Genomic DNA, 57,671 nt, shown 5'->3' with positions numbered 1-57,671 from the left:
GCCATACTCATTGGCTATGACTATTCTTGAGTATCAACAGAAGAAGCCTGGTGCCTTGGCTGGTAGTGCTTCGATTCAAGCAACGGATCTATCTCCTTCCATGTTAGAACGCTGCAAAAATGCCGAGTACGATAGTTTGGCATTAGCGCGTGGTTTATCTGAAGAACGTAAGCGTCAGTTTTTTGATGCATTACCTTCAGGTAATATGAAGTTAAAGGATAATGTGAAGCGGTTGGTGAACTTTAGAGCGCATAATTTGCTTGAGAGTTATAGTCTGCTTGGCAAGTTCGACATTATCTTTTGCCGCAATGTGCTGATTTATTTTGCACCAGAGGCAAAGGCAAAAATTTTGCGGCAATTCGCTGCCGCTCTCAATCCCAAAGGGATTTTATTTCTCGGTGCATCAGAATCTATCGCTGGTTTAACGGACGAGTTTGATATGGTTCGTTGTAACCCTGGCATTTATTACCAGAAAAAGACTTAACTCAGCCGCTCTAAAGAAAATTACCGACAATTGTCGGTAATTTTTTACCCATCACTTGCTCATCCTTGTTGTTATTCTCAAAATTTTCCTGATGTTGGCACATGAATTGCTTTATTTTCGTGGGAACACGAGGAGGCAATTTTATGGCGATCAATTTTGATAATGCACTGGGTGTGCATCAATACACTCTCGGTATTAGAGCGCAGCGGGCTGAAGTCATTTCAAGCAATATCGCTAACGCAGATACGCCACATTACAAAGCCCGCGATGTTGATTTTTCTGCGGCAATGCAGGCCGCTCGAGGCCAACAGCAGCAGCGAAATAGTCTTGAAATGCAAGAGCCAGATAAGCATTTTGGGCTTGCGGAGTTGACTGGGCAATTTGTTAAGTTCCGTGTGCCAAATCAACCCGATACCGGTGATGGTAATACTGTTGATATCCAACAGGAACAATCGGCATTCATGCAAAATGCACTTGAATATCAAATGTCGCTAGGTTTTTTAGATAGTAAGTTTAGTGGCATGAAGAAAGCGTTGAGAGGGGATTAATCATGAGTTTATTTAGCATATTTGATGTTGCTGGCTCGGGAATGTCTGCTCAATCGGTCAGGCTAAACACCACCGCGAGCAACATAGCTAACGCGGATTCCGTCTCGAGTAGTGTAGATAAGACCTATCGTTCCCGTCATCCCATTTTTGAAGCCGAAATGGCTAAAGCCCAAAGTCAGCAACAAGCTTCTCAAGGCGTTGCAGTAAAAGGCATTGTAGAAAGTGATAAACCACTACTGAAAGAATACTCGCCCGACCATCCTATGGCGGATGCGGACGGCTTTATTTATAAACCGAATGTTAATGTCATGGAAGAAATGGCAGATATGATTTCTGCTTCGCGCTCATATCAAATGAATGTTCAAGTCGCTGAAGCAGCTAAGTCTATGCTGCAACAAACACTTGGGATGGGTAAATAACATGTGTTACTTAGGAGGTAAGCTGTGAGCCTCATTAATCAAATTAACCAAGCGTCGGCGCAGACGGCTCAAAATAAGAGTCAGCCAAATGCCGTTACGACGAATTCATCAACCAGCTCAACGGGTAATCCGTTTCTTGATGGCATACGTTTGCCAAAAGAGTCAATAGTACCGGAAGCAAAAAGCCAGCAGTTAACTCAAGATGACTTTTTCTCGTTATTAAGCCAACAGTTATCGATGCAAGATCCCTTTAAGCCCGTCGACAACGACCAAATGATTGCGCAGATGGCATCATTCTCGACGGTTGATGGTATTACTAAGTTGAATAAGGAAATCGTTAATTTAAACGGTGTTATGACATCAAGCCAAGCATTACAGGCATCAGGACTTGTTGGTCGCAAGGTATTGATCCCAACTGATACAGGTAACATTTCAGCTGAAAGCCCAACAATAAAAGGTGTGATTAGCACGCCAGCTAAAATTCCTGAAGTTACTGTACGTGTTGAGGATGAGAAAGGCCAAGTTGTGACCACCTTTAAAGTTGATGGCAGTAAGGGGGGCAATGTCGATGTTAACTGGGATGGCCTCGATAAAGATGGAAACCCTGTAACCGCAGGTAACTATACGATCAAGGCGAGTGGTTTAGTGGATGGGAAATCCCAAGAATTGCCAGTCTCGACCTATGCTCATGTGACCAGCGTTTCTCTCGGTACGGCCAGTACTGGCGCGATTCTTAACTTGAGAGGCGGTATGGGCATCAAGTTAACCGATGTGTTAGCTGTGTCTGAAACCTAAGTTTGCATTAAAGAATTTTTGCAGCATCCGAATTGGGCGTAAGTCGCTCATAAATGAATTGAGTCAAGTGTAGAGGTGAATTATGTCGTTTAACATTGCATTGAGTGGCATTTCTGCCGCGCAGAAAGATTTAAACACTACGGCGAATAACATTGCTAATGCGAACACCATTGGCTTTAAAGAGTCCCGTGCTGAATTTGCGGATGTTTACGCTAATTCTATTTTTTCAAATGCTAAAACTGCTGTCGGTGGTGGTGTTGCGACGAGCCAAGTGGCACAGCAATTCCATCAAGGTAGCTTACAGTTGACGAATAACTCCCTTGATATGGCGATTAAAGGGGGTGGCTTTTTCGTTACTGCCTCTGAACTGGGTACATTAGACCACTCGTTTACTCGTGCTGGAGCATTTAAGGTCGATAAAAATAATTACATGGTTGATTCTTCTGGTAATTATTTGCAAACTTTCCCAGTGGATAAAGACGGGAACTCAACATCAGTGAGTTTAACGACGGCTAAGCCGGTACAAATACCAGACACTGCAGGTAGCCCTGTAAAGACTGAGAATGTTACTTTACAAATGAACTTAAATGCTAAGGAAAGTGCACTCGACCCCGCGGCATTCGATCCTCTAGATGCAAAAACCTACAATAACGTTACATCAATGACAATTTATGACTCACTCGGTGAGCCACATATTATGACCACTTATTTTGTTAAGCCCAAAGATGGTTCGTACAATGGTGAGAACAATTGGGTGGCTTACTATGCTGTTGATGGAAAACAAGTCGATCTAGCCGGTCCTGCTGGTACTTATCAAACAGATACCACTGGCGATGGTACACCTGATGCAACGGGCACAGCTCAAACTGCTGGTGGTTGGAAAGGCTCTGTACTCAAGTTCAATTCAGTTGGTGTCTACACAGGTAGCGATCCTGCTATAGTCAAGACTGAGGCTTTAGGCGTCAGTGGTGCGGGTGTTTTAGGGGCTGGGGCCGATGGTACTCAAGATTTGACTGTGAAGTTTAATGCCCCAACGCAATATGCGGCTCCTTTTGGTGCAACTGAGTTGACGCAAGATGGTACGACTGTAGGCCGCTTAACTAACGTTGAAATCGGCGAAGATGGTTTAGTGACCGCGAGTTATTCTAATGGCTCAACCGTGCCTTTAGCACGGGTTGCTTTAGTTCGTTTTGCTAACGAACAAGGTTTAACGCAAGTGGGTAATACGTCGTGGAAAGCCAGTTTAGCTTCAGGTCCAGCGTTAGCGGGTGAGGCAAATAGTGGAACTTTTGGTAGCATCAGTTCATCGGCGTTAGAGCAATCGAACATCGATTTAACGACTGAACTGGTCGATTTAATTTCGGCGCAGCGTAACTTCCAAGCGAACTCTCGTACGCTTGAAGTGAATAACACGCTGCAACAAACCGTATTACAAATCCGCTAATCATTACTTTATTTAACTAAGTGTTGCCGCCAGTGGCAACACTTAGCCTTTATCCTGCTGTCAACTCACTTCATTTCCTTATTCTTCAATTTTATCAGTAAATTAAAATCAATTTTTATTGGCACGATGCTTGCTTTGATATCGTCATGTAGAAAATTTGACGGAGCAGTCTGTGGACAAATTCCTTTATGTCGCCATGAGTGGCGCTAAGCAAAATATGAATGAGCTGGCACTCCGTGCGAACAACTTAGCCAATGCTAATACCGATGGTTTTAAATCAGATATGGCGCAGGCCAGATCGATGCAAGCCTTCGGTGAAGGGTTGCCTTCAAGGGTGTTTGCGATGACAGAATCTCCGTCAGCTAATTTTCGCTCTGGTCCGATAAAAACCACTGGACGGGATCTCGATGTTGCCATTAAAGGCGATGGCTGGTTTGCCGTTCAGGCGAAAGATGGCAGTGAAGCTTATACCCGTTCCGGTAGTCTCAGTTTCGATGCGACGGGCATGTTGTATAACGACAGAGGCAATCCCGTGATGGGGGATACTGGCCCGATAGTGCTGCCATTACCTATTGATAAAGTGTCAATTTCACAGGATGGCATAGTGTCTGTTCGCCCTCAAGGGGCGACTGCTGAAGTGATAGAAGAAGTGGCGAGATTGAAGTTAGTTAATCCCGGCAATGCGCAGATGATGCGTGGTGAAGATGGATTATTTCGACAAATGTCAGGCGAACCTGCACCAGCTGACCCTTTCGTCACAGTTGAAAGTGGTGCCGTAGAGGGCAGTAACGTTAACCCTGTTGATGAAATGGTGTCTTTGATTGATCTTCAGCGCCAGTTTGAATTGCAAGTCAAGATGATGAAAACCGCGGAAGAGAATGATCGCGCTTCATCTTCATTAATGCGTATTAGTTAGGAGATAGATTATGCATCCGGCGTTATGGATTAGTAAAACTGGCTTAGACGCACAGCAAACTGATATTTCAGTGATTTCAAACAACGTAGCGAACGCTAGCACTGTGGGCTACAAAAAAAGCCGCGCAGTATTTGAAGATTTACTCTATCAAACAGTTAACCAAGCGGGTGGTGTTAGTGCATCTAACACTAAGCTACCCAACGGATTAAACATAGGTGCGGGTACGAAAGTCGTCGCCACTCAAAAAATGTTTACTCAGGGTAACATGCTGACGACGGATAACTCGCTGGATCTTATGATTGAAGGTCCTGGATTTTTTGAAATCCAGCTCCCTGATGGAACCACTGCTTATACTCGAAATGGTCAGTTTACCTTAGACGATACGGGTCAGATTGTGACTCCAGGTTCTGGCTATTTGCTACAACCCGCGATCACTATTCCTGATAATGCGACCAGTATTACCGTTTCAGCAGAGGGTGAAGTTTCAGTAAAAACGCCGGGTACCGCTGAGAACCAAGTCGTGGGTCAGTTGACTATGACGGATTTTATTAATCCATCGGGTCTAGATCCTATGGGACAAAACTTATATACGGAAACCGGTGCGAGTGGTACGCCCATTCAAGGGACCGCTTCGTTAGATGGCATGGGAGCGATTCGTCAAGGCGCCTTAGAAACCTCTAACGTTAACGTGACCGAGGAACTGGTGAACCTTATCGAAAGTCAGCGCATTTACGAGATGAACTCAAAAGTGATTTCAGCGGTAGATCAGATGCTGTCTTATGTGACTCAGAATTTATAGAGGCAAACATCATGGCTAGATATCTTGTGTTGGCCGTCGCGTTATTGCTTGCAGCCTGTAGCTCGACGCAAAAGAAACCCCTTGCGGATGATCCCTTTTACGCGCCGGTATACCCAGAGGCGCCGCCTACAAAAATTGCCGCAACTGGCTCTATTTATCAAGACAGCCAAGCATCTAGCTTGTATTCGGATATACGCGCTCATAAAGTCGGTGACATTATCACTATCGTATTGAAGGAATCGACTCAAGCTAAGAAGAGTGCAGGCAATCAGATCAAAAAAGGTTCAGACATGAGCTTAGATCCCATCTTTGCAGGTGGTAGTAATGTGTCCATTGGCGGAGTGCCAATTGATTTGCGTTACAAAGATAGCATGAACACTAAGCGTGAATCGGATGCGGATCAGAGTAATAGTCTAGATGGCAGCATCTCGGCAAACGTGATGCAAGTGCTAAACAACGGCAGCTTAGTGATCCGTGGCGAAAAATGGATTTCAATTAATAATGGTGATGAGTTTATTCGTGTCACTGGTCTCGTTCGCTCGCAGGACATTAAACCCGATAACACTGTCGATTCAACGCGAATGGCTAATGCTCGTATCCAATACAGTGGCACAGGCACTTTCGCAGATGCTCAAAAAGTGGGCTGGTTAAGCCAGTTCTTTATGAGCGACTGGTGGCCCTTCTAAGGAGTCGTATCATGAAATATAAACTGGTGTTAGCCGTTGCCATGCTAGTGTTTTCTCTACCTAGTCAGGCTGAACGAATTAAAGATATTGCCAATGTGCAAGGTGTGCGTAGTAACCAGTTGATTGGTTATGGCTTAGTGGTCGGTTTGCCGGGAACGGGGGAAAAAACCAGTTATACCGAGCAGACCTTTATGACTATGCTCAAAAACTTTGGGATTAATCTCCCGGACAACGTCAAACCGAAAATTAAAAACGTTGCAGTGGTAGCCGTACATGCGGATATGCCCGCTTTTATCAAACCTGGTCAAGATCTTGACGTGACGGTATCTAGCTTAGGCGAAGCCAAAAGCTTACGCGGTGGCACCTTATTACAGACCTTTTTGAAAGGGGTAGATGGTAATGTGTATGCGATCGCCCAAGGTAGTTTAGTGGTGAGTGGTTTTAGTGCCGATGGTTTAGATGGTTCAAAGGTGATTCAAAATACGCCAACTGTAGGTCGTATACCGAATGGCGCAATTGTTGAGCGTAGTGTTGCAACCCCATTTTCAACTGGCGATTATTTGACGTTTAACCTACGTCGTTCGGATTTCTCTACTGCGCAGCGCATGGCCGATGCGATCAATGATCTATTAGGTCCAGATATGGCGCGTCCTTTAGATGCGACGTCTGTTCAGGTAACGGCTCCACGTGATGTATCACAACGAGTCTCCTTTTTAGCAACGCTTGAAAACCTTGATGTTGTTCCCGCAGAGGAATCTGCCAAAGTGATCGTTAATTCACGTACTGGAACCATAGTGGTTGGGCAAAACGTACGCTTACTCCCTGCGGCGATTACCCATGGCGGCATGACTGTCACGATTGCGGAGGCGACACAGGTTTCGCAGCCTAACGCGTTGGCAAATGGACAAACAACCGTCACGAGTAATAGTACGATCACAGCGACAGAAAGTGACCGTCGTATGTTTATGTTTAATCCAGGCACTACGCTGGATGAGCTGGTTAGAGCGGTTAACTTAGTCGGTGCAGCCCCTTCAGATGTGTTAGCAATACTTGAAGCATTAAAAGTGGCAGGAGCTTTGCATGGTGAACTTATCATCATCTAATTTCTGTCGGGAAAATCATGGAAAAGCTTTCAAGTTCATCACATTTTCTTGACCTGGGCGGGCTAGATTCACTCCGCGCCCAGGCTCAAAAAGATGAGAAGGGCGCCTTGAAAAAGGTCGCCCAACAATTTGAAGGTATTTTCGTGCAAATGCTGATGAAAAGTATGCGCGATGCCAATGCGGTTTTTCAGTCTGATAGTCCACTCAATAGCCAATACACTCAGTTTTACGAGCAGATGCGCGATCAGCAGTTATCGGTCGATTTATCTGACAAAGGTGTATTGGGCCTTGCCGATATGATGGTGCAGCAACTCTCTCCCGAAGCAAGTCATTTTACGCCTGCATCGGTATTGCGTGACGATGGTGGCATGAAAATGCTCCACGACGATAAAGCGCTTAATGTGCCTATGCAGAGTTCAGCCGCTCGAGTGGTTGAACCCACAGTTGTAAATCATGGTGTGCCGGCTGCTATTGCTCGGCCTGTATTTGAACCGGATAGAGCTGAAGATGCAAATTCATCAATGGACATTGATGCGCCTAATCGTTCACTGGCTATCGATACGCCTAAGCCGAGCTGGAGTGAACAATCACTTTCAGTGGTAGAACCTGTGATTAGCGGCCAAGTTTTGCCGACGGCAGCATTTAGGGAAACCCAAAAGATTGTCAGGTTCGGTAGTCGAGAAGAATTTTTAGCGACCTTATATCCACATGCTGAAAAAGCCGCAAAAACATTAGGTACCCAACCAGAAGTATTATTGGCGCAATCGGCACTGGAAACTGGCTGGGGACAAAAAATCGTCCGCGGCAATAACGGTGCGCCGAGTCATAACCTATTCAACATTAAAGCTGATCGTCGTTGGTTAGGCGATAAGGCTAACGTCAGTACCTTAGAATTTGAGCACGGTGTTGCTGTCCAGCAAAAAGCTGATTTCCGAGTTTATAGTGATTTCGAGCATAGCTTTAACGATTTTGTGTCCTTCATTGCCGAAGGTGAACGTTATCAAGATGCGAAGAAAGTGGCCGCTTCCCCAACTCAATTCATCCGAGCTTTGCAGGATGCGGGTTATGCCACTGATCCTCGATACGCTGAAAAAGTCATTAAAGTGATGCAGTCGATCAGTGAAGAACTGAAATCAATTCTGCCAGGAGAAGACAAATGATGAATCTTACAACCCTGTTTGTTCATAGGAGTGTCAACTAATGGCCGTTGATCTACTGAATATAGCGCGAACTGGGGTGCTTGCCTCCCAGTCGCAACTGGGTGTTACCAGTAATAACATAGCTAACGCCAATACCGCTGGTTACCACAGACAAGTGGCAACCCAGTCGACTCTTGAATCGCAGCGTTTTGGTAGTAGCTTTTATGGCACGGGAACTTACGTTAATGACGTTAAGCGTATCTACAATGACTATGCCGCAAGAGAGTTACGCATTGGCCAAACAACGTTAAGCGCCGCCGAAGCCAGCTACGGTAAATTGAGTGAGCTAGATCAGCTGTTTTCACAGGTAGGTAAAGTTGTGCCACAAAGCTTGAATGACCTGTTTTCGGGGCTGAATAGTGTGGCTGATTTGCCTGCAGATTTGGGTATTCGGAGTTCGACCCTAACAAACGCACAGCAAGTTGCCAGCAGTCTTAATCAGATGCAGTCGTATTTGAATGGCCAGCTTAATCAGACCAATGACCAGATCACTGGTATGACTAAGCGTATCAATGAGATCAGTACAGAACTGGCAAATTTAAACCTAGAGTTAATGAAGTCGCCGAATCAGGATGCGCAGTTGCTTGATAAGCAAGATGCACTTGTTCAAGAGTTAAGCCAGTACGCTCAAGTGAATGTTATTCCATTAGAAAATGGTGCTAAGAGCGTAATGCTCGGTGGCTCAGTGATGTTGGTTTCTGGCGAAATTGCTATGACGATGGGAGTCCAAGCGGGTGATCCATTTCCGAATGAGCTCCAATTGACTTCAAGTATTGGTTCGCAAAGTGTCACTGTTGATCCGAGTAAACTTGGCGGTCAGTTAGGGGCCATTTTTGATTATCGTGATCAAACGTTAATTCCCGCGGGTCATGAGCTCGATCAATTAGCCTTGGGCGTGGCTGATAACTTCAATAAAATGCAAGCACAAGGTATTGACCTCAATGGGCAAGTTGGTGCCGATATCTTCAAAGATATCAACGATCCTATGATGTCTTTGGGCCGTGCAGCAGGTTTTTCTGGTAATACAGGTAATGCAACGTTAGGCGTCACCATAGATGACACCAGTTTATTAACTGGTGGTGCCTACGAACTGTCATTTACCGCGCCTGCAACTTATGAGCTGAGAGATTCGAAAACGGGGGCAATTACGCCACTGACGTTAACTGGCTCGACTTTATCGGGTGGATCTGGATTTTCAATTGATATAAAAGCGGGCGCTATGGCGTCTGGCGATCGTTTTGCCATTCGCCCGACAGCAGGTGCTTCAAATGGCATTGAAGTGGTCATGAAAGACCCTAAAGGCATTGCCGCCGCATCACCAAAGATTACTGCAGATGCCGCTAACTCGGGCAATACCCAAGTGAAGTTGACTCAAATTAGCAATCGTAATGCCGCAAATTTCCCTGTAACGGGCAGTGAGTTGACGATAAAGCTCGATACCACAGTTGTGCCTCCAACCTATGAAGCATTCGACGCCGCGGGAACATCCCTTGGGGCTGCAGCCCCTTATACGCCTCCGAGTATTAGCGCTTTTGGTTTTACCTTTGAAGTTGACAGCAAAGCGGCTGCAGGCAATGACAGATTTACCTTCGATTTATCCTTCGCAGCGGGGGATAACTCTAATGCTGTCGCTATGGCTAAGTTGAGCGAAAGTAAGGTGATGAATGGGGGAAAGTCGACCCTAGCTGATGTGTTCGAGAACACTAAGCTCGAGGTAGGCAGTAAAACGAAAGCGGCTGAAGTGCGTGTTGGTTCGGCAGAGGCCGTGTATCAACAAGCTTATGCGCGAGTAGAGAGTGAGTCGGGCGTGAACTTAGATGAAGAAGCAGCAAATTTAATGCGTTTTCAGCAAGCCTATCAAGCCTCTGCGCGGATCATGACGACTGCACAGCAGATTTTTGACACCTTATTATCCTCAGTGCGTTAGGAGATTTAACTATGCGATTATCATCCGCGCAGATTTTTAATCAAAGCATTACCAGTGTGCTGCAAAAGCAAACGGCGACCAGCAAAATTCTTGACCAATTGAGCAGTGGTAAGAAAGTCAATACTGCTGGTGATGATCCTGTGGCGTCACAGGGTATTGATAATCTGAATCAGAAAAATGCACTCGTCGATCAGTTTATTAAGAACATTGATTATGCAACGAATCACTTACAACAGACCGAAAGTCAACTTGGCCAAGCAGATAAACTAGTGTCGAGTATGAAGGACATGATGTTACGGGGTTCTAATGGCAGTATGACAGCGGCAGAGCGGCAAACAATTGCCGATGACCTGCGCAAAAGTTTAGATCAATTGCTGACAATTGCGAATACCAAAGATGAATCGGGAAATTATCTCTTTGCAGGTAATAAAACTGACACCCAACCGTTCGCATTCGATAATAATGGTCAGATTATTTACTCAGGCGACTCAGGCGTTCGTAATAGCATGATTGCATCAGGTATTCAGCTTAATACTAATGTGGCTGGAGATACCGCTTTTATGAAGTCACCTAATGCAATGGGTGATTATAGCGTCAATTATTTGCCGTCCCAACAAGGTGATTTTAGTGTATCTAGCGCTAAGCTAGCTAACGCGACACCTTCTCTCTCTGATTACACAGTTTCATTTCTAGATGATGGTGCTGGTGGCATCAATGTTCAAGTTACCGACAACGCTATTCCCGCCAATATCATCTCCCCCGCAGCGGCGTTCGATCCCGCGGTGCCAGTCACTTTTGACGGTGTTGAACTAAAAATTGCTGGCGAGCCGAAGATAGGTGACAGCTTTACCCTTCACCAAGAACCAGAGGTTAGCATTTTCAATACCTTAAATAAGGCGATTGCTCTTTTTGAAAATGCTGACCAAGTGCAGACGCCATCCGGCCAGTCTGAGTTGGCACAGTTATTGAATAATGTTGGGAGTGGTGTCAAACAAATGAGTCAGCAGCAGGGCTTAGCAGGTAACAGTTTAAAGATACTGGAAAAATATACTGATAAGCACACTGATGAAAAATTGATTAACACCTCGGCATTATCCAAATTGGAAGATCTTGATTATGCCACTGCGATAACTGAATTTGAGAAGCAACAACTCGCACTCAATGCCGTATCCAGTGTGTTTAGTAAAGTGGGTTCCGTATCGCTGTTTGATTACATCTAGATCGAATGCCTTCTGAACCGAAAGCGCTAAAACAAGACGGTTTTCAATGATGAAGGCATCAAGGTCTAAAGGTTAAGTAATTAAATTAAGCAAATAGAGTTAAGCACGTTAAGTAAAGTTGCAGCAATTGATGGCAACAAGATTTAGCCAGGCTTCCACGTCTTGGCACCTAACTTAGAAGAGGAATGTAACATGGCTATTTCAGTAAACACGAACGTCACATCAATGAAGGCGCAAAAAAATCTTGGCGGAGCCAATGGTAATCTGCAAACGTCTATGGAACGATTATCGTCAGGATTACGGATTAACAGCGCTAAGGATGATGCCGCTGGTCTACAGATTTCAAACCGTATGACGAGTCAAATTAATGGGCTCGATGTTGCTATGCGCAACGCTAACGATGGGATTTCTATTGCTCAAACTGCTGAAGGTGCAATGCAAGAGTCGACCAATATTCTCCAACGTATGCGAGATTTGTCACTGCAATCGGCTAATGGCTCGAATTCAACGGGCGATCGAGAGTCTATGCAGAAAGAACTTTCTGCATTGCAAACAGAGTTAACTCGTATTTCAGATACCACTTCTTTTGGTGGTCAGAAATTACTTGATGGTACGTATGGTACGCAAAAATTCCAAGTGGGCTCCAATGCTAATGAAACGATTTCAGTATCGTTGTCTAGCACAGCAGCGAATAAAATTGGTAATAATAGCGTTTCAGGCGCAGGCACAAAATTTGGTGTAGAAGCGGCGACTGTTTTAACACAAGGTACAACCGCAGATGGAGCTTTTGCTGTTAATGGAAAAGTTGTAGCCATTACGGCTGGTGACAATGCTGCCAAAGTTGCGGAGAACATTAATAAAGCAGGTGCTGGTGTTACGGCTGAAGCCTCAGTTACGACAACCCTGTCTGGCTTAAGTGCTGCGGATACGGGGACTTTCTCTGTTGTTGCCAAAGATGGTACAAAAGATAGTTACGATTTAGCGACATATAAAGGTGATTCAGCGCAACTCGCAACTGACTTAGGTAAAGCGGGATACGATGTTAGCCACGATAAAGAAACAGGTGTCATTAGTATTACGGCTAAGGGTGTTGCTGGTGTAGAAGTTGCTGGTTATGGTGGCGGTACAACAGCTAAATTAGGTGGTCAAGCTGCTGGTGCAGCAAACGCCAGTAAAACGTCTGAACTTAAATTATCTTCACCTGAAAAATTTGCCATTAAAGGTACAACAGCTAACGAGCTGCTCGGTGGTGGTGTGACTGCCACTGCTGGTAATTCATCTTTAAACGCAGTGAGTAAGGCTGATATTAGTACTGCAAATGGCGCTCAAGATGCGATAGCTGTGATTGATAACGCTTTGGCTGGAATCGATGCACAGCGTGCAGATTTAGGTGCGGTTCAAAATCGTATGAGCTTCACTATTAATAACTTGGGTAATGTGCAGACTAACGTGGCAGATGCCCGAAGTCGCATTCAGGATGTTGACTTTGCTAAAGAAACTGCGCAGATGACCAAGCAGCAAATTCTGTCTCAGACCTCTTCTGCTATGTTAGCACAGGCTAATCAGTTGCCTCAGGTGGCGTTATCATTACTGGGCTAATCCTTAAGTAACCTGAACTCGAGATAAGAAATGTTGAACTAATAGCCCTCCAAGTGATCGGATCTTTCGACCAAGAGAAACCCCATCACACCGGAGGGCCTTTGCATAAATTAGTGGAAGTGTTTTGCGATGTCGATGATTTTTGCGCTGTTTTCATTCCAGAATGGGAAAAAATGCTGTTAACCGATGGTATACGCAAGCGTCAACGCGCTGGCCGTATGACGATGAGCGAAGTGATGACCATCATCATACTTTTTCAGTATGTCTCATCATCGTGATTTCAAGAACTTCTACATCGGCTATCTGGCTCATTTCTACAAATCTGCTTTTCCTAATTTACTCAGCTATACCCGCTTTCTTGAAGTGATGCCCACTGCTTTAGTGCCGCTTTGCAGTTACTTTGCCAGCCTCAAGAGTGACCCCACTGGCATTGAATTTGTTGATTCAACTAGCATCAAAGTGTGCCATAACCTACGTATTCATCAGCATAAAACCTTGGCGGGACTGGCGTGCAGAGGTAAAGGCACCATGGGGTGGTTCTATGGTTTTAAGCTGCATTTGATTGTGAATCATCAAGGCGGAATAGTGGCAGCCAAAGTGACCCCAGCGAATGTACATGACACAAAACTGGTGAACGAGATGGTGCACAGTGACATGAACAAACTCTATGCAGATAAAGGGTATATCAGTAAAGCGCTGTCCAGTGAATTGCTGGAGAAAGGCGTCACACTGGTGACAAACGTGCGTAAGAATATGAAAGCAAAAGCGATGTCGTTGTGGGATAGAGCGATGCTGTCGAGACGCTTCATCATAGAAACCATCAACGACCAGTTAAAAAATATCTCTCAAATAGAGCACTCTAGACACCGCAGCGTACATGGTTTTATGCTCAATATGATTGGGGGACTCATCGCCTATCAATTGAAAGACAATAAGCCACAACTGAACCTCACTAACGGGGAGTTTAATGCTATTGCAGTTATGGCTCGTTAAACCGAGCTCAGGCTAAGTAAAGTAATAGAAAACGAGCTTAATGCCCAAGGCCTTATCTAAACTTTTGTTTAGACGATGTACTTGGGCATAGCTATTTTTTCCGCGTTTCATGCTATTAATTTGATTTTTGTGAACAAGCAATAGAATCAGACCATCCATAATAATTTGCACAGCTCTCAGCTTATTTCCTTCTTCTTTTCTTTTTATTCCTGAGTAATCCCTTAGTTACAATGAGTTAATTCATTGCAATCATTTCTAATGGATATATTTTTTCAATTATTTAAATAAAAAAATTAAAGTTAGCCAAAGTGCTGCCGTTAAAATGAATGTAACCCATGAGATTGGCCTGGCTTAACGTCATTACAGCAAGACAGGCACTAACGTAACGTCAGGTAAAGAGGATATATTTTATGGCTATTTCAGTAAACACCAACGTGACTTCAATGAATTCACAAAAGAACCTCACTAATGCGAACAATGGTTTGAAAACTTCCATGGAACGCTTATCTTCAGGTTTGCGTATCAATGGCGCTAAAGATGATGCGGCGGGCCTACAAATATCTAACCGTATGACTAGTCAGATTAATGGTTTAGACGTAGCAATGCGTAACGCGAACGACGGTATTTCAATTGCGCAAACTGCCGAAGGTTCAATGCAAGAATCGACTAACATTCTGCAGCGTATGCGTGACCTGTCTCTACAATCTGCTAACGGTTCTAACTCAACTGCAGACCGTGAGTCTATGCAGAAAGAGATTTCTTCATTACAAACAGAATTAACACGTATTGCTGACACGACTTCTTTTGGTGGTCAGAAATTACTTGATGGTAGTTACGGTAGTCAAAAGTTTCAGGTCGGTTCAAACGCAAATGAAACGATTTCAGTTTCGCTGTCTAGTACTGCGGCAAATAAGATTGGTAATCATGGCGTTTCAGGTGCAGGCACTAAATTTGGTGTAGAAGCGGCGACTGTTTTAACGCAAGGTACAACCGCTGATGCAGCTTTTGCTGTTAATGGTAAGATTGTGGCCATTGCGGGTGGTGATAATGCTGCCACAGTCGCTGATAACATTAATAAAGCAGGTGCAGGCGTTAAGGCTGAAGCCTCAGTTACGACAACCCTGTCTGGCTTAAGTGCTGCGGATACGGGGACTTTCTCTGTTGTTGCCAAAGATGGTACAAAAGATAGTTACGATTTAGCGACATATAAAGGTGATTCAGCGCAACTCGCAACTGACTTAGGTAAAGCGGGATACGATGTTAGCCACGATAAAGAAACAGGTGTCATTAGTATTACGGCTAAGGGTGTTGCTGGTGTAGAAGTTGCTGGTTATGGTGGCGGTACAACAGCTAAATTAGGTGGTCAAGCTGCTGGTGCAGCAAACGCCAGTAAAACGTCTGAACTTAAATTATCTTCACCTGAAAAATTTGCCATTAAAGGTACAACAGCTAACGAGCTGCTCGGTGGCGGTGTGACTGCAACTGCTGGTAGCTCTAAATTGTCTGAAGTGTCTAAAATTGATATTGGCACGGCTAAAGGAGCACAAGATGCCTTGGCTGTCATAGATTCAGCTATTGCTGGTATTGATTCCCAACGTGCAGATTTAGGTGCGGTACAAAACCGTATGAACTTCACTATCAATAACTTGGGTAACGTGCAAACTAACGTAGCAGATGCTCGTAGCCGTATTCAAGATGTTGACTTTGCAAAAGAAACTGCAGAAATGACTAAGAAACAAATTCTGTCTCAGACATCTTCTGCTATGTTGGCACAAGCCAACCAATTACCACAAGTTGCCCTGTCATTGCTGTAATTGTGATTGGCGGTTATCTCATTCGGAGATGATAGACAGCTAAGTGTTTGGCACTGAGGGGGAGGTTCGTTTAGACCCTTCCCTTTGTGCATTAAAATGGTCAGTTTAGTGTTGTTAATAAAGTGACTATTAGTCAATAACATTTAGCTGCACATCAATATACAGTAGTAAGCAGATTAGCAAATGTTTGAAGATAAAGCTGAAGCGTGTAGCTTTGTGCTTCATCTGTAAGGTTAGTACTTTCTAGCAGTACCAGAGTACATAGGTAAGTGTGACTAAGAGGGTGGCATGATGGATATTAATTCAGTTAGTACATCTAATGTAGTGGGGTTGAAGACTGAGCTTAAACTAGCTCCTCCACAATCTCTTCAGCAAGAGTCAAGTGGTTCAATAAAGCCTTTGCTTGGCCAATCAAACAGCGTGAACATGGTAGAAGATGGCGAGTCTACAAAAGATACTAAAACGAATGTTGAGCAGTTAGATAAGGTTGCGAGTGACCTGACGGATATGGTAACTATGATGCGTAAGGGATTAGCATTTAAAGTTGATGCGAGTTCTGATAGGCCCGTTGTCAGTGTTATGGATATAGACTCTGGCGAAGTGCTGCGACAAATTCCTAGTGAAGAGGCGCTTGCCTTGGCTGAAAAATTGTCTGAAGTGACTGGTGCATTAATAAAAACAGAGGTTTAAGTTGTAGTTTTTAATATGCATTCATGAGAGGCTCAGTCCAGAGTGGTAAGCCATTCATATTAACTGAAGTCTTGGCGTGAATTTTGCTGTATTAATACTATTAACTATACGTATTGGTAAGTTTTTAGACGCAGATCAGAGGTGGATATGGGATTAACATCATTAGGTGTAGGTACTGGCATGGACATCGGCGGCATTGTAACCGCTCTAGTTAATGCAGAAAAAGCGCCTAAAGAAGCCAAATTCAATGCTCAAGAAGGTAAGATAAACACTCAGATCTCTGCTCTGGGGGCATTGAAAAGTGCAATGTCTGATTTCTTAGAGAAGATAAAACCTCTATCTGATGCTAAAACTTTTACAGGTTTTAAGAGTGCGCTTTCTAATAAAGATTTTATGACCGCAACAGTTGACCCGACTGCAGTGGCTGGCAATTATAAAGTCATTGTTGAACAGTTGGCTGAAAGCCATAAATTAGGTTCTACAGCAGTTACAGATGTTACGGCTCCAATAGGAAGTGGTTCATTAAGTCTGACAGTGGGAAGTGAGAGCTTTAATGTTGCTGTTGGCGCAGATGACTCTCTGCAAGACATTATGAAAAATATCAATGCTTCTAAAGATAATGTTGGAGTAACTGCGACTATTATTAAGGGCGATAATGGTGCTCAGTTGGTTCTTACATCTAACAAGACTGGTGCGGCTAATGTAGTGCAAGCATCTGCCACGGATGACGCTGGAACAGCACTTTCAGATGTTTTTGCTATGACAGAATTACAACCTGCAAAAGATGCAATTTTGTATGTTGATGGTTTAAAAGTGACTTCTGATTCAAACGAAGTAAAAAATGCGATTACAGGTATCAACTTAACATTGACGGATGCTAACAAAGATAAAACAACGACACTCAAAATTGAACCTAATCGTGAATCTTCTAAAACAGCTATAAAAGATTTTGTTAATTCATACAATGAGTTAATGAAAACTATGTCTGGCATGTCAGGCTATGATCCCAAAACTAAGAAAGCGGGTATATTGCAGGGTGATTCTGTTATTCGTGGTGTCCAAAACCAGATGAGGGGCGTGTTGTCATCAACGAGTGGTGATAGTGGCTCTATGATGTTAGCTAATCTGGGCATTAAAACTACTCAGACGGGTAGTCTTGAGATTGATGATAAAAAGCTTGATGAAGTGCTAAGTAAAGATATTAATGCCGTATCGGACTTTTTTTCTGCAGAAAAAACTGGGTTTGGTACACGAATGAAAGATGTTACTGACTCCTATGTAAAAACTGGGGGAATTTTAGATAGTCGAGATGAAAGCTTAGATACTCAACTTTCTCGTATTACCGATAGCCGTGAGAGTCTTGCCTTAAAAATGAAGGCCTATGAAGCTAGGTTATTAAAGCAGTACAATGCTATGGATTTGATTGTCGGCCAGATGAACGCTCAAGGTAGTATGCTAACTCAGCGACTCGACTCTCTTCCTGGGCTTGTGAGCAAACGATAATATTTTATCAGCCAAATTGTCCCTACAGTAAGATAGATTTACACGATGTTTGCCAGTTTTTGGATTTTATAAGTTTTTTATCTAAAGTGGCAGAGTAAGAGATTTTATATATGCATCATAGTCAAATAAATACACAGAATGTTGTTAGCACATTAGATTCTCTTAATGAGCAAATGAATGAAATCATTAGACAAGTGACTACATTATCAATAGATAATGAAAATATTGATTTTTTGGTATTAAAATTGCAAGAATTTGTTGGCCAGCGTCAATTATTACTTGAGGCTTTGGTTGCAGATGAGCAATTTGTTGACAGAGATTATTTGCAGTTACAGTTTTCATTAACTCAAGCATGTACAGAGAAAGCCAATGTTTTCTTACTGGACAGGCAAGCTCTATTGCATGCTGGTAGTAATAGTCAACGTCATATCAATGTATACAAGTCGATAGATGCAAATAGGTAGGTACTAATATGAGAGGTTCATTACAGTCATATCGTAAGGTTTCTTTAGAAAGTGAAATAGCAGTGGCATCCCCTCACCGCATTATTCAAATGATGTTTGCTGGTTTGCTTGAGCGTTTGGCTCAGAGTCGATATGCAATAGAGCAGCGTGATTTTGCAAAAAAAGGGCTTCTTATTGGTAAATCGCTAGGGATTATCGCGGGGCTGAATAGCTGCCTAAATATGGAAGCTGAAGGCAGTGTTGCTTACAATCTCAGTAATTTATATGATTTTATGTTGCGCCGTATTTCAGAGGCGAATTTGAATAATGATGTTCAAGCGATTGATGATGTAAGTGACTTAGTTCGTACTCTAAAAGAGAGTTGGGATGCAATTCCTGCAGATAAACATAATATTTCTGCGCATTCTGAAGCGGGTTAATATCTTATTTCGTTATTAAAAATAGACGCACTGGTTGCGTCTTTTTTTTGGCTTAAAGTCAAAGTATTGACGTTTTAGACTAGAATCATGATGTAAATGAACTAAAATCAATTCAGTTTGGCATAAACCTCATCTGAGGCTTGCTTCTCGTCTGCTGATAATACAATATTCATCACAAGTAGTGATGGTGGCACAGATTGTTACATTGAATTTGTTAAGCTTTTACAGCAACTAATCATAAATAATTAATGCGAATTAATACATATTAGAGCTTTACGGCCTACTGAATGATGCAAACAGATCAACGAATTTTACTTATCGGCCCTCCATCAGAGCGATTAAATCGCCTGTGTTGCATTTTGGATTTTTTAGGTGAGCAATTTGTACAAATTGACACCGAAAAATTAAGTGCTAGCCTCCAAGATACCCGTTTTCGAGCTTTAGTTATCCTAACTGATGTTATGGATGCTGAGGGGCTTAAAAACATCGCAGGTCAACATCCATGGCAACCTATGCTGTTGCTTGGCAATGTTGACGATCTGCAAGTATCTAATATTCTTGGACATATAGAAGAACCTTTAACGTATCCTCAGCTCACTGAATTATTACACTTTTGCCAAGTATTCGGTCAAGTTAAACGGCCTCAAGTCCCTACTAGTGCGAATCAAACAAAGTTATTCCGAAGCTTAGTGGGACGCAGTGATGGTATTGCGAATGTGAGGCACTTGATAAATCAAGTAGCAACATCTGAGGCAACCGTGCTTGTTCTGGGTCAATCGGGTACAGGTAAAGAAGTGGTCGCCCGTAATATCCATTATTTGTCTGAGCGCCGTGACGGTCCATTTATCCCTGTTAACTGTGGTGCTATACCGCCTGAGTTATTAGAGAGTGAGCTATTTGGTCACGAGAAAGGGTCATTTACTGGGGCAATCTGTTCTCGTAAAGGCCGTTTTGAATTAGCTGAAGGTGGTACACTATTTCTCGATGAAATAGGAGACATGCCACTACAAATGCAAGTGAAATTACTCCGTGTGCTGCAAGAGCGGGTATTTGAGCGCGTTGGTGGTACTAAGACTATTAATGCTGATGTACGCGTAGTTGCTGCGACACATAGAGATTTAGAAACTATGATCAGCGTTAATGAGTTCCGTGAGGATCTTTATTACCGTCTAAACGTATTCCCGATTGAAATGCCCGCGTTGTGTGATCGCAAGGACGATGTGCCTTTGCTATTACAAGAGTTAGTTAGCCGAGTCTATAACGAAGGCCGTGGTAAGGTGCGTTTTACGCAGCGTGCGATAGAGTCGCTGAAAGAACATGCTTGGTCGGGCAACGTGCGCGAGCTGTCTAATTTAGTCGAACGCCTCACCATTTTATATCCGGGTGGATTGGTCGATGTTAACGATTTACCTGTCAAATATCGCCATATCGATGTGCCCGAATATTGTGTAGAGATGAGTGAAGAGCAACAGGAACGTGATGCTTTAGCTTCTATCTTTAGCGATGAAGAGCCGGTTGAAATCCCTGAAACGCGTTTCCCTAGTGAGCTGCCGCCTGAAGGTGTGAACCTTAAGGATTTGTTAGCAGAACTAGAAATAGACATGATACGTCAGGCGCTAGAGCTACAAGATAATGTCGTAGCTCGCGCTGCTGAAATGCTTGGAATACGCCGTACAACGCTTGTAGAAAAAATGCGTAAGTACGGAATGACCAAAGATTAGTTTTCTATTTTATTGTTATATAAGTTGTTTTAACCTCTAAAGTTCAATTTCCAATTTGGCATAGATACTGCAGTCACCCCGTCATAAGCAATTTTTTGACGGAGTGACTATGTCAGCCAACCCACTAGCGCAAATTGAGTCATTCAAGCACACTAGCAAACAATGGAACCAACTGCGTGAGGCCGCGAATATGTCCAATCGAATGGAGCATATTTTACAGGCTATGCCATCCGGCGTGGTGATTATCAATGGCGACGGTGTAGTCACGGATGCCAATCCGGTAGCAGTTGAATTACTTGATCGCTCCTTATGTGGCGTTCGCTGGATTGATGTGATCCACAGTGCCTTTGCGCCGCAGGACGATGATGGCCACGAAGTGTCACTGCGTAATGGCCGCCGCGTTAAATTAGCGATTACGCCATTGACGCCAGAGCCTGGTCAATTAATTGTGCTAACTGATCTGACTGAAACTCGGTTATTACAGAAAAATATCTCCCATTTACAACGTTTATCTGCACTGGGCAAGATGGTAGCAACTTTGGCTCATCAGGTGCGCACGCCTTTATCAGCCGCTTTGTTATATGCTTCAAATCTTGCTAGTCCTAAGTTATCCGATGCCGCTAAAGCGAAATTCCAGCAAAAACTTGTTGATAGACTCAATGAACTCGAGCGGCAGGTTAACGACATGCTATTGATGGCGAAAGGCCGTCAGGATGAACTTGGAGATCTAATCTCATTGGCTGAGGTTATCGACAATGTTTTGGCAAATTGTGAGCCAATAGCGGCAAAGCAAGGCTGTGACTTGTTATTTGATGATGCGTCAAGCAGCTCGATGTTAGCTAATTCCAATGCATTAAGCTCGGCGATTAATAATTTAGTCATGAACAGCATAGAAGCCGGAGCAACTGAAATTCGTATCCAAGCGAAGGAAGAGGGCGAACGGTTATTATTGGACGTCATCGATAATGGTAAAGGCTTAGACGCCACTATGCAGCAGAAGGTATTTGAACCTTTCTTTACGACTAAGTCGCAGGGAACTGGGCTTGGGTTAGCCGTTGTGCAATCTGTGGTGCGCAATCATGGGGGGCAACTGCAACTCAGTTGTGTACCGAATAAAGGCTGTACTGTGTCTTTAGTATTCCCACGGGCTAAATCCGCGGTGATATTACCTTTGGAGATTACCCATGTCTGAAGCAAAGTTATTGCTCGTTGAGGATGATGCTTCATTACGTGAAGCCTTGTTGGATACCTTAATGCTGGCTCAGTATGAGTGTGTTGATGTCGCCTCCGGTGAAGACGCTATTTTAGCCTTGAAACAACATCAGTTTGATTTAGTTATTAGCGATGTGCAGATGCAAGGTATTGGTGGTTTAGGTTTATTGAACTACCTGCAGCAGCATCATCCTAAGTTGCCAGTGCTGTTGATGACGGCCTACGCGACTATTGGTAGCGCGGTGAACGCTATAAAATTAGGCGCTGTTGATTATTTAGCCAAACCTTTTGCACCAGAAGTGTTACTCAATCAAGTCTCACGCTATTTGCCATTAAAACAAAATGTGGATCAGCCCGTCGTCGCTGATGAAAAAAGTTTAGCCTTATTAGCACTTGCTCAACGGGTTGCCGCCTCCGATGCCTCTGTCATGATCTTAGGTCCTAGCGGTTCGGGTAAAGAGGTTTTGGCCCGTTATATTCATCAACACAGTAGCCGTGCTAATCAAGCCTTTGTGGCCATTAACTGTGCCGCTATTCCTGAGAACATGCTCGAAGCCACCCTTTTTGGTTATGAAAAGGGTGCATTTACGGGGGCTTATCAAGCGTGTCCGGGGAAATTTGAGCAGGCTCAAGGTGGCACTTTGCTGCTCGATGAAATCTCTGAGATGGATTTAGGCTTACAAGCTAAGTTGTTGCGGGTTTTGCAAGAGCGTGAAGTTGAGCGTTTAGGTGGCCGTAAAACAATTAAATTGGATGTGCGCGTGCTTGCCACATCCAATCGTGATTTAAAGGCAGTGGTCGCAGCTGGCGGATTTAGGGAAGATCTCTACTACCGAATTAACGTATTTCCTTTAGCTTGGCCTGCGTTAAGTCAACGTCCTGCAGATATTTTACCTCTTGCGCGTCATTTACTGGCTAAACATGCTAAGGCATTGAATGTTGCCGATGTGCCTGAGTTGGATGAGAATGCGCGTCGACGTTTATTGAGTCATCGCTGGCCAGGGAACGTACGTGAACTCGACAATGTGATCCAGCGTGCTCTGATATTAAGAGCCGGTCAATTGATCACTGCCAATGACATTATTATCGATGCGCAGGATGTGATTTTAAGCGGTGAAGATCTAGACCCATTTTCTTCTGAGCCAGACGGTTTAGGTGAAGAGCTCAAAGCTCAAGAACATGTGATTATTTTAGAGACCCTTAATCAATGCCAAGGAAGTCGTAAGTTAGTCGCCGAAAAGCTAGGAATTAGCGCACGAACCCTAAGATACAAGATGGCAAGGATGCGTGATATGGGGATCCAACTGCCAAATTAGCCTATAAATTCAAGTTATCATCACGCAGCCTCCACATTGAGTGTGAGGCTGTATTGATTAAAATACACAACCGTAAAAGTGGCTCATTTCATCCAAAATCCTTAGATATTGACATCTTCTTATCCCGTCAATTTATTATCAATCACGACCATCTGAAAACTTGGCCGTTATTTTGCATTATCCCGTTATCGGTATTTTGATCGTCAAGAATTCGACGACTGGGAGCTCAGCATGCAAATAGGCGCAAATTCATTCCTGCAGGAAATGCAGAAACTCCAAGGCGAAATAACGCCGTCGTTTGGCGTTCAGCCAAATATCATGCAGCAAGTGAATAACACCAGTGGTGCAGACTTCGGTCAGTTGTTATCGCAAGCTGTAGGCAATGTCAGCGGCTTACAGTCTGCATCGTCAAACCTCGCGACACGTTTAGAGATGGGTGATACTACCGTTTCTTTATCGGACACTGTTATTGCCCGTGAGAAAGCGAGTGTCGCTTTCGAGGCGACGGTGCAAGTGCGTAATAAGCTTGTCGAAGCCTACAAAGAAATAATGAGCATGCCTGTCTAGGCCAGTGAATAACCCAATTTGCAGGTACGAATCGTGAGTACAGAAATGATTGTCGGATCCAATTCCGGTTTAGCTGACCAAGGTGTCCAGCAAGAACATAAGTCAGGCATGATGGGAAATCTTGGCGGTGTCGATATGATGCGCCAAGTGACTATGATTTTAGCCTTAGCGATTTGTTTAGCCTTGGCGGTATTTGTCATGCTGTGGGCGCAGGAGCCAGAGTATCGTCCATTGGGTAAAATGGAAACTCAGGAAATGGTTCAAGTGCTAGATGTGCTTGATAAAAATAAAGTTAAGTACCAAATCGACGTGGACGTTATTAAAGTTCCTGAAGATAAATATCAAGAAGTCAAAATGATGTTGAGCCGTGCAGGTATCGACAGTCCTGCAGCCAACCAAGATTTTTTGAATAAAGACAGTGGTTTTGGTGTCAGCCAACGTATGGAACAAGCTCGTCTTAAGCATAGCCAAGAAGAAAACCTCGCCCGTGCGATAGAGCAACTACAAAGTGTCAGTCGTGCCAAAGTCATTCTTGCGTTACCTAAAGAAAACGTCTTCGCCCGCAATGCCTCTAAACCGAGTGCAACAGTGGTGATCAATACCCGTCGCGGTGGCTTAGGCCAAGGTGAAGTCGATGCTATCGTCGATATTGTTGCTTCTGCAGTACAAGGTTTAGAACCATCAAGGGTGACGGTAACTGATTCTAACGGCCGTTTATTGAACTCAGGCAGCCAAGATGGCGCGTCCGCGACGGCTCGCCGTGAACTTGAATTAGTGCAGCAAAAAGAAGCTGAATATCGCACTAAGATTGAATCGATTCTGGTGCCAATTCTAGGTCCTGATAATTTTACCTCTCAAGTCGACGTCAGTATGGATTTTACTGCTGTTGAGCAAACATCAAAGCGTTTTAACCCTGATTTACCAGCACTGCGCAGTGAAATGACAGTTGAAAATAACACCACTGGTGGCTCTTCTGGTGGGATCCCTGGCGCGTTATCCAATCAACCGCCAATGGAGTCAAATATTCCAGAAGATGCGACTAAAGCGACCGAGTCTGTCACCGCAGGTGGTAATTCGCACCGTGAAGCGACCCGTAACTTTGAATTAGATACCACCATTAGCCATACCCGCCAGCAAGTTGGCGCAGTGCGCCGCATTAGTGTGTCAGTGGCGGTGGACTTTAAACCTGGTACCGCTGGAGAAAATGGTCAAGTAGCTCGTGTTGCCCGTACCGAACAAGAACTGACCAATATCCGTCGTTTGCTTGAAGGCGCGGTTGGTTTTAGTTCACAACGGGGGGATGTGCTGGAAGTGGTAACCGTTCCCTTTATGGATCAATTGGTTGAAGATTTACCTGCACCTGAGCTTTGGGAGCAACCTTGGTTTTGGCGTGCGATTAAGCTTGGGATTGGTGCGCTAGTGATTTTGGTGCTGATTTTAGCTGTGGTACGTCCTATGCTGAAACGCTTAATCTATCCTGACAGTGTGAATATGCCTGAGGATGGCAGATTAGGTAATGAATTAGCAGAAATTGAGGACCAATATGCGGCTGATACGCTAGGGATGCTCAATACTCAAGAGGCGGAATACAGTTATGCTGACGATGGCTCAATTCATATCCCTAATCTTCACAAAGATGATGATATGATTAAAGCTATCCGTGCGCTCGTGGCGAATGAGCCTGAGCTCTCTACTCAAGTCGTGAAAAACTGGTTACAAGACAATGGCTGAGAATAAAACGAAAGAAGTGGCTCCTGCGGCCGCACCTGCCTTTAATATCAAAGATATTAGTGGCGTTGAAAAGACCGCTATTTTACTCCTCAGTTTGAGTGAGGCTGATGCTGCATCCATTTTAAAACACTTAGAGCCGAAGCAAGTGCAAAAAGTGGGTATGGCCATGGCGGCAATGGATGAGTTTGGTCAGGAAAAAGTTATCGGAGTACATAAGCTGTTTCTTGATGATATTCAAAAGTATTCTTCAATTGGTTTCAACAGTGAAGAGTTCGTCCGTAAAGCCTTAACCGCTGCGCTGGGTGAAGATAAAGCGGGTAATCTGATTGAACAGATTATCATGGGCAGCGGTGCTAAGGGGTTGGATTCGTTGAAATGGATGGATGCACGCCAAGTGGCGACCATTATTCAGAATGAACATCCTCAGATCCAAACGATTGTGTTGTCCTATTTAGAACCCGATCAAGCGGCGGAAATTTTTGGTCAATTCCCTGAGAATACCCGCTTAGACTTGATGATGCGTATTGCAAATCTTGAAGAAGTACAGCCTGCCGCACTGCAAGAGTTGAACGACATCATGGAGAAACAGTTCGCCGGTCAAGGTGGCGCCCAGGCCGCGAAAATGGGTGGCTTAAAAGCGGCTGCCAACATAATGAACTACTTAGACACGGGTATCGAAAGCCAGTTGATGGAAACCATGCGCGAGTCTGATGAAGAAATGGCGCAGCAAATCCAAGATTTGATGTTTGTATTTGAAAACTTAATCGATGTCGATGACCGCGGTATTCAAGCCCTGTTGCGTGAAGTGCAGCAAGATGTACTGATGAAGGCGCTCAAAGGCACAGATGATCAGCTGAAAGAAAAAATCTTGGGTAACATGTCAAAACGTGCCGCTGAATTGTTGCGTGATGATCTTGAAGCCATGGGCCCAATCCGCATCAGTGAAGTGGAAGTCGCCCAAAAAGAAATCCTGTCTATTGCTCGTCGCTTAAGTGACAGCGGCGAAATCATGTTAGGCGGCGGTGGTGGCGATGAGTTCCTCTAATCCGAGCGACAATAAATTGTTGAATAAGGTCTTGAGCGAAGGATATGTCGAATTTAGTCACTGGGCGCTGCCAGATGTGACTGAAGCCGATGATGATTCTATCTCAAATCTGTTCGGCCATTCTAATCATCAAGCCGCTAAGTCGACTACTGTGGAAAGTGTTTCTCCACCGACTATGGCTGAGATTGAAGACATTCGTGCCCAAGCCGAAGAAGAAGGCTTTAGCGAAGGTAAGCAGCAAGGGTATGAGCAAGGGCTAGAAAAAGGGCGTTTAGAAGGGTTAGAGCAGGGCCATACTGAAGGGCTCGCCCAAGGGCATGAGCAAGGATTAGAAACCGGTTTAGCCCAAGCAAAAATATTGCTCTCGCGTTTTGAAACCTTATTAGCCCAATTTGAAAAACCATTGCAATTGCTCGATGGCGATATTGAACTCTCGCTATTGAACCTGAGTATGACATTAGCGAAATCTGTCATTGGCCACGAATTAAAAACTCATCCTGAACAAGTGCTTTCGGCATTGCGCTTAGGTATAGAATCACTGCCGATAAAAGAACAAACAGTCACAATCCGCTTGCATCCTGACGATGTTATTTTAGTCGAACAACTTTATTCCAGCGCTCAATTGACCCGCAGTAAGTGGGAACTTGAAGTTGACCCTTCCTTAAGCCCAGGTGACTGTATTCTCAGTAGTCATCGTTCTTTAGTCGATTTGACCCTCGCATCGCGTATCGATGCTGTGTTTGAGTCCTTACGGAACCAACATGCTCACTTAAGTGACAAGCAGCGTCAATTGCAAGAGGCTATAGAGGTTGAAGATACCGCTAAACACGTTGCGGCTTCTGAGGCTGTGGGATCTGAGCTTGATGATCAGGTTGTCGATACGGTTTCTCAACATGCTGAGGATATACAATCTGCCTCAAACACAGGTGAGCAATTAGAGGCAAAATCAGATGCAAAATCGTCAACACCAATTGCTGAATAGGCTGAATCACCATCAGGATAAAGTGCCGCCATTTCGAGCTGTGGCCAGTGGTCAACTCGTGCGTGTTGTTGGCTTAACCTTAGAGGCGAGCGGTTGCCGTGCGCCTGTGGGCAGCTTATGTTCGATCGAAACCATGGTGGGCGAGTTAATTGCAGAAGTCGTCGGCTTTGATGGCGAACTATTATATTTAATGCCCATTGAAGAATTACGTGGTGTATTGCCCGGTGCGCGGGTTGTGCCTTTGGGGGAACAAACTGGACTCAATGTTGGTTTATCCCTGCTAGGACGCGTACTTGATGGTAACGGCGTGCCTTTAGATGGTTTAGGCGCGTTGCAGACCGATCAACAAGCGCCAAGACATAGCGCTGCCATTAATCCCTTATCTCGCCGTGCCATTACTGAACCGCTGGACGTTGGCGTTCGCGCTATCAACGCTATGCTGACTGTGGGCAAAGGCCAACGTATGGGCTTGTTTGCCGGTTCTGGTGTGGGTAAGAGTGTGCTCTTAGGTATGATGACTCGCGGTACTACCGCCGACATTATTGTGGTTGGGCTAGTGGGTGAGCGTGGCCGGGAAGTGAAAGAGTTTATTGAGGAAATTCTTGGTGAGAAGGGTCGAGCGCGTTCAGTCGTTGTTGCTGCGCCTGCGGATACATCGCCTCTGATGCGCCTTCGCGCCTGTGAAACCTCGACTCGTATTGCCGAATACTTCCGCGATTTAGGCTATAACGTTTTATTGCTTATGGACAGTTTAACGCGCTACGCCCAAGCGCAGCGGGAAATTGCTTTGGCTGTGGGTGAACCGCCTGCGACTAAAGGTTATCCGCCTTCTGTGTTTGCAAAATTGCCACGTTTAGTTGAGCGTGCTGGAAACGGTGGCCCTGGGCAAGGTTCAATTACGGCATTTTATACTGTGTTGACGGAAGGAGACGATCAACAGGATCCCATTGCCGATGCTTCGCGGGCGATCCTCGATGGTCACATTGTCTTGTCACGTTCGCTTGCGGATTCGGGGCACTATCCTGCAATTGATATTGAAGCTTCTATTAGCCGAGTCGCGCCTATGGTGATTTCCAATGAACATTTGGAGGCGATGCGCCGCGTGAAACAAACCTATTCTTTGTATCAGCAAAATCGAGATTTGATTTCTATTGGGGCCTATGCCCAAGGAAGCGATCCTCGCATTGATAATGCGATACGACTGCAGCCAGCAATGAATGCTTTTTTGCGACAAACCATGCGTGATGCATTTAGCTTTGCCGATAGCCAAGTCATGCTTGGGCAACTTGCTGCACAGTGCAAATAATGGCGTCATCGAATTAATCGAGGTCTAGTATGGCTAACGCCGATCCCTTGTTGTTAGTGTTAAAGCTTGCCAATGATGCCGAAGAACAAGCGGCTTTATTGTTAAAATCGGCGCAGTTAGAGTGTCAAAAACGGTTGAATCAACTCAGTGCTCTGAATAACTATCGCTTAGAATACATGAAGCAAATGCAATCCCAGCAAGGTCAAGCCATCAGTGCTAGTCACTATCACCAGTTTCACCGTTTTATTCGTCAGATCGATGACGCAATTATCCAGCAAAATCGCGTCGTTGCCGACGGTGAAAAGCAAAAAGAATATCGACAACAACATTGGTTGGAAAAGCAAAAAAAACGTAAGGCAGTAGAATTACTCTTAACCAGTAAAGAGAAGAAGCGTCAAGTGGTTGAACAAAAAAGGGAGCAAAAAATGACCGATGAATTTGCTTCCCAGCAATTTTATCGCCGTCATCAACGTTAGTGAAATGATAGGCATATTTACTGCTCGCTAGCCGGATAGACTCTTTAGTTTTTTTTGTATTGATGGCATAAGCATCAATTTGACACCTCCCAGAGTTAATTCTTTTCGATATGCTGTCGTAAAACCTGATGTGTTGGCATCTTATTTGCTTTGATTTAGTCCATTACCCTGCAACCGCAGTGTTTAATTGACGTTTCTACCTAGCCATTTTCTTTTTTTGCTGGGTAATGTTTGGGAGCACTTATGCAACAAATGACCAATATCCTGTTAAGTAAAACAGGCAACTCTGCGGCCAATTCCGCTAAGACATCTTCCCAAGAGTCTAATAATGAAGACTTTTCATCTACACTTGCGTCAGTCACCGCTAGCTCATTTTCTATTTCTGCGTCTAAAAAAACCATTGCTAACACTGATGATACTGTGCAGGTTACCTCTGCTGATAAAGTAAAAGATGACGATATATCAACTGATGACGCCGACGTAAATCTCATTTTTGCCCAAATTAGCATGGCAAATGATATGAAGAAAACGGCATCAGATGGAGATAGTTTGCCGCTAGCATTTTTAAATGCTGAAGAAGATATAACTGGTGAAGAAAATATTGATACTTCATCAGCTTTATTAACCGGCTCAGCATTGGCATCTACTGTTTCTGCTGAGATTGAACTGGCATCAGATATAGATGCCGATGAAGCGGGTTTTTCTGCTGAATTACAAAAGTTAGTTTCTACTAGCCCAGATATGGCAGCAATTTCAATCGCAGATGACGTGAAACCATCTTCTTTGACTGATAAGTCACTCGTACATATTCTTCCCATAGACCCAAATATACTTGAAGCGTCAGCGGATAGTGATGCTGTGATTGATCCAAATTTGACCGATGACGCTTCAGAATTACCTTTAGAAGACACTGAGCTTGTCTCTGCCACTGAAGTCGGGGTGAGTATAGATGAGTCTTTAGTTGAGAATGAGGTCACACTTAATGCTGTGATTAATCAAGCGGGCTTAGCGAACAGTGCAACGATAAAGTCGGTAACCAACACTGCGGCAAAAGCAACGACTAGTAGCTCTACAGTGAATAGTCTCAATACGGCTAATATCGCGATCTCGGGAAATACTTTCGACCTGAATACCTTAGGCTCTTCAACTTCATCTGAACCATTAGATACAACATCTGTAACAGAAAGTGATCTTGATGGGAGTCCCAATTCCGATTTGGCTGCTAACCTATTACTGAAAGATGCTAAATTAACGGTTGCGATGGATATTCCCAGAGACGAAAGTTTTATGGATGATAGTAATACTTTCTCAGAACTTAAGTCGACATCATCCATACAGACACTCTCGATGTCACAATTAAATCGCCAAGAAACCATGCAAGTTCAGTTGTCATTGCGTCAAGGAGTAGAACAGCAAAACCAAATGCAGGAGATGATCCAACGATTTTCACCTGTGATGAAGCAGCAATTGATTACTATGGTGAGTCAAGGCATCCAACATGCGGAAATCCGGCTCGATCCACCTGAACTTGGACATATGTTGGTAAAGATCCAAGTGCATGGCGACCAAACCCAAGTACAGTTTCATGTTACTCAGCCGCAAACGCGCGATCTGGTTGAACAAGCTATGCCAAGATTACGTGAGTTATTGCAAGAGCAAGGGATGCAGTTGGCTGACAGCCATGTTTCTCAAGGCGATCAAGGTGAGCGTCGTGAAGGTAGTTTCGGTGATGGCGGCAGTTCAAATGCGGCTGATATGGATGAAATCTCGGCAGAAGAGTTACATTTAGGTTTAAATCAAGCGATTAGTGTAACTTCAGGTATAGATTATTACGCTTAAGCAGGTAACCTATAGCAATGACTGACATAATTACGTTTCAAATAAAACTGTAATGAGTTTCCGCCTAAATTAAAGAGAATAGTGATGGCTAAGGAAGAATCGTTAGAACTTGAAAGTACTGAAGAGCCTAAGAGTAAGAAGAAACTATTTATTTTTGCTGGTGTAGGCGTTTTAGTCGCGCTGTTAATCGGTGGCGGCGTCTGGTTCTTTATGGGAAGCAGTACCGAAGAGGTTCCCGCCGTAGCAGCAGATAGTGCTGTTCAGGCTGAAGTCCCAGCATCAGGAGAAGTGGCTACCGCATCATACGTACCTATGCCGCGTCCTTTCTTATTCAACTTACCTGGGCCTGATAGGGCTCGTTTAGTTGAGATTAAAGTGCAGCTGATGGTGCGTGGTACCGATGATGATGTGCTAACACAAAAACATATTCCGCTGATTGAAGATGCGCTTTTAACGACCTTTAGTGGTGCAGATGTGCAAAAGCTCAGCACGCAAGCGGGGAAAGATGAGTTACGGCAGTTAGCACTTTTGAGTGTGCAAAATACTCTACAGTCAGTAACTGGGCGTAAGGTTGTCGAGAAAGTACTATTTACCGGTTTTGTAATGCAATAATCCTTTAACTTCAGCACCAAAAGAGGCGAAGGCAATATAGTGAGTGATTTATTAAGCCAAGACGAAATTGATGCGCTATTGCACGGGGTTGATGACGTTGATGATGACGAAATTGACGCTGTTGGAGAAGATGCCCGTTCCTACGATTTCTCTTCCCAAGATCGAATAGTTCGTGGGCGTATGCCGACGCTGGAAATCGTGAATGAGCGTTTTGCGCGCCATTTGCGCATCAGCATGTTTAATATGATGCGCCGAGCGGCCGAAGTGTCGATCAACGGTGTACAGATGCTCAAGTTTGGTGAGTACGTACATACGCTTTTTGTTCCAACTAGCTTGAATATGGTGCGTTTTAGCCCACTCAAAGGCACAGCATTGATCACCATGGAAGCGCGACTGGTATTTATCCTAGTGGATAACTTCTTTGGTGGCGATGGGCGTTTCCATGCCAAGATTGAAGGGCGAGAATTTACGCCGACAGAAAGACGAATCGTGCAGTTACTGCTTAAGATTATATTTGAAGATTATAAAGATGCTTGGGCGCCCGTAATGGATGTTGAGTTTGATTATTTGGACTCTGAAGTCAATCCCGCCATGGCGAACATTGTTAGTCCTACCGAAGTTGTGGTGATTAATTCATTCCATATTGAAGTCGATGGAGGCGGTGGTGATTTTCACATCACTATGCCTTACTCCATGATTGAACCTATCCGAGAGTTACTCGATGCGGGTGTGCAAAGTGACAAGCAAGATACTGATATGCGTTGGTCACAGGCATTACACGATGAAATCATGGATGTGAAGGTCGGGTTCGATGCCAATATTGTTGAACATGAATTAACGCTCAAAGAGGTCATGAATTTTAAAGCGGGCGATATTATTCCGATTGAGTTACCCGAGTTTATCATGATGAAAATCGAGGATTTACCGACATATCGTTGTAAAATGGGCCGTTCTAGAGATAACCTAGCGCTTAAAATATGTGAGAAAATCCCTCGGCCAGAGACAGTTAAATCTGAGCTGCAATTGGTGACGCGTAAGGGTAAATCTCGTGATATATCAGAATTATAAGGTGAAGTAAGATGAGCACAGACGATACGGATGATTGGGCTGCAGCAATGGCAGAACAAGCGTTAGAAGAAGCCAACGCAATTGAACTCGATGAGCTGGTTGATGATTCAAGACCTATTTCTAAGGCTGAAGCGGCTAAGTTAGATACAATTTTAGATATTCCTGTCACCATTTCGATGGAAGTGGGCCGTAGCTATATTAGTATTCGAAACTTATTACAACTTAACCAAGGTTCTGTGGTTGAGTTAGATAGAGTCGCAGGTGAACCGTTAGATGTGATGGTCAATGGCACGCTTATCGCTCACGGTGAAGTGGTGGTGGTAAACGATAAATTCGGTATTCGCTTAACGGATGTGATCAGTCAAACTGAGCGAATTAAAAAGCTTAAATAATACGAGATGTAAAAGTCGTTGGAACTTTAAATGAGCACATCGGTAATACAGAGTTTAGTGGTAGCGGTTCAAGCGAGCGCCGATAGCCTCGGTGGGGAAGGCGCAGCGAATATTGCTTCAATAGCGCCTGCTGCTACAAAAATGGCAGAACCTTCTCAAGTTGCGACCTTAGCAAGTATGTTAGGTGGCTTGATTCTGGTTTTATTATTAATTTTCGCGTTAGCTTATTTACTGAGAAGGTTTAATTTAGTCCCCACGACCAATGGCGTACTAAAGACCATTGCTGTGACTTCCCTCGGTCAAAAAGAGCGTTTAGTCTTGGTTCAGGTGGGCGAACAGCAATATTTGCTTGGGGTTAGCTCGCAGCAGGTGAGTTTGATTGATAAGTTAGCTGAACCTATCCATCTAGAAGCTGATTCGTTTGCGAGTCGATTACGCCAGGCGAAATTAAAACAATGACAACACGTATCCTCGCGTTAGTTGGGTTAGTTATGCTGCTATTGATGCCGTCAGCATGGGCCGCAGATGGCGTCTTACCTGCTGTAACAGTAACAACGGCGCCAGACGGCTCAACGGAATATTCGGTCACAATGCAGATTTTACTGCTGATGACATCGCTGAGTTTTTTACCTGCGATGCTCATCATGTTGACCTCTTTCACGCGGATTATCATTGTCCTGTCGATATTACGCCAAGCCATTGGATTACAACAGACTCCATCTAATCAAGTCTTAATTGGCATGAGTTTGTTCATGACTTTTTTTATCATGGCACCGGTATTCGACCGGATTTATGATGAAGGGGTGAAGCCTTATATCGATGAGCAATTAACCTTGCAGCAAGCGTTTGATAAAGGGAAAGAGCCGCTGAGAGGCTTTATGTTGGGCCAAGTAAGAACGACGGATTTAAAGACCTTTATTGAGATTTCTGGCTATAAGGATATTAAGTCTCCCGAAGAAGCACCCATGAGTGTGTTAGTGCCCGCTTTCATTACCAGTGAGTTAAAAACCGCATTTCAGATCGGCTTTATGCTATTTGTGCCTTTTTTAGTACTCGATTTAGTGGTGGCGAGTATCTTGATGGCTATGGGTATGATGATGTTATCTCCCATGATAGTGTCGCTGCCGTTTAAGATCATGTTGTTTGTGCTCGTAGATGGTTGGAGCTTAGTCCTCGGGACATTAGCGAATAGTTTCGGATAGCCAAGGGAGAGTAAACACATGAGTCCTGAGGCGCTAATTGATATTTTTCGTGAAGCTCTCTCTGTTATCGTTATGATGGTGTCTGCTATTGTGTTGCCAGGGCTGGGGATAGGGTTAATCGTTGCTGTGTTTCAAGCGGCGACTTCGATTAACGAGCAGACCTTAAGTTTTCTTCCGCGTTTAATCATAACGCTGCTCGCACTAATGTTTATGGGGCACTGGTTAGTTGAAACCCTGATGGACTTTTTCATCGAGATGGTGAATCGCATTCCTCAAGTGATAGGCTAACGCGATGGAGCTGCTGCTTGATACCTTAATGCAAACCATTGCCGCTTATCTTTGGCCATTGTTCCGCGTTGCTAGCATGTTGATGGTTATGGTGGTCTTTGGTGCGGCAACGACACCAACTCGAGTGCGTTTATTATTGGCGATGGCGATTACCTTTGCGATAGCACCCGTTCTTCCTCCAACTCAAAATGTGGATTTATTTTCGTTAAGCGCAGTATTTATCACGGCGCAGCAAATCATTATTGGCGTTGCCATGGGGTTTGTGACTCAAATGGTAATGCAAGTCTTTGTGCTCACTGGACAGATCATTGGTATGCAGACCAGTTTAGGCTTTGCCTCTATGGTTGACCCCGGTTCTGGCCAACAAACACCCGTTATTGGTAACTTTTTCCTTTTATTGGCGACATTGATTTTCTTAGCAGTGGACGGCCATCTTTTGATGATCCGTATGCTAGTGGCAAGCTTTGAAACTTTGCCAATTTCTAATCAAGGCTTAACACTGACAAGTTATCGATCACTGGCTGATTGGGGGTCGTATATGTTTGGTGCGGCACTCACTATGTCGATATCTGCGATTATCGCCTTGTTATTAGTTAACTTGTCTTTCGGAGTCATGACCCGCGCCGCGCCGCAATTGAATATTTTCTCTATTGGTTTTCCGATCACTATGATTGGTGGACTGTTTATTCTGTGGTTAACCCTAACACCGGTAATGGCACACTTCGATGAAGTATGGTCGACGGCTCAAGTGCTGCTTTGCGATATGTTAGCGCTCCAATGTAACGCTGATGGCTTGATATGATGGGATTAGGAGAGGCCCATGGCTGAAGAATCAAGTGGCGAACGTACAGAGGAACCCACGGGGAGGCGTCTAGAACAGGCGCGGGAAAAAGGACAGATTGCACGTTCGAAAGAACTCGGGACTGCAGCGGTATTGATTTCGGCGGCATGTGGGTTTTATATGCTAGGCCCAAGTTTGGCCATTAGCCTAACTCGGGTGTTTGAAATTGTATTTACCATGGATAGGGCGCAAATTTTTGATACGAATGAAATGTTCAACGTGTGGGGCGTTGTTGCGAGTGAAATAGCCTGGCCCATGGCTAAAATTATGTTGCTGATTGTAGTTGTTGCGTTTATCGGTAACGTCTCTCTTGGTGGGATCAATTTTTCAACCCAAGCTATGATGCCAAAAGCCAGTAAAATGAGTCCCCTTGCTGGTTTTAAACGCATGTTTGGCGTGCAGGCTCTGGTTGAACTCACCAAAGGCATTGCTAAATTTTCGGTAGTAGCGTTTTCTGCTTATTTTTTATTAAGCTTCTATTTCAATGACATCATGTTGCTGTCTAGCGACCATCTTCCTGGTAATGTTTACCATGCATTAGATTTGTTGGTTTGGATGTTTATCCTGTTATGTTCCTCGATTTTGTTTATTGTCGTCATAGATGTGCCATTTCAACTTTGGAATCACAACAAACAACTTAAGATGACCAAACAAGAAGTAAAAGATGAGTATAAAGATACTGAAGGGAAGCCTGAAGTCAAAGGGCGAGTACGGCAGATGCAACGCGAGTTGGCTCAACGTCGAATGATGGCCGAAGTACCCAATGCCGATGTAATAGTTGTTAACCCAGAGCATTTTGCGGTAGCAATTAAATATGACGTGCAGCGTTCAGTCGCGCCTTTCGTTGTTGCCAAAGGTGTCGATGATGTCGCATTTAAAATTCGTGAGATTGCAAGGGCCCATAATGTGACAATCGTCTCTGCCCCGCCATTAGCAAGAGCTATATACCATACGACTAAGCTAGATCAACAAATCCCTGAAGGGTTGTTTACCGCCGTGGCACAGATTTTGGCTTATGTATTTCAGTTGCGCCAGTACCAAAAAGGTCGAGGACGCAAGCCTATCCCAATCCCGCTTAATCAACCCATTCCCGATGAGTTAAAATATTAAGACCTAAGCTAAAAATTCTTTGAAGTCGTGATATTATTGCAGACCAATACGCTATTGGCGTATTTTTTGCTTTCATGCTGTCATACGTCAAAGTTTAGGTAAATATGAATGGATGTTAGAGCGACTTTAGGTCAAGTAAAACAAATGCGCTTGAGTACGTTTAAAGGTATAGGCACTCCTATACTCGTACTCGCAGCATTGGCCATGATAGTTTTACCTATCCCTCCATTTCTATTAGACATACTCTTTTCATTCAACATAGCCTTAGCGCTCATCGTATTATTAGTCGCAATTTATACTGATAGACCGTTGGATTTTGCTGCTTTCCCAAGTGTCCTGCTAGTGGCGACGTTATTACGTCTTGCGCTGAACGTTGCCTCTACTCGTGTGGTTTTACTTGAGGGTCATAATGGCGGTGATGCCGCGGGTAAGGTGATTGAGGCCTTCGGTTCTGTGGTTATCGGTGGTAACTATGCCGTTGGTTTAGTGGTATTTATCATTTTGATTATCATCAACTTTGCAGTGGTGACTAAAGGTGCTGGTCGTATCGCTGAAGTTAGCGCCCGCTTTACCTTAGATGCTATGCCTGGTAAGCAAATGGCAATCGATGCCGATTTAAATGCCGGAACCTTAAACCAAGATCAAGCAAGATTACGCCGTGCTGAAGTGACCCGTGAAGCCGATTTCTATGGTGCGATGGACGGTGCGTCCAAATTCGTTAAAGGGGATGCGATTGCCGGTATCATGATCTTAGTGATCAACATCGTAGGTGGCTTCATCATAGGAATTGTGCAGCATGGTTTAAGTTTCTCTGAAGCAGTTGAAATTTATACCTTACTGACTATCGGTGATGGTTTAGTGGCGCAGATCCCAGGTTTATTATTGTCAATCGCCGCAGCCTTGATGGTGACTCGTCAAAACGAGTCGGGTGATATGGGCCAAATGATGATGAGTCAGATGTTTGACAGTCATAAGTCATTGGGTATCGCCGCCGGAGTCCTGTTTGTCATGGGTATTGTTCCTGGTATGCCACACATGGCGTTTTTAAGCTTTGCCTTTATGACTGCTGGTGCAGCTTATTTTGTTTATAAACGAAATGAAAACAAACGTCTTAAAGCGCTAGAACAAGTGAAATCGGGTCCAATAGAAAGACAAGATAAAGAGCCTAAAGAGCTAGGTTGGGACGATGTACATCATGTTGATACTATTGGTCTTGAGGTCGGATATCGTTTGATCCCTCTGGTTGACAAGGGCCAAGGTGGCGAGTTACTAAGCCGCATTAAAGGCGTGCGTAAAAAGTTGTCTCAGGAATTAGGCTTCTTAGTGCCCGCGGTGCATATTCGCGATAACTTAGATTTATCGCCTAATGCGTATCGCATTTCATTAATGGGCGTCGTCGTCGGAGAGGCAGATATTCGTCATGATTGCGAATTGGCGATCAACCCTGGTCAAGTCTATGGCAAACTCGATGGTATCGAAACGCGCGACCCCGCCTTTGGTCTGGAAGCTGTATGGATCGCTCCTGAGTTACGTGAGCACGCACAAACATTAGGTTATACCGTCGTCGATGCCGCGACGGTTGTTGCAACTCATATTAGTCAATTACTCACAAATAATGCTGCTAAGTTGTTAGGCTACGAAGAAGTGCAACAACTGATGGATATGCTTGCAAAACACTCACCTAAGCTGGTTGATGGGTTTATTCCAGATATCATGCCACTAGGACATGTCGTAAAAGTGATGCAGAACCTATTAAATGAAGGGGTTTCAGTTAGAGACTTGCGTACTATAGTGCAAACTTTGTTAGAATATGGCACTAAGAGTAATGACACTGAAGTCTTGACTGCCGCTGTACGTATCGCTTTGAAACGTATGATAGTTCAGGAAATCTCAGGCCCAGAGCTCGAAATCCCCGTCATTACTTTGGCGCCAGAGTTGGAACAGATGTTGCATCAGTCAATGCAAGCAACCGGTGGTGATGGTCCTAATATTGAACCCGGTCTTGCAGAACGCATGCAGCAGTCCCTTGCCGATGCGGCTCAGAAGCAAGAAATGGTCGGACAACCCGCCATATTGTTGACGTCAGGTATGTTACGCGCGACGCTGTCACGCTTTGTTAAACATACTATTCCTAATCTCAGAGTCATTTCATATCAAGAAATACCTGATGAGAAGCAAATACGTATCGTATCTGCAGTCGGCCAGTAGAGGACGCATAAGTGAAGATTAAACGATTTTTTGCCAAAGACATGCGCGCCGCACTGGCCCAAGTGAAAGAAACACTCGGCTCAGATGCCGTCATTATGTCAAATAAAAAAGTGAACGGTGGCATCGAAATTGTCGCTGCCGTTGACTATGACGAACCTAAAGCGAAAACTGCAGCCACTGCGCCAGCACCGACCTTTATGGACGTGAGCGACGATCTCGTGTCCCTAGGTGCTAAGCAGCCAGTCCGTGTAGAAACTCGCGCTAAGCCAGCCGCACCAGCAGACTCATTACAAGCCTTACTTGAGAAGCAGCAAAGCCGTTTGAATCAACAAATGTCACATCAGCAAGTTGATGCTGAGTTACCTGCATGGGCTAAGGGCTTACAAGCCCCTACTGCTGTGAAACCAGAACGTCGTGAAGTGCCTTCCTCGTTTGATAAAAAGCCACAAACATCACAGAAACAAAGTGCTGATATTGAAGCTATGCGTGATGAATTAGCATCACTGCGTAATTTACTGACACATCAAGTATCCTCCTTGATGACGGAACATAAAAAACGCATCGATCCCGTCGGTGCTATGCTCGAAGCCAAATTGCTTGAGGCTGAATTCTCCCCTGCGGTTGCGAATAAATTAGCCGCGCTGAGTCAGCATTATACGCCAGCTGAATTAGTCAGAGCATTACCACAAAGTCTTGCGAATATGCTTGATAATCAGGGCGATGACATTGTTAAGCAGGGCGGAGTGGTTGCATTAGTTGGTCCTACTGGGGTTGGTAAAACAACGTCATTAGCTAAACTTGCTGCCCGTTTTGCGGCACATCATGGTGCTGAACATGTTGCTTTAATTACCACAGATCATTATCGCATCGGAGCCTATGAGCAATTAGCAACTTATGGCAAAATAATGGGCTGCCCAGTAAAGCAAGCTCATGATCTAAATGAATTAGAGCAAATTCTCTATCAGTTTAGGAATCGCAAGCTAGTATTGATAGATACGGCTGGCATGGGACAGCGAGATATGCGCCTTTACCAGCAACTTGATAATTTAACTGCAAATAGCAGGATACCTATCCGCAGTTATCTGGTACTGTCTGCGACAGGGCAGCGCCGTGTGCTGCAAGATGCAGTCAATCATTTTAAACGCATTCCCCTATCTGGTGTCGTTCTCACAAAACTCGATGAATCTGTGTCGTTAGCAGGGGCATTAAGTGTGTTGATCCAAAACGGATTACCATTAAGTTATATTACTGATGGACAAAGAGTTCCTGAAGATATGAAAGTTGCGGATACCCTAGATTTAGCCCAGCAGGCACTCGCAGCGTTAGATAGTACAGAACAACAATCATTACAAGACACAGCGTGGTCAGATAATATGGCCTGTGCATTTGAGTAGATTTATGACCCTGGATCAAGCAAGTGGTTTACGTATGATGAATCAACCCTATAACGAAAAAGTGAAAGTAATCGCGGTCACAGGTGGCAAAGGAGGCGTGGGTAAAACCAGCGTTTCTATTAATACTGCTGTGGCATTAGCCGAAAAAGGCAAGCGTGTCTTGGTACTTGACGCTGACCTTGGCTTAGCAAACGTCGACGTCATGCTGGGTATTCGTGCCGAGCGTAACCTCTCTCATGTTCTCTCTGGTGATGCAGAGCTTGACGATATTATCGTGCGTGGTCCTAAGGGGATAGGCATAGTACCTGCCACCTCAGGAACACAGGGGATGGTGGAATTAAGCCCTGCGCAACATGCTGGATTAATCCGTGCATTTAGTGAGATGCGGACTCAGTTTGATATTCTAGTCGTAGATACTGCGGCTGGGATCTCAGATATGGTGCTCAGTTTCTCACGTGCTTCGCAGGATGTGCTAGTCGTTGTTTGTGATGAACCCACTTCGATTACCGATGCCTACGCCCTGATTAAAATTCTCAGCCGTGAGCATGGCGTGTTCCGTTTTAAAATAGTTGCCAATATGGTGCGTAGTTTACGCGAAGGTATGGAATTATTTGCTAAACTCAGTAAAGTGACCGACAGATTTTTAGATGTTGCACTTGAATTAGTCGCCACGATTCCATTTGACGAAAACTTACGTAAATCAGTTCGTAAACAAAAATTGGTGGTTGAAGCTTATCCTAAATCACCAGCGGCGATTGCGTATCAAGGATTGGCAAATAAAATTTTGAGCTGGCCTGTGCCGCAGCAACCTGGTGGGCATTTGGAGTTTTTCGTTGAGCGTTTAGTACAACGACCAGATTTTCAAGAGGAAAAAACGAGTGAATAAAGCCGCTGCGTATACTTGTTTAGACAATAAATCGTCGATCGTTGAACAGTATGCTCCGTTGGTTAAAAGAATTGCGCATCATTTACTCGCCAGACTACCTGCATCTGTGCAGTTAGATGATTTACTCCAAGCTGGGATGATGGGGTTACTAGAAGCATCATCCAAGTTTGATGGTGGCAAGGGTGCGAAATTTGAAACCTTCGCCGGCATACGCATACGTGGAGCCATGTTAGATGAAATTCGTCGTGGCGACTGGGTCCCTCGTTCCGTTCATCGTAACAATCGTAAGGTTGCACATGCTATTGATGAGTTAGAGCAAGAACTGGGCCGTGATGCACGCGACACAGAAATTGCAGAAAAACTTGATATGACGCTCGATGAGTACCATCATATTCTTAACGATGTTTCTGTCGGAAAAATCATAGGGATAGAAGATTTAGGCGTATCTCAGGATATACTTACAGTGAGTGATCGGTCCGATGATGATTCATTTGAAGCATTAGCTGAGAACCAATTTCATTCTGCTCTGGTTGAGGCAATTAAATTATTGCCTGAAAGAGATGCATTAGTGTTATCCCTGTACTACGATGAAGCATTGAATTTAAAAGAGATTGGCGCCATTCTTGAAGTCAGTGAATCGCGGGTTAGCCAGATATTAAGTCAGGCAATGTTGCGATTGAAAGCTAAACTCAAGCACTGGACATAAGTATAATTATTAATCGAGCACAGAATGTCAGCTCACCGGAGGAAACCTTGGACAAGAATATGAAGATTCTCATTGTTGACGATTTTTCGACAATGAGGCGTATCATCAAGAACTTGTTGCGAGACTTGGGGTTTAATAACACCCAAGAAGCAGACGATGGCTCAACAGCCCTGCCGATGTTGCAAAAGGGGGATTTTGATTTTGTTGTTACAGATTGGAATATGCCTGGTATGCAAGGAATCGATCTGTTAAAAGCAATTCGCGCTGATGATTCGCTAAAGCATTTACCCGTATTAATGGTAACTGCTGAAGCAAAACGTGAACAGATTATTGCTGCCGCTCAAGCGGGAGTGAATGGTTATGTGGTTAAGCCTTTTACCGCTGCAACGCTGAAAGAGAAGTTAGATAAAATATTCGAACGACTCGCTTGAGCAAGGATGAGCTATGAAGTCACAAACATCAGGGCTCATCACGCTCGAGCAAGCTCAGCATTTAGTTGAATTATTAAGTGCAGGTGAGCAAAGTCAGGCAGATGATTTATTTCGGGAGCTTGCTGCTCCACTGCAACGAGAATTATTCGAAGAAGTAGGTAAATTAACTCGGCAACTTCATAGTGCGCTGATGGATTTTCAAGTTGATAATCGTCTTGCTGAATTAGCCAATACAGAGATCCCCGATGCCAAGCAACGTTTAAATTACGTTATTGACATGACCGAACAAGCTGCAAATAAAACCATGGATGCGGTTGAAGAATGTTTACCTTTGGCTAATGCCGTGACCGTAAATATTCAAAATGTCATGCCATCTTGGGACAGATTAATGCGACGCGAGATAGCGCTGACTGAATTTAAGGGTCTTTGTCACGATGTACAAGACCTTATGTCTCGTAGTGCAAATGACTCGACTCGATTACGTGAATTGCTTAATCAAATTTTGATGGCGCAAGATTTTCAAGACTTAACAGGACAAATAATACGTCGTGTTATTGATCTAGTAATGGAAGTAGAAAGTAATCTGGTTTCTATGCTGACGGTATTTGGTGAGCAACCTATGATTGAAAGTCAGATTGCTCAGAAAAATAATATTGAAGCAGAAGGCCCGATAATGAATGCCGAGCTTCGTCAAGATGTGGTAACGGGTCAAGACGAAGTGGATGATCTTCTATCGAGTCTGGGTTTCTAACTGGGAGTCAATTTGATGGCCTTTGATGTAGATGAAGAGATACTCCAGGACTTTTTAATCGAAGCCGGTGAAATTTTAGAGCTTCTGCAAGAGCAACTCGTTGCGCTTGAAAATAATCCTGATGATACTAACTTGCTGAACGCCATTTTCCGAGGTTTTCATACCGTTAAAGGTGGTGCTGGCTTTCTTAGCTTAACTCCCATGGTTGATGTTTGTCATGAGGCTGAGAATACCTTCGATTTATTGCGGACAGGCAAGCGTAGCGTTAACGCAGAGTTGATGGATATTATTTTGCAGGCTGTTGATGCAATTAATACCATGTTTGCGCAAACCCAGCAGGGCGAACAACAAGACCCCGCCGATTCAGGTTTGTTAGCGAGACTTAAAATGCTCAGTTCAGGTGCACCTTTGCCATCTGAAGTCGCTTCTGCCAAGGTTGCAGAGCCAGAACCTGTTGTAGAAGTCATTATTGATACTCCTACCCTTCAAGAAATCCCTGCTGACATAAGTGATAACTCATCTTCCATTGAAAATACGTCTTCAAGTATCGATGATATCAATGATGCTGAATTTGAAGCTTTATTGGATGCGCTTCATGGTTCAGGAAAGGGACCTGCGGTCGCTGCTACCACATTTGTATCTGAGCCAGTTGCTGCAAAGCCTGCTGCACCAATTAAAACGCCTTCAACATCAGGTGATGATATCACTGATGATGAGTTCGAGGCGTTACTGGATGAACTTCATGGCTCAGGTAAATTTAAAGCTGAGGCTGAAGTGCCTGTTAAGCCTAAGGTTGTGGCAACACCTGCACCTCAACCGATTGTAGATGCTGATGAAATTACCGATGATGAGTTTGAGCGATTACTCGATGAACTCCATGGGAAAGGCGGAGCACCTGCGAAAGCTGAAGTAAAAGCGCCTACGCCCCCTGTTTCGACTGTAGCACCTACTGCTGCACCACATGCTCCTGCGCCAGTAAAAGCCGCAGTACTAGCTCCTGCCCCAGTCGTTGCTGCAAAACCTAAGGTGGAAATTGCGGTTGTCGATAAAGCACCTGCTAAGGCTAGCTCTGCGAATGTGCCTCAGGGTGAAACAACGGTACGTGTAGATACTGCACGACTCGACCAGATCATGAATATGGTGGGTGAGTTAGTGTTAGTGCGTAATCGATTGGTGAGCTTAGGCATCAGTCGTGATGATGAGGAGATGTCGAAAGCTCTCGCGAACTTAGATCTCGTTACTGCCGATTTGCAAGGCGCTGTGATGAAAACCCGTATGCAACCGATCAAGAAAGTGTTTGGTCGTTTCCCTCGGGTGGTACGTGATCTTGCTCGTACACTAAACAAAGAAATTGATTTGATCATGGTCGGTGAAGAAACTGACTTAGATAAAAACCTCGTTGAAGCGCTTGCCGATCCACTCGTCCACTTAGTGCGTAACTCTGTGGACCATGGTATCGAGATGCCAAACGAGCGTGAAGCTAGTGGTAAGCCAAGAACGGGAACGATTACCTTATCTGCAAGTCAGGAAGGCGACCATATACTGCTGAAAATCGAAGACGATGGCGCAGGCATGGATCCTGAAAAACTCAAAAAAATCGCCATAAATCGTGGTGTGCTCGATGAAGATTCTGCTTCGCGGATGACAGATAGCGAAGCCTATAATTTGATTTTTGCACCAGGTTTTTCAACTAAAGTTGAGATTTCAGATATTTCAGGCCGTGGTGTTGGGATGGACGTGGTAAAAACTCGTATCACTCAGCTGAATGGCACTGTACATATTGATTCCATGAAAGGTAAGGGAACGATACTTGAGATTAAAGTACCGCTAACACTGGCGATTATGCCAACCTTAATGGTCGATGTCGCTAAACAAGTGTTCGCATTACCTCTATCTAGCGTGAATGAGATTTTCCATCTCGATCTCACAAAAACCAATATTGTTGATGGGCAACTGACTGTCATAGTGCGTAATAAGGCCGTACCTTTGTTCTATTTGGAACACTGGCTACATAGAAACAAAACGACCTTTAAACATGGCGATAAAAAGCATGGTCATGTGGTTATCGTGCAATTAGGCATGATGCAAATTGGTTTTGTAGTGGATGCCTTAATAGGACAAGAAGAGGTTGTTATTAAACCTCTTGGCGCTATGTTACATGGCACTCCTGGGATGGCTGGTGCGACAATTACATCGGATGGTGGTATTGCACTGATCTTAGATGTTCCTGGATTGCTAAAGCATTATGCGAAAAGTAAGAATTAGTTTCCAAGCTAAGGAATGGAATGGCCATTAAAGTATTAGTCGTTGATGACTCAAGTTTTTTCAGACGACGTGTTAGTGAAATAGTCAATCAAGATCCTGAACTGGAAGTTATCGCGACGGCCTCAAATGGGGCCGAAGCGGTGAAGTTGGCTGCTGAGCTTAATCCCCAAGTTATCACTATGGATATTGAGATGCCTGTCATGGATGGTATTACTGCTGTTCGTGAAATCATGGCTAAGTGTCCGACTCCGATCTTGATGTTTTCTTCTTTAACCCATGATGGCGCTAAAGCAACGTTAGACGCTTTAGATGCTGGTGCATTAGATTTTCTGCCTAAACGTTTTGAAGATATTGCGACCAACAAAGATGATGCCATTTTATTGTTGCAACAAAGAGTTAAGGCATTGGGACGACGCAGAATGTTTCGTCCGATTGCACGTCCTGTGGTCGCGCCAACACCTAGCGCGCGTCCAACAGGTAGCGTTTTAGGTACAACGAGCATATCGGCTCATACGCCTGTCGCAGCTCCTGTTAGAACCTCAACGGCAACGACGATTCGTGCAAGTGGTAAGCAGTATAAATTATTGCTGATCGGTACATCTACTGGTGGTCCGGTTGCGCTGCAAAAAATACTCACGCAGTTTCCGGCAAACTATCCGCATCCCATTCTATTAATCCAGCATATGCCTGCTGCCTTTACCCCTGCATTTGCGAGTCGTTTAAATGGCTTATGTAAGATTGAAGTGAAAGAGGCCGCTAATGGCGATCTTCTTAAACCGGGTTGTGCATATTTAGCGCCGGGTGGTATGCAAATGATGGTTGAACGTACTGGAGCAAGTGGCCGATTAAAAGTTATCGCAGGCAGTGCTGATATGAATTATAAGCCCTGTGTGGATATCACCTTTGCTTCTGCTTCTAAAGCCTTTAGTGGTGATGTGCTTGCTGTTGTATTAACGGGCATGGGGGCAGATGGCAGAGAAGGCGCGCGGATGTTGAAAGCTGTAGGCGCTACCATTTGGGCGCAAGATGAAGCCAGTTGTGTGGTTTATGGTATGCCACAAGCCGTTGCGAGTGCAGGGATTGCCACCCAGTCGATAGCCTTAGACAACATGGCCGAATGTATTTTAAAAGAGTCTGTTCGTGTCTAAAAACCAATATCCGATGAGTACAAATAGTGTGCTCATCATCTTGTTGATGGGCATAGCCATTTTGGTTCTTGGTGCCTTAAGCCTTGATTACAAACGTAAGAATAGTTTGCTGCAGGCGGATGTAAAACGTTTGGAATCGACTCAGGTGCTGTTAATGGTACCTGACGAACAGGCTGAGGCCATTGCAACTTGGTTAGCGTCTCATCCCGATCAGACTAAAGCAATGTTGCAATTAGCGGCTCCTGGTGAGCAGAAGGCTGTAGCGATTGGTCCTGAGCCGGTACAAAATAGCATTCCGCCTTTGCTGGGCAAACCAGATACTGAAATAGATACGGCGAAGGAAAAAACTAATCTGGAATCCTCTATTCCTAAACAGCTTCAAGCGCCAGAAAAAGAGGTTAAAGCTGTTTCTCAGACAATTGCCCCCCAAAATGCAGAGATGCTGCCCGTGGTGATATCTGAGAATGCCGATGGTGTCAAAGTGATTAGTTTGCCCAATGGCGGCATTCGAGTCACGACCAGAAAAGAGCAGTAATTTTTAGAATTTGTGAACTCACAATTTTCTAGTTCATTAGCATATTAACCAGTATAGGTAGGGGTCACTTCTTGAAAGTCTGGACCATAGCGAATCAAAAAGGTGGCGTAGGTAAAACCACGACGGTAGCGAGTTTAGCGGGAACATTAGCTAAGCGTGGCAAGCGTGTTCTTATGATAGATACCGATCCACATGCTTCGTTAGGTTATTACTTAGGCATTGATTCTGAAGAGGTTCCAGGCTCGTTGTTTGATGTTTTTCTTGCCCATAAAAACCTTTCTAAGGAACTCGTTTTATCCCATGTTGTGCCAACCTTAGTCGATGGTTTGGATTTATTGCCTGCAACTATGGCATTGGCTACCTTAGACAGAGCCTTAGGTCATCAAGAAGGAATGGGATTAGTACTACGTAATTTATTAGCACTGGTTGCTGATGATTATGATGTTGCTATCGTTGATTGCCCACCCGTACTCGGGGTATTAATGGTCAATGCGCTTGCGGCAAGTCAGCATATCATTATTCCTGTGCAGACGGAGTTTCTTGCCATTAAAGGGCTAGAGCGGATGATTAAAACGATGGAGTTAATGGGGCGATCTAAGAAGACGCGCTACAGTTACACTGTTGTGCCAACCATGTACGATAAACGCACCAAAGCATCACCTGCGGCTTTGCAAGTTCTTGGTGCCGAATACAGTGATACTTTGTGGAAAGACGTTATTCCAGTAGATACTAAGTTTAGAGATGCCAGTTTGGCACATTTACCAGCATCGCATTATGCGAGTGGTTGCCGCGGCGTTAAAGCCTATGAAAGATTATTAGATTTCTTATTAGTTGGGGAGTTTGGCCATGTCAAAATCGGTTGATGAAACTGTTTTTGATTTTTTCGCATTATTGCTGCAGGAAGACGACAGTCCAAACCAGATTGTTTCCCCTCAAAGCATTTTAAAAGCAGACTCAAATCAAAATGTTGCCGTTAATCAAACGGAGGCAGCATTGCTCGATGCGGCAATTTTGGCTGAAAATGGTCGCACTGCCGCACCGCAGAATGTAGAGAAGACCATAACGCCTATTGCGCAGTTGCAGCCAAAAGCGGCGCCAAGACAGCATGAGTTTGTTGCTCCGGTAAGCCAGGTTGTAGCTCAAGTGAATAAGCAAGCGTTAGAGAAATTACTCGCGCCAGTACTAAAGACTGCAAGGTTAGAACCGATACCACCTTCAGTAGAGATAGCGCCACCTATTGATGTTCAACCTGTTGTGGTGGAAGTACCAAAAGCTCAGCCTGTTGTTAATGAAACCGTTGCTGATGAAATCGTTGAGCCAGTGGTTGTGCCAGAAACACAAGTCGGCATTACGCCTCCTAGTGTGACAAAAGATTTGCAAGAAGTGCTCGATGATGAGTTTCAGGTACTATTCTTTAAAGTAGCAGGGCTGACATTGGCTGTGCCTTTGGTGAGTTTAGGCGGAATAGTAAAAGTTGAGCGGATAAACCACATCTTTGGTCGACCCGCATGGTTTCTTGGTGTACAGACGCATAGGGAGGAGCAATTGAACATTGTTGATACTTGTGCGTGGGTTATGCCAGAAAAATACACAGATAAACTGGCGCAATCAGTAAATTATCAATATCTTGTATTATTAGAAGGCAGTAACTGGGGATTGACTTGTGAGTCCTTGGTCAATGCGGTAAAAATTAATAAATCGCAAGTCAACTGGCGTAGTCAAGCGGGTAAACGCCCTTGGTTAGCGGGTGTAGTGAAAGAACAGATGTGTGGCATTTTGCACGTACAAGCCTTAGTTGAAATGCTTAATGCGGGTTTAGGTTGTCAGGACTCAATTGGTTGAGGTAAACATGAAAGATACAAGAAATGTAGCAGCAGTCGCTGCAAGTAAAGATGATGCAGTATTACAATGGGTTACCTTTAAGTTGGACCATGAAACTTACGGTATAAACGTAATGCAAGTGCAGGAAGTACTGCGTTATACTGAAATTGCTCCCGTACCAGGTGCCCCCTATTATGTACTAGGGATCATTAACTTACGTGGTAATGTCGTTACTGTAATTGATACCCGCTCACGTTTTGGATTGCAGTCTGCTGATGTTGATGATTCAACCCGAATCGTTATCATCGAAGCTGAAAAGCAGGTCATTGGTATCTTAGTTGATAGTGTTGCAGAAGTGGTTTATTTGCGCCGCTCTGAAATTGACAATGCGCCTAATGTTGGAACGGAAGAGAGTGCTAAGTTTATTCAAGGCGTGAGCAATCGCGACAATGAATTACTTATCTTAGTTGATCTCGACAAATTATTGTCCGATGAAGAATGGGCCGAGTTGACTCAGATCTAATCAATGAGTGTGATAAGGCTGAATGATTAGAATTCATTCAGCCATTTTGTTTATTTGCGAATAAATCGATGATGTTGAGTATTTACGATTTATGGGTAGACGAAGTCTTTTTATCATAGCTTGAACAATGGCCAATTATATTGGTGACGTTAAGTGAGCACTTTGGAATAGATAACTCAATTGTAAGCCAGCTCTTAATATATGGCTTTGAGTGAGTATAAGGATTTTTGATGGGCGATGAATTTTTGATCGCAGCGTTAGTCTATGTCATCGCATGCTTAGGGTTAGTACTCTTTTTACAAAAGCAATTGAGTAAATTAAGAAGCAAAGTTGAGGCATTAACTGTGTTAGTTAAAGAGGGCGATCGGCAGCGAGAGTCTTTTAAACGCGAATTGCAAGAATTACGCAGTGGCACAATCGGTGTAGGCCGTCGTGTTATTGAATTAGAAAAACGCATACTGCAACAGTCTGAACGGATTGAAGAGACGACTCAACAGGATCCACAGGCAAAACTTTATACTCGAGCCATGAAGATGGTCGCGCTTGGTGCTGGCGTCGACGAATTGATTAAGGAATGCGAATTACCTAAAGCTGAAGCCGAGCTGTTGATCCGTCTGCATCGTAAGTAATCGTTAGCCTATTGAATACTAAAAGCTAATTTTTCTGAATTAGCTTTTTTATTTTATGCCTTCTCGACAATTTTTTTATGCATATTATTCCATTGCTCAGGAAATTTACCGTCGAGCATATACACAAATGCAATCAGTTCGGCGATAAGCAGGTAAAGCTCCTTGGGAATTTCCTCTCCTAACTCTAGCAATTGCAAAAAATGGCTCAGATGGGGATCTTGATGGATATAAACGCCGTTAGCCTTAGCTAAGGCAATAATTTCTTCTGCGATAAGCCCTTCACCAGTCGCGACTATTTTAGGAGCGTTACGGCCATCGTAGCTCAGTGCGACAGCTTGTTTCGGTTCACTCTCTTCACTCATATCGTTATTTCCAATGTTTTGTATAATGAACTCAATATTAGTGTTGGAACATTGTCACTCATTAAGCTTTTGTCTTTACGAGGAAATGATCACCAGGTAATAAGGTTGCTGGTACTTGCGCTATTTGAGTTGATAGTTCTCCAGGCGTAAAACCCAGTTGTGATAGTTTTTGGCTTAAGGGCGTTAAAAAGTTATTAACCTTATTAAGTAGTATCTGACTATTGCCTTTAAACTGGATATCTAATTGTTGATTGTGGTTTTGGGCTGAAATCAGCAGAGGTCCTTGTGCTAGATTAAACTTCAGTTGTAAACGCCATCCCATTTTTTTATCTGGGTCATCAGGATCGGCTTCTTGCTCAAATTTCCCTTCCAGTTGCTCCTGTCGTTGGTTAATGCCATAGGGAAGGGCAAAGAACCACACCAAATTGCCAGCGCTCTCATTACTTGCCTGTTGGTATAAATGCAGGTTAGAGGCTAATAGTCCCATGCTATCAAGGCCTCCTGCTTTGCTCAGTTGCCCAAGAAGTTTAGTGGAGAAGCCCACTTTAGCTTGTAACTGCTCAAGGTAGTCGGCAAGCTTTTTGCTAACGGAATTCGAATTGTTATTGGCTTTAAAGCCAAGTAGCAATTGAAAAAGTGAGGTAATTGCACTCCCATTCATGAGCATAGAGGCTTGATTTGATTGAGGTGTAGCAAGATTTAGACTCGCTAGGCCGAGAATATTGGCTTTGAGTTCATCGATATCATTCAATTGGCTCAGTGGTGGTAGCCCTAAATGCGGTAGGTGTTTCAATAACTCAGATGCTAAATTCGAGCTGCTATTAGAACGAGATAGCTCAATAGGAAGTGCCCCCGCTTTATTGAACGCTTTTTGTAAGACATCAGCCACTTTTACCGAAGTGTCAGTCTTAGCATCATTGCTTTGTTGTTCACTCTTTTGGCTACTGGATCCATAAATATTCTTAAGTTTATTTATGTCTGTAGGACTCACACTTAGGATTTCTTGTGACGTTTTTGAGCCTTGAGGTAACCCGTTTTTGCTATTTACGTTTTCACCCATTTGTGATGCCGGTGATTGACCCACAAGCCGATTTTCAAGGGCTGAGTTTTGGGTGCTGATCTGACCTAAGTCTTTAGTTGTTGGCGTTATGACTTGCGCGTTAGAGATATTCTGTGAGCCAGTAGCAGTAGGCGCTGATGGAACATCTACTTTACTTTGAAGCTGCATTATATCGACTTTAGCCGTGACCATTTGTTTTGTGGGCTCAGGTAGAAAGTTGATATTTTCGAGTTTTTTTAGAAAGGACGCAATGATCTGGGCTGGTTCAATTTTCGCGATCACAAGATCAGAAGATGGTTTATTTGTGGGAACCTGAGTTTCATTTACTGGCGTCCCTATTATGATTTCGAGTTTGCTCTGTATTGGGGTGAGTAATAAAATAGGGCGCCCTTGTTGAAAGGCTATTTTCGCGATGAATTCACCTTGATTCAGCTGGGGTCCAGGATCTTGTGCTACAACGGTACCATTAGCAAATTGAAGCTCCTTGTTAACTATAGTGACGTTGGGTAATGGATAGCCCTGTGTGCGAGCCGCGAGCGCTGAAAGCTGCGTTTGAGAGATGCCATTTTGTTGCGCCAGATTGATCACTGCCTCAGGGATTTTCAGTACGAGAGGTGCAGCTAACGCAAGCAGTTGGCTAGTGGAGTTTTGCACTATCGTAGTTGGAGTTGAGCTGTTTTGCGCATTGGGCGTGACTAAAAAGCTATTAGCAGTCAACAATATTTGCCGCTGTTGAGCATTAACTAGCTTTAAATTATATTCTGTACCGTTTAGAATAATACTATCTCCTTCAGGTGATGTTTGCACCTGAGCTGGAATAGGGCGTGGAGTAGCATTGAGGGCATCAGTGCTAGCCATCGCAGTGTGTAACTGCGAATTTTGACTGCTGACAAGTGGAATCGACTCCATTTAATAACCTTATATAGTTTATCCTGCGATACATTCGTTTAGTAAAATTAACAATTGACCAATTTTTTTTGCCAAGTATGCTTATGCGCCTTGTGACAAAGGAACTGTCATACTGGATAGTATGCCACTAAGACGAATTATCTTTATATCGTCATTTTTGTATTGTCACTTTAGCGAAAATTTGATGTCTAAACTGTACATTTATATTAAGAGAGCGATATGAAGTTAAAATGGATGGGATTATCTTTGGGGTTAATGCTGTTGCCTAAAGTGCAATCGGCTGAAGTATCCCTACCAGATACCATTCAGCAGGAAACACCTGCTAAGGTACAAATTACCTATGATGATCCCCGCGATCCGTTCGAAGGCTTTAACCGAGCTATGTGGGACTTCAACTATCTCTACCTAGATAGATATTTATATCGTCCTGTAGCCCATGGTTATAACGATTATATTCCGACGCCTGCTAAAACAGGTATCAATAACTTTGTGCAGAATTTAGAGGAACCTAGCAGCTTAGTAAACAACGTGCTGCAGGGTAAGTGGGGCTGGGCAGCTAATGCTGGTGGACGCTTTACAATCAATTCTACTGTCGGCTTATTAGGTGTCATTGATGTCGCTGACATGATGGGAATGAGCCGCAAGCAAGATGAGTTTAATGAGGTGCTAGGTTATTATGGGGTGCCTAATGGACCTTACTTCATGGCGCCATTTGCGGGTCCTTATGTTGTGCGAGAACTCGCGTCTGATTGGGTTGATGGTCTATACTTTCCATTGTCTGAGTTAACAATGTGGCAATCCATTGTTAAATGGGGACTTAAAAACCTTCATTCTAGAGCATCAGCAATCGATCAAGAGCGACTTGTTGATAATGCACTCGATCCCTATGCCTTTGTCAAAGATGCATATTTACAGCACATGGACTATAAAGTCTATGATGGTAATGTCCCTCAAAAGCAAGATGATGATGAGTTGCTCGATCAGTATATGCAGGAGCTTGAGTAACCCTATTGGCCGTACTTGACAGCATTTGTCTTTAGCCATCAAATGCTCGCCTTGTTAAATTTTGTTATTGGCATATTCACTTGAGTAATGGCTATGCGATGAACTTTATTCGGGAACCTTTATGGCGTTAAATGGTGTTGCGGTTCTTTTAGTTGAAGATGACCCCGTGTTTAGGCAGATTGTTGCAAGCTTTCTCGATAGCAGAGGTGCGCAAGTTACACAAGCCTGTGATGGTGAACAAGGATTGTCAGTTTTTAAATCGCAGCGCTTCGATATTGTTCTTGCAGACTTGAGTATGCCTAAGCTCGGTGGGCTCGATATGCTTAAGGAAATGACAAGGTTAGCACCTTTAGTGCCTTCTATCGTGATCTCGGGTAATAATGTCATGGCTGACGTCGTTGAAGCCTTACGCATTGGCGCAAGTGATTATCTCGTTAAGCCAGTATCTGATTTATTTATTATTGAACAAGCCATTAAACAAAGCCTTCATAGTTCCTACATTGATGATACTCAAGCCGCAGATTTTGACGCGCTATCCCACCAAGAATTAAGTGATAATCTAGCATTGCTTGAGCAAAGTGTTGCAGCGGCAAAACAAGTTCAGCAACAACTCTTTCCCGCTTCAAATATTAGTTATCCGGCAGCCAAGGTTGACTATAGCCTTTATAAAAATAGCGATATAAGCAGTTATTTCATTGATTCAACTATGGTAGGTAGTGATTACCTGATTATGTACATGGCCCATTTGTACCCAGAGGATAATCGAGCTGCGTTTGCCTGCGTTCTGCTGAGAAGTTTTGTTAATCAGAAGCTTAAAGATTTTAGGAATGGTCAGAGTCAAAGCATTATTGAACCCTTTAACATGATGAGCTATTTGAACGAGCGTTTAGTGAAATCTGGTCTCGATATTAAAGCCGATATGATTTATGTTGCCATTGAGCTAACTAAGTACCGTGCTGCTATTGCACATGCGGGTAAGGGGTTGCGTTGTTATCTGCGTAATGACGAGGGATTAAGCCCGTTAGCACTGTCTGAGAGTCTTCAGCTTGGCGTGTTAGACTGGGGTAAACCGAGCATTCAGTTCCGAAGTATTTTACCGCAAGAACAGTTGTGTATTGCGACAAGTGAGCCTGAGCATAAACAAGCTTTACTTGATAACAAGTTTAAGGGCTTAGTCTATGATGCAACGCTACCTGCTGGTGGTTTTCTACAGTTGAGCCTTTAGTTTTTTTGACGCTTTGGCGAAATTGAGTATACCGAATAGCTGACTTAACAAAAACGCCTTACTCTTGCGAGTAAGGCGTTTCGTTTTGACTGTTAAAACAGTTGAACAGGATAATTAACGTTTTATCGCTTCATGTTCAGCCGTCACTGCAATTTCACTTTCTAAGGCTTCGGCTTCAGTATGATGCTTGGTTTCTGCGCCATGCATCCAATCGACTAATTTGTCAGCCATAAAATACAGGATCACGCCAGACAGAGCAGCTGTAATCGCAATACCAGAGAAGATCGCCATTGCATTAGCCAGTTGCTCTTCTTTCTCTCCACCATGGCCGATGAATGAACCTACCACACCGCCAATCTTGTTAGCTGCTGCAACGAATAGGAACCAAGCTCCCATCATCAAAGAGGCAATACGCAGTGGTGCTAGCTTAGTCACCATAGATAAGCCTATGGGCGATAAGCAGAGCTCACCCATAGTGTGGAAGAAATAAGCGCCCACTAACCACCACATGCTCGACTTAACAGATGCATCGCCACCCATTTGCATTACTGCACCTATCATAAATAGGAAGCCGATAGCGAGTAAGACCAAGCCAAGTGCAAATTTCACCGGAGAGTTAGGTTCATTCTTGCCTAAACGGATCCAGATAGAAGCAATTACAGGGGCAAATAATACAATGAAGATAGCGTTTAACGATTGGAACCAAGTGGTAGGTACTTCAAAGGTGCCAACCATACGATCGGTAAACTCGTTAGTGAACAAGTTCATTAAACCGCCCGCTTGTTCAAAGCCCGCCCAGAAAATAATCGTGAATAAACCCATTACCATGATGACCTTAATACGATCACGTTCGACTTTGGTCAGTGGTTCCTTACGCACTTCGCCTTTCTCTTCCGCTTTTTGTTTTTCAAGCTTAGCGGCTGGCACTCTTCCTATATCGCCTAAGTATTTCTGCGCGAATAAAAATTGGATGATTAAAGAGAAAATCATCCCCACACCCGCACAGAAGAAGCCCGCTTGCCAGTTGTTAACAAACACTTCTTTACCATCGATAATAGAAGCATGGCCGAAGTTAGTGTAAGCCCAAGCGACGATAAAACCTGATAATGCTGCACCTAAGTTGATGCCCATGTAGAAAATCGTAAACGCGCCATCACGACGGTGATCGCCTTCTTCGTAGAGATCGCCCACCATAGTGGAAATGTTTGGCTTGAACAAACCGTTACCCAGAATGAGGGTACCTAGACCAATATAAAATACAGTAGTTTCTAGACCAGGGATCCAGCTATGCGGCGCAGCAAGCAAGAATTGACCTGCGGCCATTAACGCCCCACCAAAATAAATGGCTTTGCGTTGACCCAGTATGTTATCGGCTAACCAACCACCAATAAGTGGCGTCAAGTAAACCAAACCTGTGAATGTGCCGTAAAGTGACAAAGCTTCAGCTTGAGTCCATCCTAAGCCATGTCCACCATCACTTTGCACTCTATCAACGAGATAAAGCACCAAAATGGCACGCATTGCATAATAACTAAATCGTTCCCAAAGTTCTGTTGTAAACAGCAAGAACAATCCCTTGGGATGCCCAAGCATCGTTCCTTGTGGTTTTGCTACGCTCATGAAGTCTTCCACCTTAAGCTCGTGATTGCCTGTGGGCCCCTGAAACAGGATGATGTCACCACAGAAAAATGGTTGTTGCTCGTCCCAATATCGCCTGCAGGTTTAATCAACCATTAATTCCTGCTATAGCATTCATTAATTGTTGATTAACCGCTAGTTACGTATGGGTTATTGTTACGTTCTTATAATAAAAGTAATGTATTTAGCGGTAAAATGAGTATTTTCGCTAAAATCCCACCTTATATACCCCTTAAAAGCAACCAAAGTCAATTTTGGTAAGCTAAGTGGTGACATTATCAGCAGTATAGTGTTGTGATTTTAATTATGAATTAGTTAATGTGAGCGTCATTGTATGCATACCGAGCGAGAGACTGGAATAGTCGAAAAATTACTTCCACCGACTTGAGCATCTTTGCTATGATTGCGACCCGTGAATGGACATCACTTATTTATAGGGTAGTGAGATTAGCTTATGAAGGCATGGTACCTTTTGTATTGTAAACCTCGTAGTGAAGCGAGAGCACAACAGAACTTAGCACTTCAAAATTTAGAGACGTATTTGCCTATGGTCTCTGAAGAGAAATCTCAGCGCGGGCGCAAACAAGTCTGTCGTGTACCACTCTTTCCTAATTATTTATTCATCAATTTTGACCCAAGTCAGACAAGTGTCAGGCAGGTCCATTCTACTCGTGGTGTGAATCGAATCGTTAATTGTCAAGAGAAAATGACGCCCATTGACGACAGAATTATCCATGCCATTCGCATGAAAGAACTAACGCCTTCCCAAACAGTATTAGCCGAAGCATTAGAGCTGAAAATGGGGGAAAAAGTTCGTTTTACAGATGGCCCCTTTGTTGAGCTCGAAGGCATTTTTCAAGAAAAATGCCCAAACAAACGTTGCCATGTTCTTTTTAACATTATGGGGCAGATAAAGACGGTTACTGTGCCACAGCAAAGTGTGGAACGAATCTGTGTTTAAGTGCACAAGTACAAACCTGTTTGTAGGAGTAATGCTGAGTATTCTGTAAGATATTAGCCATTCTCGAAGTTAATAAAATATTTACCAAAGTGACAGGGTGTTTAATATTTACTTAAAAATCAATTGGTTGATTTTGTTTGAGGTTTGTTGTTACATTTTTAAAAATGTAACCTGTTAAGGTGTGACCTTAAAAACGACTGTTTGAACATTAAATGTTCTATCGGTAGTGAATCTTTGAAGTAAGATTCTGTAATCATAAAGTTAGAATATAAGCTCTTATCTTAAGTGTTTACATCCTATGGTTAAGGTATTTTACTAGCGAAACTGAATGAGTCTAGAGCTTAACTATTTCTTGTAACACTTTTTTATGTTAATGAAAAATATGAATTTTCGCATCGCGAAGGGCAATTTAGAAGCCGCAATCTATGGGCGGTAGCGTGTCTGAAAGGTGAGAAACCGCAGGTTAAGCTTTCGAATGATATGC

The 57,671-nt window shown here is 43.9% G+C and carries 55 protein-coding genes and 1 pseudogene (1 of these 56 running past the window's edge); 53 read left to right on the top strand and 3 right to left on the bottom strand.

The window, feature by feature from the left end:
- The 50 genes and pseudogenes from AAA952_RS16970 to AAA952_RS16725 all read left to right on the top strand — a co-directional run.
- Positions 1–484, top strand: partial view of a CheR family methyltransferase gene (locus AAA952_RS16970; protein ID WP_168824478.1) — the 3' portion only. Its footprint begins 356 nt before the window's first position; the window shows 484 of its 840 coding nt (coding positions 357–840); its start codon lies beyond the left edge, outside the window; its stop codon occupies positions 482–484.
- A gap of 143 nt (positions 485–627) precedes the next feature.
- The gene (flgB, locus tag AAA952_RS16965; RefSeq protein ID WP_113939454.1) at positions 628–1,032 is read left to right on the top strand and encodes a flagellar basal body rod protein FlgB; all 405 of its coding nucleotides are present in this window, start codon (positions 628–630) and stop codon (positions 1,030–1,032) included.
- Positions 1,033–1,034: 2 nt separating this feature from the next.
- On the top strand, positions 1,035–1,451 hold the full coding sequence (flgC, locus tag AAA952_RS16960) for a flagellar basal body rod protein FlgC (protein WP_006085646.1): 417 nt from the start codon (positions 1,035–1,037) through the stop codon (positions 1,449–1,451).
- A gap of 24 nt (positions 1,452–1,475) precedes the next feature.
- Positions 1,476–2,246 carry a flagellar hook assembly protein FlgD gene (gene flgD, locus AAA952_RS16955; RefSeq protein ID WP_173497640.1) on the top strand — a complete coding sequence of 257 codons (771 nt, stop codon included), beginning with the start codon at positions 1,476–1,478 and terminating at the stop codon, positions 2,244–2,246.
- An 82-nt stretch (positions 2,247–2,328) separates the two neighbouring features.
- Positions 2,329–3,690, top strand: coding sequence for a flagellar hook protein FlgE (flgE, locus tag AAA952_RS16950; RefSeq protein ID WP_338258653.1), 1,362 nt, complete (start codon positions 2,329–2,331; stop codon positions 3,688–3,690).
- A gap of 172 nt (positions 3,691–3,862) precedes the next feature.
- A complete protein-coding gene (flgF, locus tag AAA952_RS16945) occupies positions 3,863–4,606 on the top strand; it encodes a flagellar basal-body rod protein FlgF (RefSeq protein WP_338258652.1) in 744 nt (247 codons plus the stop codon).
- Positions 4,607–4,616: 10 nt separating this feature from the next.
- Entirely contained in the window at positions 4,617–5,405 is a 789-nt protein-coding gene (gene flgG, locus AAA952_RS16940; protein ID WP_028761205.1) for a flagellar basal-body rod protein FlgG, read from the top strand.
- Between the two features lie 11 nt (positions 5,406–5,416).
- Positions 5,417–6,091, top strand: coding sequence for a flagellar basal body L-ring protein FlgH (gene flgH, locus AAA952_RS16935; protein ID WP_028761204.1), 675 nt, complete (start codon positions 5,417–5,419; stop codon positions 6,089–6,091).
- Between the two features lie 11 nt (positions 6,092–6,102).
- A complete protein-coding gene (locus tag AAA952_RS16930) occupies positions 6,103–7,194 on the top strand; it encodes a flagellar basal body P-ring protein FlgI (protein WP_028761203.1) in 1,092 nt (363 codons plus the stop codon).
- Positions 7,195–7,211: 17 nt separating this feature from the next.
- Positions 7,212–8,354, top strand: coding sequence for a flagellar assembly peptidoglycan hydrolase FlgJ (gene flgJ, locus AAA952_RS16925; RefSeq protein WP_338258651.1), 1,143 nt, complete (start codon positions 7,212–7,214; stop codon positions 8,352–8,354).
- A 40-nt stretch (positions 8,355–8,394) separates the two neighbouring features.
- Positions 8,395–10,320 (top strand): flagellar hook-associated protein FlgK, encoded by a 1,926-nt coding sequence (gene flgK / locus AAA952_RS16920; RefSeq protein ID WP_338258650.1) that lies wholly within the window; start codon positions 8,395–8,397, stop codon positions 10,318–10,320.
- Between the two features lie 11 nt (positions 10,321–10,331).
- Complete coding sequence (flgL, locus tag AAA952_RS16915; RefSeq protein ID WP_113939460.1) at positions 10,332–11,540, top strand: flagellar hook-associated protein FlgL; 1,209 nt, start codon at positions 10,332–10,334, stop codon at positions 11,538–11,540.
- 192 nt (positions 11,541–11,732) lie between these two features.
- Positions 11,733–13,139, top strand: a complete 1,407-nt coding sequence (locus AAA952_RS16910; RefSeq protein WP_330148298.1) for a flagellin — start codon at positions 11,733–11,735, stop codon at positions 13,137–13,139.
- A gap of 101 nt (positions 13,140–13,240) precedes the next feature.
- Positions 13,241–14,132: pseudogene (locus AAA952_RS16905) on the top strand (IS982 family transposase).
- A 410-nt stretch (positions 14,133–14,542) separates the two neighbouring features.
- Positions 14,543–15,946 carry a flagellin gene (locus tag AAA952_RS16900; protein ID WP_330148300.1) on the top strand — a complete coding sequence of 468 codons (1,404 nt, stop codon included), beginning with the start codon at positions 14,543–14,545 and terminating at the stop codon, positions 15,944–15,946.
- Positions 15,947–16,237: 291 nt separating this feature from the next.
- Complete coding sequence (locus AAA952_RS16895) at positions 16,238–16,636, top strand: flagellar protein FlaG (RefSeq protein ID WP_259589770.1); 399 nt, start codon at positions 16,238–16,240, stop codon at positions 16,634–16,636.
- 147 nt (positions 16,637–16,783) lie between these two features.
- Positions 16,784–18,139: a flagellar filament capping protein FliD gene (gene fliD / locus AAA952_RS16890; protein WP_113939462.1), complete on the top strand. Its 1,356-nt coding sequence runs from the start codon at positions 16,784–16,786 to the stop codon at positions 18,137–18,139.
- Between the two features lie 110 nt (positions 18,140–18,249).
- Positions 18,250–18,603: a flagella biosynthesis chaperone for FliD, FliT gene (locus AAA952_RS16885; protein WP_113939463.1), complete on the top strand. Its 354-nt coding sequence runs from the start codon at positions 18,250–18,252 to the stop codon at positions 18,601–18,603.
- 8 nt (positions 18,604–18,611) lie between these two features.
- The gene (fliS, locus tag AAA952_RS16880) at positions 18,612–19,022 is read left to right on the top strand and encodes a flagellar export chaperone FliS (protein WP_113939464.1); all 411 of its coding nucleotides are present in this window, start codon (positions 18,612–18,614) and stop codon (positions 19,020–19,022) included.
- Positions 19,023–19,309: 287 nt separating this feature from the next.
- Positions 19,310–20,743: a sigma-54 dependent transcriptional regulator gene (locus AAA952_RS16875; RefSeq protein ID WP_306685032.1), complete on the top strand. Its 1,434-nt coding sequence runs from the start codon at positions 19,310–19,312 to the stop codon at positions 20,741–20,743.
- Positions 20,744–20,852: 109 nt separating this feature from the next.
- On the top strand, positions 20,853–21,935 hold the full coding sequence (locus AAA952_RS16870) for a sensor histidine kinase (protein ID WP_338258649.1): 1,083 nt from the start codon (positions 20,853–20,855) through the stop codon (positions 21,933–21,935).
- Positions 21,928–23,271 carry a sigma-54-dependent transcriptional regulator gene (locus AAA952_RS16865; protein WP_028761192.1) on the top strand — a complete coding sequence of 448 codons (1,344 nt, stop codon included), beginning with the start codon at positions 21,928–21,930 and terminating at the stop codon, positions 23,269–23,271. Before AAA952_RS16870 ends, AAA952_RS16865 begins: the two co-directional genes overlap by 8 nt.
- A gap of 231 nt (positions 23,272–23,502) precedes the next feature.
- A complete protein-coding gene (gene fliE, locus AAA952_RS16860; RefSeq protein WP_028761191.1) occupies positions 23,503–23,838 on the top strand; it encodes a flagellar hook-basal body complex protein FliE in 336 nt (111 codons plus the stop codon).
- Positions 23,839–23,883: 45 nt separating this feature from the next.
- Positions 23,884–25,569 (top strand): flagellar basal-body MS-ring/collar protein FliF, encoded by a 1,686-nt coding sequence (fliF, locus tag AAA952_RS16855; protein WP_338258677.1) that lies wholly within the window; start codon positions 23,884–23,886, stop codon positions 25,567–25,569.
- On the top strand, positions 25,562–26,614 hold the full coding sequence (gene fliG, locus AAA952_RS16850) for a flagellar motor switch protein FliG (protein WP_028761189.1): 1,053 nt from the start codon (positions 25,562–25,564) through the stop codon (positions 26,612–26,614). Before fliF ends, fliG begins: the two co-directional genes overlap by 8 nt.
- The gene (fliH, locus tag AAA952_RS16845) at positions 26,601–27,596 is read left to right on the top strand and encodes a flagellar assembly protein FliH (RefSeq protein ID WP_338258648.1); all 996 of its coding nucleotides are present in this window, start codon (positions 26,601–26,603) and stop codon (positions 27,594–27,596) included. Before fliG ends, fliH begins: the two co-directional genes overlap by 14 nt.
- On the top strand, positions 27,565–28,902 hold the full coding sequence (gene fliI, locus AAA952_RS16840) for a flagellar protein export ATPase FliI (RefSeq protein WP_263265530.1): 1,338 nt from the start codon (positions 27,565–27,567) through the stop codon (positions 28,900–28,902). Before fliH ends, fliI begins: the two co-directional genes overlap by 32 nt.
- 29 nt (positions 28,903–28,931) lie before the next feature.
- On the top strand, positions 28,932–29,378 hold the full coding sequence (gene fliJ / locus AAA952_RS16835; protein ID WP_263207739.1) for a flagellar export protein FliJ: 447 nt from the start codon (positions 28,932–28,934) through the stop codon (positions 29,376–29,378).
- A 243-nt stretch (positions 29,379–29,621) separates the two neighbouring features.
- The gene (locus AAA952_RS16830) at positions 29,622–31,217 is read left to right on the top strand and encodes a flagellar hook-length control protein FliK (RefSeq protein ID WP_338258647.1); all 1,596 of its coding nucleotides are present in this window, start codon (positions 29,622–29,624) and stop codon (positions 31,215–31,217) included.
- Between the two features lie 84 nt (positions 31,218–31,301).
- Positions 31,302–31,829: a flagellar basal body-associated protein FliL gene (gene fliL / locus AAA952_RS16825; protein ID WP_028761184.1), complete on the top strand. Its 528-nt coding sequence runs from the start codon at positions 31,302–31,304 to the stop codon at positions 31,827–31,829.
- 39 nt (positions 31,830–31,868) lie between these two features.
- A complete protein-coding gene (gene fliM / locus AAA952_RS16820; RefSeq protein WP_105251943.1) occupies positions 31,869–32,897 on the top strand; it encodes a flagellar motor switch protein FliM in 1,029 nt (342 codons plus the stop codon).
- Positions 32,898–32,908: 11 nt separating this feature from the next.
- Complete coding sequence (fliN, locus tag AAA952_RS16815) at positions 32,909–33,289, top strand: flagellar motor switch protein FliN (RefSeq protein WP_028761182.1); 381 nt, start codon at positions 32,909–32,911, stop codon at positions 33,287–33,289.
- A gap of 30 nt (positions 33,290–33,319) precedes the next feature.
- Positions 33,320–33,748 (top strand): flagellar biosynthetic protein FliO, encoded by a 429-nt coding sequence (gene fliO, locus AAA952_RS16810; protein WP_105251944.1) that lies wholly within the window; start codon positions 33,320–33,322, stop codon positions 33,746–33,748.
- On the top strand, positions 33,745–34,491 hold the full coding sequence (gene fliP, locus AAA952_RS16805) for a flagellar type III secretion system pore protein FliP (protein WP_028761180.1): 747 nt from the start codon (positions 33,745–33,747) through the stop codon (positions 34,489–34,491). Before fliO ends, fliP begins: the two co-directional genes overlap by 4 nt.
- A gap of 18 nt (positions 34,492–34,509) precedes the next feature.
- Positions 34,510–34,779: a flagellar biosynthesis protein FliQ gene (gene fliQ, locus AAA952_RS16800; protein WP_113939469.1), complete on the top strand. Its 270-nt coding sequence runs from the start codon at positions 34,510–34,512 to the stop codon at positions 34,777–34,779.
- Positions 34,780–34,783: 4 nt separating this feature from the next.
- A complete protein-coding gene (gene fliR, locus AAA952_RS16795; RefSeq protein WP_263207734.1) occupies positions 34,784–35,581 on the top strand; it encodes a flagellar biosynthetic protein FliR in 798 nt (265 codons plus the stop codon).
- 18 nt (positions 35,582–35,599) lie between these two features.
- Positions 35,600–36,730: a flagellar biosynthesis protein FlhB gene (gene flhB, locus AAA952_RS16790; RefSeq protein WP_113939471.1), complete on the top strand. Its 1,131-nt coding sequence runs from the start codon at positions 35,600–35,602 to the stop codon at positions 36,728–36,730.
- 108 nt (positions 36,731–36,838) lie between these two features.
- Positions 36,839–38,938, top strand: a complete 2,100-nt coding sequence (flhA, locus tag AAA952_RS16785; RefSeq protein ID WP_113939472.1) for a flagellar biosynthesis protein FlhA — start codon at positions 36,839–36,841, stop codon at positions 38,936–38,938.
- 11 nt (positions 38,939–38,949) lie between these two features.
- Positions 38,950–40,332 carry a flagellar biosynthesis protein FlhF gene (flhF, locus tag AAA952_RS16780; RefSeq protein ID WP_113939473.1) on the top strand — a complete coding sequence of 461 codons (1,383 nt, stop codon included), beginning with the start codon at positions 38,950–38,952 and terminating at the stop codon, positions 40,330–40,332.
- A 4-nt stretch (positions 40,333–40,336) separates the two neighbouring features.
- Complete coding sequence (locus tag AAA952_RS16775) at positions 40,337–41,218, top strand: MinD/ParA family protein (RefSeq protein WP_006082389.1); 882 nt, start codon at positions 40,337–40,339, stop codon at positions 41,216–41,218.
- Positions 41,211–41,924 (top strand): RNA polymerase sigma factor FliA, encoded by a 714-nt coding sequence (locus tag AAA952_RS16770; protein ID WP_028761175.1) that lies wholly within the window; start codon positions 41,211–41,213, stop codon positions 41,922–41,924. Before AAA952_RS16775 ends, AAA952_RS16770 begins: the two co-directional genes overlap by 8 nt.
- Positions 41,925–41,971: 47 nt before the next feature.
- Complete coding sequence (cheY, locus tag AAA952_RS16765) at positions 41,972–42,355, top strand: chemotaxis response regulator CheY (protein ID WP_007649667.1); 384 nt, start codon at positions 41,972–41,974, stop codon at positions 42,353–42,355.
- Positions 42,356–42,368: 13 nt separating this feature from the next.
- Positions 42,369–43,106 carry a protein phosphatase CheZ gene (locus AAA952_RS16760; protein WP_028761174.1) on the top strand — a complete coding sequence of 246 codons (738 nt, stop codon included), beginning with the start codon at positions 42,369–42,371 and terminating at the stop codon, positions 43,104–43,106.
- A gap of 15 nt (positions 43,107–43,121) precedes the next feature.
- Positions 43,122–45,371: a chemotaxis protein CheA gene (locus AAA952_RS16755; protein ID WP_338258641.1), complete on the top strand. Its 2,250-nt coding sequence runs from the start codon at positions 43,122–43,124 to the stop codon at positions 45,369–45,371.
- 20 nt (positions 45,372–45,391) lie between these two features.
- Positions 45,392–46,519, top strand: a complete 1,128-nt coding sequence (locus AAA952_RS16750; RefSeq protein WP_219253397.1) for a protein-glutamate methylesterase/protein-glutamine glutaminase — start codon at positions 45,392–45,394, stop codon at positions 46,517–46,519.
- A 13-nt stretch (positions 46,520–46,532) separates the two neighbouring features.
- Positions 46,533–47,054: a membrane anchored protein in chemotaxis locus gene (locus AAA952_RS16745; protein WP_105253086.1), complete on the top strand. Its 522-nt coding sequence runs from the start codon at positions 46,533–46,535 to the stop codon at positions 47,052–47,054.
- A gap of 71 nt (positions 47,055–47,125) precedes the next feature.
- Entirely contained in the window at positions 47,126–47,917 is a 792-nt protein-coding gene (locus AAA952_RS16740; protein ID WP_028761170.1) for a ParA family protein, read from the top strand.
- Positions 47,901–48,896, top strand: coding sequence for a chemotaxis protein CheW (locus AAA952_RS16735; protein ID WP_338258638.1), 996 nt, complete (start codon positions 47,901–47,903; stop codon positions 48,894–48,896). Before AAA952_RS16740 ends, AAA952_RS16735 begins: the two co-directional genes overlap by 17 nt.
- A gap of 7 nt (positions 48,897–48,903) precedes the next feature.
- The gene (locus AAA952_RS16730; RefSeq protein ID WP_338258637.1) at positions 48,904–49,398 is read left to right on the top strand and encodes a chemotaxis protein CheW; all 495 of its coding nucleotides are present in this window, start codon (positions 48,904–48,906) and stop codon (positions 49,396–49,398) included.
- A 230-nt stretch (positions 49,399–49,628) separates the two neighbouring features.
- On the top strand, positions 49,629–50,027 hold the full coding sequence (locus AAA952_RS16725) for a DUF2802 domain-containing protein (protein ID WP_028761168.1): 399 nt from the start codon (positions 49,629–49,631) through the stop codon (positions 50,025–50,027).
- 53 nt (positions 50,028–50,080) lie between these two features.
- On the opposite strand, the gene AAA952_RS16720 is transcribed toward AAA952_RS16725, so the two are convergent.
- Both AAA952_RS16720 and AAA952_RS16715 read right to left on the bottom strand, forming a co-directional pair.
- Positions 50,081–50,389 (bottom strand): EscU/YscU/HrcU family type III secretion system export apparatus switch protein, encoded by a 309-nt coding sequence (locus AAA952_RS16720; RefSeq protein WP_028761167.1) that lies wholly within the window; start codon positions 50,387–50,389, stop codon positions 50,081–50,083.
- A gap of 61 nt (positions 50,390–50,450) precedes the next feature.
- Positions 50,451–52,358 (bottom strand): hypothetical protein, encoded by a 1,908-nt coding sequence (locus tag AAA952_RS16715; protein WP_263207728.1) that lies wholly within the window; start codon positions 52,356–52,358, stop codon positions 50,451–50,453.
- 219 nt (positions 52,359–52,577) lie between these two features.
- Here AAA952_RS16715 and AAA952_RS16710 point away from each other — a divergent pair, with 219 nt between their 5' ends.
- On the top strand, positions 52,578–53,363 hold the full coding sequence (locus AAA952_RS16710) for an MlaA family lipoprotein (protein ID WP_219233968.1): 786 nt from the start codon (positions 52,578–52,580) through the stop codon (positions 53,361–53,363).
- 121 nt (positions 53,364–53,484) lie between these two features.
- Positions 53,485–54,588, top strand: a complete 1,104-nt coding sequence (locus AAA952_RS16705) for a response regulator (protein WP_338258628.1) — start codon at positions 53,485–53,487, stop codon at positions 54,586–54,588.
- 114 nt (positions 54,589–54,702) lie between these two features.
- On the opposite strand, the gene AAA952_RS16700 is transcribed toward AAA952_RS16705, so the two are convergent.
- Positions 54,703–56,208 carry a peptide MFS transporter gene (locus AAA952_RS16700; protein WP_113939478.1) on the bottom strand — a complete coding sequence of 502 codons (1,506 nt, stop codon included), beginning with the start codon at positions 56,206–56,208 and terminating at the stop codon, positions 54,703–54,705.
- 472 nt (positions 56,209–56,680) lie between these two features.
- Between AAA952_RS16700 and rfaH the strand changes: the two genes are divergently transcribed.
- Entirely contained in the window at positions 56,681–57,187 is a 507-nt protein-coding gene (gene rfaH, locus AAA952_RS16695) for a transcription/translation regulatory transformer protein RfaH (protein WP_113939479.1), read from the top strand.
- Positions 57,188–57,671: the final 484 nt, after the last annotated feature.

It is taken from the genome of Shewanella sp. M-Br (assembly GCF_036245925.1).
Taxonomy (GTDB): Bacteria; Pseudomonadota; Gammaproteobacteria; order Enterobacterales; family Shewanellaceae; genus Shewanella; species Shewanella oncorhynchi.
Note: the sequence above shows the minus strand (reverse complement) of the source record. Positions and strands in the feature narration are given on the sequence as shown.

Excerpts from the sequence above, each read along its gene's own strand:
- flgE (WP_338258653.1), top strand. The coding sequence starts at position 2,329 with ATGTCGTTTAACATTGCATTGAGTGGCATTTCTGCCGCGCAGAAAGAT.
- fliG (WP_028761189.1), top strand. The coding sequence starts at position 25,562 with ATGGCTGAGAATAAAACGAAAGAAGTGGCTCCTGCGGCCGCACCTGCC.
- AAA952_RS16755 (WP_338258641.1), top strand. The coding sequence starts at position 43,122 with ATGGCCTTTGATGTAGATGAAGAGATACTCCAGGACTTTTTAATCGAA.
- AAA952_RS16865 (WP_028761192.1), top strand. The coding sequence starts at position 21,928 with ATGTCTGAAGCAAAGTTATTGCTCGTTGAGGATGATGCTTCATTACGT.
- AAA952_RS16715 (WP_263207728.1), bottom strand. The coding sequence starts at position 52,358 with ATGGAGTCGATTCCACTTGTCAGCAGTCAAAATTCGCAGTTACACACT.
- AAA952_RS16760 (WP_028761174.1), top strand. The coding sequence starts at position 42,369 with ATGAAGTCACAAACATCAGGGCTCATCACGCTCGAGCAAGCTCAGCAT.
- AAA952_RS16900 (WP_330148300.1), top strand. The coding sequence starts at position 14,543 with ATGGCTATTTCAGTAAACACCAACGTGACTTCAATGAATTCACAAAAG.
- AAA952_RS16745 (WP_105253086.1), top strand. The coding sequence starts at position 46,533 with ATGAGTACAAATAGTGTGCTCATCATCTTGTTGATGGGCATAGCCATT.
- AAA952_RS16870 (WP_338258649.1), top strand. The coding sequence starts at position 20,853 with ATGTCAGCCAACCCACTAGCGCAAATTGAGTCATTCAAGCACACTAGC.
- fliR (WP_263207734.1), top strand. The coding sequence starts at position 34,784 with ATGGAGCTGCTGCTTGATACCTTAATGCAAACCATTGCCGCTTATCTT.
- AAA952_RS16710 (WP_219233968.1), top strand. The coding sequence starts at position 52,578 with ATGAAGTTAAAATGGATGGGATTATCTTTGGGGTTAATGCTGTTGCCT.
- AAA952_RS16735 (WP_338258638.1), top strand. The coding sequence starts at position 47,901 with ATGTCAAAATCGGTTGATGAAACTGTTTTTGATTTTTTCGCATTATTG.
- fliH (WP_338258648.1), top strand. The coding sequence starts at position 26,601 with ATGAGTTCCTCTAATCCGAGCGACAATAAATTGTTGAATAAGGTCTTG.
- AAA952_RS16830 (WP_338258647.1), top strand. The coding sequence starts at position 29,622 with ATGCAACAAATGACCAATATCCTGTTAAGTAAAACAGGCAACTCTGCG.
- fliN (WP_028761182.1), top strand. The coding sequence starts at position 32,909 with ATGAGCACAGACGATACGGATGATTGGGCTGCAGCAATGGCAGAACAA.
- AAA952_RS16885 (WP_113939463.1), top strand. The coding sequence starts at position 18,250 with ATGCATCATAGTCAAATAAATACACAGAATGTTGTTAGCACATTAGAT.
- fliJ (WP_263207739.1), top strand. The coding sequence starts at position 28,932 with ATGGCTAACGCCGATCCCTTGTTGTTAGTGTTAAAGCTTGCCAATGAT.
- flgL (WP_113939460.1), top strand. The coding sequence starts at position 10,332 with ATGCGATTATCATCCGCGCAGATTTTTAATCAAAGCATTACCAGTGTG.
- AAA952_RS16720 (WP_028761167.1), bottom strand. The coding sequence starts at position 50,389 with ATGAGTGAAGAGAGTGAACCGAAACAAGCTGTCGCACTGAGCTACGAT.
- AAA952_RS16750 (WP_219253397.1), top strand. The coding sequence starts at position 45,392 with ATGGCCATTAAAGTATTAGTCGTTGATGACTCAAGTTTTTTCAGACGA.
- fliI (WP_263265530.1), top strand. The coding sequence starts at position 27,565 with ATGCAAAATCGTCAACACCAATTGCTGAATAGGCTGAATCACCATCAG.
- AAA952_RS16930 (WP_028761203.1), top strand. The coding sequence starts at position 6,103 with ATGAAATATAAACTGGTGTTAGCCGTTGCCATGCTAGTGTTTTCTCTA.
- AAA952_RS16910 (WP_330148298.1), top strand. The coding sequence starts at position 11,733 with ATGGCTATTTCAGTAAACACGAACGTCACATCAATGAAGGCGCAAAAA.
- flgG (WP_028761205.1), top strand. The coding sequence starts at position 4,617 with ATGCATCCGGCGTTATGGATTAGTAAAACTGGCTTAGACGCACAGCAA.
- flgH (WP_028761204.1), top strand. The coding sequence starts at position 5,417 with ATGGCTAGATATCTTGTGTTGGCCGTCGCGTTATTGCTTGCAGCCTGT.
- AAA952_RS16895 (WP_259589770.1), top strand. The coding sequence starts at position 16,238 with ATGGATATTAATTCAGTTAGTACATCTAATGTAGTGGGGTTGAAGACT.
- fliL (WP_028761184.1), top strand. The coding sequence starts at position 31,302 with ATGGCTAAGGAAGAATCGTTAGAACTTGAAAGTACTGAAGAGCCTAAG.
- AAA952_RS16705 (WP_338258628.1), top strand. The coding sequence starts at position 53,485 with ATGGCGTTAAATGGTGTTGCGGTTCTTTTAGTTGAAGATGACCCCGTG.
- AAA952_RS16725 (WP_028761168.1), top strand. The coding sequence starts at position 49,629 with ATGGGCGATGAATTTTTGATCGCAGCGTTAGTCTATGTCATCGCATGC.
- flgC (WP_006085646.1), top strand. The coding sequence starts at position 1,035 with ATGAGTTTATTTAGCATATTTGATGTTGCTGGCTCGGGAATGTCTGCT.
- AAA952_RS16775 (WP_006082389.1), top strand. The coding sequence starts at position 40,337 with ATGACCCTGGATCAAGCAAGTGGTTTACGTATGATGAATCAACCCTAT.
- fliO (WP_105251944.1), top strand. The coding sequence starts at position 33,320 with ATGAGCACATCGGTAATACAGAGTTTAGTGGTAGCGGTTCAAGCGAGC.
- fliP (WP_028761180.1), top strand. The coding sequence starts at position 33,745 with ATGACAACACGTATCCTCGCGTTAGTTGGGTTAGTTATGCTGCTATTG.
- AAA952_RS16730 (WP_338258637.1), top strand. The coding sequence starts at position 48,904 with ATGAAAGATACAAGAAATGTAGCAGCAGTCGCTGCAAGTAAAGATGAT.
- flhA (WP_113939472.1), top strand. The coding sequence starts at position 36,839 with ATGGATGTTAGAGCGACTTTAGGTCAAGTAAAACAAATGCGCTTGAGT.
- fliD (WP_113939462.1), top strand. The coding sequence starts at position 16,784 with ATGGGATTAACATCATTAGGTGTAGGTACTGGCATGGACATCGGCGGC.
- rfaH (WP_113939479.1), top strand. The coding sequence starts at position 56,681 with ATGAAGGCATGGTACCTTTTGTATTGTAAACCTCGTAGTGAAGCGAGA.
- AAA952_RS16700 (WP_113939478.1), bottom strand. The coding sequence starts at position 56,208 with ATGAGCGTAGCAAAACCACAAGGAACGATGCTTGGGCATCCCAAGGGA.
- fliQ (WP_113939469.1), top strand. The coding sequence starts at position 34,510 with ATGAGTCCTGAGGCGCTAATTGATATTTTTCGTGAAGCTCTCTCTGTT.
- AAA952_RS16875 (WP_306685032.1), top strand. The coding sequence starts at position 19,310 with ATGATGCAAACAGATCAACGAATTTTACTTATCGGCCCTCCATCAGAG.
- flgB (WP_113939454.1), top strand. The coding sequence starts at position 628 with ATGGCGATCAATTTTGATAATGCACTGGGTGTGCATCAATACACTCTC.
- fliF (WP_338258677.1), top strand. The coding sequence starts at position 23,884 with ATGATTGTCGGATCCAATTCCGGTTTAGCTGACCAAGGTGTCCAGCAA.
- flhB (WP_113939471.1), top strand. The coding sequence starts at position 35,600 with ATGGCTGAAGAATCAAGTGGCGAACGTACAGAGGAACCCACGGGGAGG.
- fliS (WP_113939464.1), top strand. The coding sequence starts at position 18,612 with ATGAGAGGTTCATTACAGTCATATCGTAAGGTTTCTTTAGAAAGTGAA.
- fliE (WP_028761191.1), top strand. The coding sequence starts at position 23,503 with ATGCAAATAGGCGCAAATTCATTCCTGCAGGAAATGCAGAAACTCCAA.
- flgK (WP_338258650.1), top strand. The coding sequence starts at position 8,395 with ATGGCCGTTGATCTACTGAATATAGCGCGAACTGGGGTGCTTGCCTCC.
- flgJ (WP_338258651.1), top strand. The coding sequence starts at position 7,212 with ATGGAAAAGCTTTCAAGTTCATCACATTTTCTTGACCTGGGCGGGCTA.